A 54,972-nucleotide genomic window follows, 5' to 3' on the forward strand; every position below is an offset into this window, starting at 1 on the left:
GGCCTTCTTGACCTTGGCAACCTGGGTGGTCGCGGCCTTGCGTGCGCGCTTGGCGGTCTTCTTCACCGAGGCCACCACTTCTTCAGCGGTGTGGGCGATGGTCTCGCCGACGTTGCCGGCGGTTTCTTTCACGCTTTCCACACCCTGCGACAGGGTCGCGGTCACACCATTTCCGTTGCTCATGTTTTGCCTCCTGAGGGGCCAGTCAGTGATTTCGCTGGCGATGCTATACCGGCGCGGTCGATCGTGGAACGGTCTTGTCGCAGCTCATGAGCCGCTGGTGTGCTTGGCCGGCAGCCGGCGCGGACCCGCCGCGAACCGCCGCCATGTAGAAAACCACTTGAAAACAGCGTCCGACGCGTGATCAGAACTTGCCGTAGTACCCCTCCTTGAGCGCGTCGAACAAGTTGGCGGCGGTATGCAATTCGCCGTCATACTCGATCTCCTCATTGCCCTTTACCTCCACAACTGCGCCGTCGTCGAGCTCGAAACGGTAGGTGGTGTTCTCCAGATCGGCCTCCTTGACCAGCACACCCTGGAACGCGGCGGGGTTGAAACGGAACGTGGTGCAGCCCTTCAACCCCTGCGCGTGGGCGTAGCGGTAGATGTCCTTGAACTGCTCGTACGGGTAGTCGGTGGGCACGTTGGCGGTCTTGGAAATGGAGCTGTCCACCCACTTCTGGGCGGCCGCCTGGACGTCCACGTGCGCCTTGGGGGAGATGTCGTCGGCGGCGATGAAGTAGGCGGGCAGGCGGGCCGCGCCGTCCTCGGCGAACGGCATCGCCAGCGGGTTGACGCGATGGCGGTACGCCAGCAGCTCGAAGGAGAACACGTCCACCTTCTCCTTGCTCTTGCGGCCCTCGCGGATCACGTTGCGGCTGTAATGGTGGGCGAAGGACGGCTCGATGCCGTTGGAGGCGTTGTTGGCCAGCGACAGGCTGATGGTGCCGGTGGGGGCGATGGAACTGTGGTGGGTGAAGCGCGCGCCGACCTCGGCCAGCTCGTCCACCAGTTCCGGCGCCACGCTGGCGATGCGCTGCATGTAGCGGCTGTAGCGCGCGTGCAGCACCTTGCCCTCGATCTGCTGGCCGGCCCGCCAGCCGTCGCGGGCCATCTCCGGGCGCTGGCGCAGCATGGCGGGGGTGACCTCGAAGGTGTCCTGCATGATCGGCGCGGGGCCCTTTTCGCGGGCCAGGGCCAGGGCGGTCTCCCACCCGGCCACCGCCATCTCGCGCGCGATGGCCTCGGTGAAGTCGCACGCGTCGGGCGCGCCATAGGTCATGCGCAGCATGGCCAGGGCCGAACCGAGGCCGAGAAAGCCCATGCCATGCCGGCGCTTGCGCAGGATCTCCTGGCGCTGGCGCTCCAGCGGCAGGCCGTTGACCTCCACCACGTTGTCGAGCATGCGGGTGAACACCCGCACCACCTCTTTGTATTCGTCCCAGTCGAAGCGCGCCTGGTCGGTGAACGGGTCGCGCACGAAGCGGGTCAGGTTGACCGAGCCGAGCAGGCAGGCGCCGTAGGGAGGCAACGGCTGCTCGCCGCAGTTGTGGGCATGCAGGCCGTTGGCATCGAAGCAGTTGAGGCCGGGCACCTGCACGTCATAGACGTCTTCCTCCCCATCCGGCTGCACGCTTTCAACGGTGGCGACGTAGCGGCTGCGGTTCATCGCGCGGCGGTAGGCGCCCAGGGCACCGGTCAGCCGCGCGGCCTTGTCGGTGTCGGCGAAGCCGATCAGCGCGTCGTAGCGGGCCACGCCTTCGCCGCTGATCACCAGCTCGAACTGGGCCGCCGTAGGGTAGGCGCGCTGGCCGCCCCGACCATCGGGCAGCACGGAATGACCGGCCTCGCGGCGCGCGTAGAGCGTGCTGGGGATGCCCAGCCGGAGCAGCATGCGTTGCACCGCCTCCAGGCGTGGGCGATCAGACTGCGCCAACCGGATGGATACGCCCTTGCCCTGGCTTCCCTGCACGCTGCCGTCGGCGTCGAACAGGCCGCGCAGGAAACCACGGCAGGCGTCGCTGGAGAGCTTTTCCAGTGCCGGGGTGATCGGCTTGTGGCCCGGGGACATGCCCAGCTGTTGGGCCAGGTCGCGAAGCGAAGCAGAGGTCAGCCGCCATTCGCTGCGCCCTGCAACTTCGGACCAGCCGGCAAAATCTGCGCGGTGCGGCAGGGTCTTCGCACAACGGAGCACCTCATCCATCAACGCCCGCACGCCGGCAGTAGGCATCGCCGGATCGCCATTGGCGACTGCGGCCGTGCTCCACACCGACAGCACCGCTCCTTTTGCCCTCAGAGTTCCATCCCCGACCAGCAGTCCCAACAGGTAGCCCTGCTCATGCGCCAGCGCACCCGGCCAGTGCGGCGCAGCACGGTGGTCCTGCAGCAGCACCTCCTCCCCGGGGCGCAGCTGGCCCGCCTCACACCATTCGCTCTGCACCTCCCACCGGGTGCGGTTGGTGACGCGGCGAACCCGATGATCGGCCGTCAGCCGCAGCCGGTGGCCTTCGCGGGTCTGCAGCGCGAGCACCGGCTTGCGCGCAGTAAGGAAGAATCCGGCATTGGTCGTGGCATGGTCCTGCCCCTCCACGCGCACCTGGAATCGGCGCCCGATCAGTTCGGCCACCTGGCGCGGACCGTCGGCGGTGTGCACCCAGGTATCGGCGGTGACGCAGGGATTGGTCGCCCTGATGTCCTCGCACCACCAGTTGTTGTTCATTTCATTGACCCGGTCGATCAGGATGAAACCGGGTTCGGCATAGTCATAGGTGGACACCATGATCATGTCCCACAGGTGCCGGGCGCGGATCTGGCCGTACACGCGGCACGCCACCTGGCCGTCCTCGCGGACCACGTAGTCGCGGTGGGTGGGCCAATCGCGCCATTGCACGCGGGCCGGATCGGCAAGGTCGAACGCGCCGGCCTCCTGGCGGCTGAGCGGAAACAGCAGCGGCCAGTCGGCGTCCTGGTCGACGGCCTGCATGAAGCCGTCGGTGATCAGCAGCGACAGGTTGAACTGACGCAGCCGGCCATCCTCGCGCTTGGCGCGGATGAACTCGCGCACGTCCGGGTGCGAAACGTCGAAGGTGCCCATCTGCGCGCCACGCCGGCCACCGGCCGAGGACACGGTGAAACACATCTTGTCGAAGATATCCATGAAGGACATCGGGCCGGAGGTATGCGCGCCGGCGCCGGCAACGAACGCCCCGCGCGGGCGCAGCGTGCTGAACTCATAGCCGATGCCGCAGCCGGCCTTCAGGGTCAGTCCCGCTTCGTGGACCTTTTGCAGGATGCCGTCCATCGAATCCTCGATGGTGCCCGACACCGTGCAGTTGATGGTGCTGGTGGCCGGCTTGTGCGCCTGCGCGCCCGCATTGGAGATGATGCGGCCGGCCGGGATCGCGCCACGGCGCAGCGCCCAGGTGAAGCGCTCCATCCAGTACTGCTGCTTTTCGGCGGTGACCTCGGCGTCGGACAACGCCTTGGCCACGCGCAGGTAGGTGGCGTCGATATCGGCGTCGAGTGGTTCGCCCTGCTGGGTCTTGAGCCGGTACTTGCGGTCCCAGATGTCCTGGGACGCCGGCTGCATCGGGACCTGCCCGTCGGGCAGGTCGTCGTCGATCGCGTCCACTCGCAGCGTGCTCATCGACCGCAGGCTCCATCGGTAGCCAGTGTGTGTGCCCGCAAGCAGACCCAACGCCTTGGGGCACGCCCGGCCGGCACCGCAACATCTAGTGGCCGGCACACGGCCAGCTTACGCCGGCACCGGGGCCTGTCAACGGTACGAAGGGTCGCAGGGGCGGGTTGCCCGGCCACGCGCCGACCGTCGGTTTAGGCCGGGGACGGACAGACTCATTCAGCTTGATTTACCGTATACGTGTTTCCACCCAACCTGCCGAACCCATGCGACCGCTTCCGACCCTGCTCACGCTTGCGCTTGCCGCCGCCTTCGGGGGCTTCGTGGCCTCCGCCATCAACGCGCACCTGGACAACCGCGCCGAAGCCGCGCCGGCCACGATCGGCATTCCGGCCACGGCCGCGTTGCCCGCCGCCGTCGCGGGGCAGCCGGTGCCGTCGCTGGCGCCGATGCTGGAACGGGTGATGCCGGCGGTGGTCAGCGTCAACACCAAGCAGGTGGTGCGGGTGCGCAACCCGTACTTCAACGACCCGTTCTTCCGCCGCCTGTTCCCGGAAGTGCCGCAGGAACGCATCAACGAATCGCTGGGTTCGGGCGTGATCATCGATGCGGCCGAAGGCCTGGTGCTGACCAACCACCACGTGATCGACAACGCCGACGATGTGCAGGTGACGTTGTCGGATGGGCGCACGGTCAAGGCCGAATTCCTCGGCTCCGACCGCGATACCGATATCGCGCTGATCCGTATTCCGGCCGACAGGCTCACCGCGCTGCCGCTGGGCGACAGCGCGCAGCTGCGGGTGGGCGACTTCGTGGTGGCCATCGGAAATCCGTTCGGTTTCAGCCAGACGGTCACCTCGGGCATCGTCTCGGCGGTGGGCCGCACCGGCATTCGCGGGCTGGGCTACCAGAACTTCATCCAGACCGATGCGTCGATCAACCCGGGCAACTCCGGCGGTGCGCTGGTCAATCTGCAGGGCCAGCTGGTGGGCATCAACACCGCCAGCTTCAACCCGCAGGGCAGCATGGCGGGCAACATCGGCCTGGGCCTGGCCATTCCCACCAACCTTGCCCGCGACGTGGTGGACCAGCTGGTCAAGCATGGCGTGGTGGTGCGCGGCACGCTGGGCATCGAAGCGCAGAACCTGAGCCAGGCGCTGGCGCAGAACCTGGGCCTGAGCGAAACCCGCGGTGCCCTGGTCACCCGCGTGCTGGCCGGTTCCGGCGCCGCGGCGGCCGGGCTCAAGCCGGGCGACGTGGTGGTGTCGGCCAACGGCCAGCGCGTGGACAGCGCGCAGGCGCTGCACAACGTGGAAGGCCTGCAGCCGGTGGGCAGTGCGCTGAGCCTGGAGATCCGTCGCGACGGCAAGCCGCTGCAGCTCAAGGCGACGCTGAAGGAACAGGCGCGCGCGGTCAGCGGCGAGTCGCTCGACCCGCGCCTGGCGGGCGCCACGTTCGTGGACCTTCCCGAGACCCTGCGCCAGGCGGGCAGCAGCGGCGTGATGGTGAGCGAGGTCAAGCGCGGCAGCCGCGCGGCCACCTCGGGCCTGGCCGCTGGCGATGTGATCACCGAAGCCAGCGTGGGTGAATTCGCCGACCTGGCCAGCTGGCGCGCCAACTTCCAGCAGCGCCCGCAACAACTTGTACTGCGCATCGTGCGCGGCAACGCGCGCGGGGAACTGCTGATGCGCTGAACCAGTCAGCGGGCCTTCGCGCGCAGCTCACGGCAGCTAACACCCTCTACACCCCGCCGATGCTATTACCTTGTGTTCGTTGCCGACGGCGCTGTCCGCCGTCACCTTCCCCATCACTTGCCGGAGATACACGATGAGCCCCACCAATACCGAAAACCTCAAGGACCACCTGGGTGAAGCCGGTTCGCACCTGAAGTCGGCCGCCAACGCCGCTGGCGGCGCCATCAAGGGCGCAGCCGGTGCCGCGACCGACGAGCTGCGCATCGGCAAGGCCAACGTCAAGGCCGAGCTGTCCGACACCGCGCTGTCCGGCCTGGCTGCTGCCGAGTTCGGCGGTGCCGCCGCCAAGGAACAGGTCGATGCGCTGATGGACAAGGGCAAGGACCTGGTCGACAGCGCCGCCGAGCTGATCCGTGAGCGCCCGCTGGCCTCGTTCGGCGTGGCCTTCGCGGCCGGCTGGATCATTGCCAAGCTGGCCCGCGGCAGCGACAAGTAAGTCGGCGTGAGCGATCAAGCACAGTCGACTCCCGACGGTGGGGCGGCAACGCCACCACCGGAGGGCGATGCGGCGCAGAAGGCGCCGCGTCTTGATGAGAGCATTCGCGAGGTCGGCCAGGCCGGCCGCGCAACGGTGGATTCGGCCAAGCACACGCTGCGCTCGCTGCGCCGGCTGGCGTCGTTCGAATTCGCGCTGGCACGCAGCGCATTCGGGCGCGCGTTGGCGTGGAGCGGGGTGGCCATCGTATTTGGTGCATCGGCCTGGCTGCTGCTGGCCGGTACGCTGATCGCCCTGATGCAGCGCTGGGGCCTGTCGTGGTTCCACTCGCTGCTCATTACCTCCTTGGTGAGCCTGGCGATGACCGGCTACGCCATCTGGCGGGTGTCGTTCTTCTTCCGCCACACCGGCATGCATGCCACCCGCCGGCAGTTGTCGCGGCTGGGGCTGTTCGACGAACCCACCGACGATGACCCCGAGGCGGACGTCGGTACCACGGAGCGCGCGCCATGAAGTTCGAAGCCCTGCGCCATCGCGTCAAGCGCGCCGAACAGGTGGTCGCCATCCGCGCCAACGAGACCCAGTGCAACTGGTTCACCTTCAGCCAGGTCTGGCGCGAAGGCTGGACCCCGCTGCGGATCATCACGGTGGGCCTGGCCGGCGGCTTCCTGGCCGGCAAGCTCGAACCCGGCAGTGCACGCTTCCAGGGTGCGCGCTGGCTGCAGATGATCGGCTCGGTGTCCAACCTGATGGCCAGCGCGCAGGCCGCGTTCGCCTCGATGCAGGCGGCCGAGGCGGCCGATACTGCCGAAGAGGCGGCCGACAAGATGGATGAAGCCGGCGCGCCGGTCGCGCCGACGGCATCGCCTGCACCGGCTGCCGCGCCACGCGCCCACGTCACCGCAACGCAGCAGGCGGCGCAGCCGCAGCCGGCGGAAGCGGCGACAGACGTCTCCGAGCGCTGACCGATAGCGCCGGCGGTTGGCCGGCGCTACCGCGCTGTTTTCCCACACGCCGCACGCACCCGGGTTACCCAATAATGCGTCTCCTCTCCAGCGTGCGAACCGCATGAGCGTCCCTGCACCTTCCGTTGCCGATACCGACCCCATCGCGGCAGCGCCGGTACCGCCTGCGCCGCGTCCACGCGCGCCCATGTCACTGGTGGTGCTGGCTACGCTGGCGGTGTGCTTCACGTTGTGGGCCGCGCAGGAAATCATCCTGCCGGTACTGCTGGCGATGTTCTTTGCGCTGGTCGGCAACCCGATCCTGCGGCTGCTGGGCAAGCTGTGGATTCCACGGTTCCTGGCGGCGGTGCTGGTGATCGGGGTCGGCCTGAGTGGCGCGGCCGCGCTGGGCGTGCAGCTGGTGGGCCCGGCGATGGAATGGGCACAGGAAGCGCCGCAGCAGCTGCGCAAGGTGGCCCGCCAGGTGCAGAACCTGACCAAGCCGGTGCAGCAGGCCAACCAGGCGGCGGAGAACTTCGCGCGCGTGGCCGGCGGCGAAGGCAGCCGCAAAGTGCAGATAGTGCGCACCCAGCTGGACGACCCGTACAAGGTGCTAACCCGCGCGCCGCGCCTTGCCGCGTCGGTGCTGGCGGTGGTGCTGCTGACCCTGTTCTTCATGATCTACGGGCAGAACCTGCAGAAGCATGCGATCGCGCTGTTCCCCAGCCGGCAGCAGCAGCGGTTCACCACCGACATCCTGCGTTCGATCGAACGCGAGGTCTCGCGGTATGTGTTGACCATCACCGTGATCAACGCGCTGGTGGGGCTGATCTTCTCCGGGGTGCTGTTGCTGCTGGGCATCAGCCTGCAGGAAGCACTGCTGTGGGGCACGGTGGCGGCCCTGCTGAACTTCGCGCCGTATGTCGGCCCGCTGATCGGCGTGACCCTGATGCTGCTGATGGGCTTCGTGGAATTCACCGACCCGTTCCAGGCCCTGCTGCCGGCGGCGGCCTATCTGGCGCTGCACACCATCGAGGGCCAGATCGTCACCCCGATCGTGCTGGGCCGGCGCATGGCGATTTCGCCGCTGATCCTGATCCTGGCGCTGATGGTATTCGGCTGGCTGTGGGGCATGGTGGGGCTGCTGCTGTCGGTGCCGCTGCTGGTCTGCATCAAGCTGGTGCTGGCGCGGCTGGACGGCACCCAGGGCTGGGCAAAATTACTGGAGTAGAGCCGCGCTCTGCGCGGCTGTACAAGCCTGCGCAGCCGCCCTCGCAGGCGTAGAATGGGCGGGTGAATTTCCCAGTCCTAGCCATCACCCTCGACCTCGACGACACCCTGTGGCCGTTCGCCCCCATCGGCGCCCGCATTGACCAGGTGTTGTACGAGTGGATGCTCCAGCACAGCCCCGCCACCGCCGCGATGTACCCGGTGGCGGCGATGCGCGAACTGCGTGAGCGCTCCTTCCGCGACAACCCGCACCTGCACTACGACCTGAGCGCCCTGCGCCGGCTGACCCTGCAGGAGGCCCTGGAAAACAGCGGCGCCGACCTGGCCCTGCTGGAACCGGCCTACGAGGCGTTCTACGCCGCGCGCAACCAGGTGGAGTTCTACCCCGATGCGGTGGAAGCACTGACCCGCATCGCCGCCCGGGTACCCGTGGCCGCGCTCAGCAACGGCAATGCCGACCTGGCCCGGATCGGGCTGGACCACCACTTCGCCTTCCAGCTGGGCTCGCGCGAACACGGCGCCGCCAAGCCGGCCGCCAGCATCTTCCACGCCGCCTGCGAACGCCTGGGCGTCGCCCCGGCCCACGTGCTGCACGTGGGCGACCACATCGAGATGGACGTGGTTGGCGCCATGCAGGCCGGCCTGCGCGGCTGCTGGATCAACCGGGTTGAACACACCTGGCACCACCCTTCACTGCAGCCCGACCTGCAGTTCGACACCCTGACCGGGCTTGCCGACTGGCTCGATGCGAACGCATCGCTGCAGCGCGCCTGACCACGAACGGAGCACGACCCCGCATGACCCAGATCACCGGCTTCACCACCGATTCGGCCAAGGCCCTGCCGCTGCATGTCATGGAGCGCGAGCAGTTCGCGGCGTGGCGCACCCAGCAGAACCCGGCCCTGATTGCCTGGCTGGACGCGCAGCACTTCAACGGCAGCGGCGGCAGCGTGGTGCTGCTGCCCGGCGAACACGGCCTGGCCGGTGCCATCGTCGGCGTGGGCGACCCGGGCGATGCCTACGCCTACGCGCATGCGCCGTTCGCCCTGCCCGAAGGCACCGTGTGGCAGGTGGAAGGCACGCTGCCGGCCAACATCGAAACCCTGCTGCACCTGGGCTGGGGCCTGGGCAGCTACCGCTTCGCCCGCTACCGCACCCCCAACCGCGCGCCGGCGCAGCTGCTGGCCACGCCGTCGGCGGAAGTGCGCGACGTGGTCGCGGCCAGCCTGCGCGTGCGCGACTGGGTCAACACGCCCACCGAAGACATGGGTCCGCAGCAGCTGGAAGACGCCGCACGCGAACTGGCCGCCGCGCATGGCGGGCAGGTGGAAGTGATCACCGGTGATGCGCTGCTGGAGCAGAACTTCCCGGCCATCCACGCGGTGGGCCGCGCTTCGCACCGCGCGCCGCGCCTGATCGCGCTGCGCTGGGGCCAGCCGGGCCAGCCGCACGTGGCGCTGGTCGGCAAGGGCGTGTGCTTCGACACCGGCGGCCTGGACATCAAGCCTGCCGACGGCATGCGCAACATGAAGAAGGACATGGGCGGTGCCGCGCATGCGCTGGCGCTGGCCGGGCTGGTGATGGCCCAGCAGTTGCCGGTGCAGCTGACCCTGCTGATTGCGGCGGTGGAGAACGCGATCGGGCCGGACGCGTTCCGCCCGGGCGAAGTGATCGCCACCCGCAAGGGCCTGAGCATTGAAATCGACAACACCGACGCCGAAGGCCGGCTGGTGCTGTGCGACGCGCTGACCTACGCCAGCGAGCAGCAGCCGGAGATCGTGCTCGACTTCGCCACGCTCACCGGCGCGGCGCGCATCGCGCTGGGTCCGGACCTGCCGGCGCTGTTCAGCAACAACGACGTGCTGGCCCAGCAGTGGCTGCAGGCCGGCGAGACCACCCGCGACCCTGTGTGGCGCATGCCGCTGTGGCGCCCGTACCTGCGTTACCTGCACAGCGGCATTGCCGACCTGGCCAACGCCGGTTCGCGCATGGCCGGTTCGGTGACGGCCGCGCTGTACCTGGAGCGGTTCATCGCCGAAGGCCAGGTGTGGGCGCATCTGGATGTGTATGCCTGGAACGACGGCGAGCGGCCGGGCCGCCCGGCCGGCGGTGAGGCATTGGCGCTGCGCTCGGCATGGGCGATGTTGAAGACCCGTTACACCTGATCGTAGCGCCGGGCTCTGCCCGGCATACGTTACGCCCGCAGATCCCCGCCCCGGCGGGGATCTGCCGTTGAATCTTGTCGAAAATGTGAATATCGGCATGCGCATGGTTCTGACACCATGCGCTGGCAACCCACCCACTCACGGTTCGTGAAGGCAGGTATCCGCCCATGTCGCTCTTCCGCTATACCCGCGCCGGCCGTGAGCCCGGTGCCCCGCGCCCGCCCTCGCCGCTGCTGTGGATCGCGCTGATCGCACTGGTCGCCGGCGCGCTGGTGCTGGCGTTTGCCTGGCTGGCCGGCTGGATCGGCCGTGACCGCGCCACCGCACAGACCTTCACCGACACCATCGAGGCCACCGGCGCCAATCATCCGGGGTTCCGCCGCGCGCACAGCAAGGGCGTGTGCGTCAGCGGCACCTTCACCGGCACGCCGGCAGGCGCGGCGCTGAGCTCGGCACGCGTGTTCCGCCAGCAGCAGGTGCCGGTGCTGGGCCGGCTGTCGATCGGCGGTGCCGACCCGCACGGTGCCGACGCCAACGCACGGGTACGCAGCATGGCGCTGCAGCTGGTCACCGATGATGGGCAGGAATGGCGCACCGCGATGAACAGCTTCCCGTTCTTCGCCGTTCCCACCGCCGAAGCCTTCCTGGAACAGACCCGCGCCGGCATTCCCGACCCGGCCACCGGCAAGCCGGACCCGGCGAAGATGGCCGCGATCGCGGCCAAGTACCCCTCCGCGCGCGCCTTCGGGGCGTGGGCCAAGAGCGCGCCGTGGTCCACCAGCTGGGCCAACACGGACTACAACGGCGTGAACAGCTTCCGCTTCACCAACGCCGAGGGGCAGACCCAGGTGGTGCGCTGGAGCATGCGCCCGCAGGCCGCGTTCGAGGCGATGAGCGCCGAACAGCGCGCGCAGGCCGGGCTGGACTACCTGGCCGACGAATTCGGGCAGCGGCTCGCGCAGGGTCCGGTGCGTTGGGACATGTGGGTGACGATCGCCGACGCCGGCGACGCCATCAATGACCCGTCCATTCCCTGGCCAGAACAACGCCGCCAGGTGAACGTGGGCACGCTCAGCCTGACGGCCATGCAGCCCCAGGCCGGCGGTGCCTGCAACAACCTCAACTTCGATCCGTTGATCCTGCCCAGCGGCATCGCCGGTACCGATGATCCGATCCTGGCGGCACGCTCGGCGGTGTATTCGGTCTCGTTCAACCGCCGCGAGCGCGAGATCGCCAGCGGCAAGGCCGAGCCGGCCACCGGCAAGGAGCAGGCGCGATGAACCGCGATACGGGCCATTTCAACCTCACCGCGCGCGTGCTGCACTGGCTCATGGCCGCGCTGATCCTGACCATGCTGTTCGTTGGCGTGACCATGGTGGCCTCGCTGCAGTGGCGGCCATGGCTGGTGGACCTGCACCGGCCGCTGGGCATTGCGATCCTGCTGCTGGCGCTGCTGCGGCTGGTCAACCGGCTGCGCCACCGCCCGCCGCCGCTGCCGGCCGATCTGCCCGCCTGGCAGGCGGCGGCCGCGCATGCCTCGCACTGGGTGCTGTACGGCTTGATGCTGGCGATGCCGCTGGTGGGCTGGGCGATGCTGTCGGCCGGCGGCTACCCGATCCAGATGTGGCCGGGGGTGCTGCTGCCGCCGATCGTGCCGCACGACCCGTCGCTGTATGCGGCGCTGCGCAGTGCGCACAGCCTGCTGGCGTATGTGTTGTTCGCCACCGTGGTGCTGCACCTGTGCGCGGCGTTGTTCCATCTTTGGGTGCGACGCGATGGGGTGTTTCAGGCGATGGCGAAGGGCAAGGACGGCCCATAACACGGCGTAGAGCCACCCCATGGGTGGCTGTGCGGTGTTGGGTCCCCAGGCGCAGCCACCCATGGGGTGGCTCTACAACCACCCTTTCTGCCGGGCCAGGCGGTAGGCCTCTATGCGGTTGGCCACACCCAGCTTGCCGATGCACTCGGACAGGTAATTGCGCACCGTGCCGTGCGACAGCCCCAATTGCGTGGCGATCTCGCTGGCCGAACGACCATCGCCGGACAGGCGCAGCACCTGGCGCTCGCGATCGTTGAGCGGGTCGGCCTGCGACCACGCATCCATCGCCAGCTGCGGGTCGATGGCACGGCCGCCGTGCTGCACCTGGCGCAGCGCGTCGGCCAGCTTCTCGGCCGGCGCATCCTTGAGCAGGTAACCGCACACGCCGGCGTCCAGCGCGCGGCGCAGGAAGCCCGACCGCGCGAAGGTGGTCACGATCACCACCTTGATCGGCAGGCCCTGACGGGCGATGCGCTGGGCCAGCTCCAAGCCGGACAGGCCGGGCATTTCGATGTCGGTGACCAGGATGTCCGGCCGCAGCTGCTGCAGCATGCGCCACGCCGCCTCGCCGTCGGCCGCAGCGCCCAGCACGTCGATGTCCGGCTCCAGCCCGAGCAACGCCGACAGCGCGCCGCGCACCATCGCCTGGTCTTCGGCCAGCACGATGCGGATCATGGCAGCACCCCGCTGGGCAGCGCGGCAGCAGTGTCATGAACCGCCACCGGTGCCGCCGTGGTGGCCGCCGGCAAGGGGACGTGCACGGTCACGGTGGTGCCCTGCCCGCGCGGCGACGTCACCTGCAGCGTGCCGCGCAGCGCGGCCACGCGTTCACGCATGCCGGTCAGTCCGTTGCCGTCGGCCTGCACGTCGCCACGGCCATCATCGCGAACCTGCATGCTGAGCGTGCGTGCGTCCTGCTCGAACTGCACCCACGCCCGGGTGGCGTTGGCATGCCGCACGATGTTGGTGGCCGCTTCGCGCAGGACCAGCGCCAATGCGCGTTCGATCTCCACCGGCATCGGCGGCGGCGGCGGATACTGCAGGTGCACGTGCTGGCATTCCAGCAGCAGCCGCGCGGCGGCCAGTTCGGCCGCCAGGTCGCTGGCGCGGATCCCGGTGACCGCACTGCGCACCTCCGCCAGCGCCTGCCGGGCGATGCCCTCCGCTTCGGTGATCTCCACCCGGGCGCGTTCCGGATCGCGGTCGAACAACTTGCGCGACAACTCCAGCTTCAGGGTGATCAGCGACAGCGTGTGGCCGAGCAGGTCGTGCAGGTCGCGCCCGATACGTTCGCGTTCGGCGGTGGCGGCGAGCCGGCGCACCTCGTCCTGGGACAGTTTCAGCGCGGCATCGCGGTCCTTGTTGGTGTTCTCCACGGAGATGATCACGCCGATGATCAGCGTCATGGAGGGAATCCATACCGTCAGCTGCCAGTGGTAACCGAGCGCCAGCGCGATGCACACGAACAGCGCGTTGAGCACCAGCAGCTGCGCCAGGTAGCGGCGGATGCTGCCGGAGCGGCACACGCGCAGGGTGACGCAGCCGAAGATGAAGTAGCTGATGCCCGAGGGGTACCACGGCAGCAGCGCCAGGCCCATGGCCACCATGGCCAGTGCGTAGCGCGGTGCCAGCGGGCGTGGGCTCAGCAGCTGGCGGACATACAGCGCCACGAACACCGGGTAGGTGAGCAGGGTCAACCACAGCCAAATAAGGGTGTAGCCGCTGCCGAAGATCGGCGTAAAGAACACCCAGCCGGTCCACAGCAGGTGGACCGCGTCGGACCAGGCCGGTTTGCCACGCCGGACATTGTCGGCCACGGCCGAATCCGGCGCGGGGCGAAGCAAGGCGGCGAGCCAGCTGGGCAACATGGTGGATTCCGGAGGCGGGTGGTCAGGCGCGATCATGGCAGTTTCCTCGGTGGGGCGGTGGGTGCGCCACGTTGGCTGCGGCGGCGCGGTGCCTGGGGTACGCACCATCGGGCGTAGAGCCACGCCATGCTTGGCTGCGCGGTGCCCGGGTGTACGTGGCGCCGATGCGAAGGGCAGCCACGCATGGCGAGGCTCTACGATCCAGGGTCGGCATTGGCGCTTCCAGTCCCCTTCATCACCCCAAGCAGATGACAGCTGTCACTGCCCGCAGGCCCCGGTCTGCGGGCATGCTGTGCCCCAGCTGCACCCCCGCCCGTTTGCCCGTGACAAAAGTTGCGGTCACACTCGGCCCGATTCCACGTCCCAGAGTCATGATGAACGCATCCGCTGAACTTCTGAAGGAACTCCGCATCGACCGCAACAAGGCGTCGGCCCCGCCGCCGTCCTCGCCACGCCGTGGCCTGTGGATCGTGATCGCCGTGGTCGCCCTGCTGGTGCTGGGCGGCATTGGCTGGTTCGTGTTCGGCCGCCAACGGCCGATCGAGGTGACCACCGCGCCGGTGGTGGCCATCCAGCAGGGCACGTCCAGCAGCTCGGTGCTCGACGCCAGCGGCTACGTGGTGGCCCGGCGCATGGCCACGGTGTCGGCCAAGATCACCGGCAAGGTGCGCGAGGTGATGATCGAGGAAGGCATGCGTGTCGAGGAAGGCCAGGTCATGGCCACCCTGGATCCGATCGATGCCAACGCGCAGCGCAGCCTGTCGGCGGCGCAGCTGGAAGCGGCCCGCAGCCAGCTGGCCGGCCTGGAGGCCCAGGTGGCCCAGGCCAATGCCGAGGCCGGGCGCCTGCAGACGCTGGTCGGCCAGCAGCTGGTCTCGCGCTCGCAGTACGACCTGGCCATGTCCCAGCGCGACAGCCTGCGCGCGCAGCTGCGCACCGCCCAGCGCAATACCAAGGTGGCGGGCGACGCGCTGGCCATTGCCGACCTGGGCGTGGACAACAACATCGTGCGTGCCCCGTTCTCCGGCGTGGTCACCGCCAAGGCCGCGCAGCCGGGCGAGATCGTGTCGCCGCTGTCGGCCGGCGGTGGCTTCACCCGTACCGGTATCGGCACCATCGTCGACATGGATTCGCTGGAGATCGAGGTCGAGGTCGGCGAGGCCTTCATCGGCCGCGTGCAGCCGAAGATGCCGGTCGAGGCCACCCTCAATGCCTACCCGGACTGGAAGATTCCGGCCGAAGTCATCGCCATCATCCCCACCGCCGACCGCGGCAAGGCCACGGTCAAGGTGCGTGTGGCGCTGAAGACCAAGGACCCGCGCATCGTGCCGGAGATGGGTGTGCGGGTGAGCTTCCTGGAAGCGGCCGCGCCGGCCCAGGCCGCCGCGCCCAAGGGAGTGCGCGTGCCGGCCGCCGCGCTGGTCGAACGCGACCAGAAGACGGTCGCATTCGTGGTCGGCGACGACAACCACGTTCAACAGGTGGACGTCACCGTGGGCGTGGCGCTCAACAACGACCGCCAGGTTACCCGCGGCCTCAGCGCCGGCCAGCAGGTGGTCACCAACCCGCCGCCGGAACTGCGCGATGGCAGCGCGGTGGTGGAAAAACAAGCGCCGTAACCGGCGACACGACCCACGGTCGTGTCCTACCGCCGGGCTTCACTGGGATGTCCCACGCGGGCGTTCCGTCGATTCGTTGCACCGATTCGTTCCGCCAATCCGCTCCACGGTAGCGCACGACCGTTGGTCGTGTGTGCCTTTCCCGCTACGGAGAACCACCCATGTCCACCCTGGTTTCGCTCCGCAATATCACCAAGACCTACCAACGCGGCCCCGAGAAGGTGCAGGTGCTGCACGGCATCGACCTGGATATCCAGCGCGGGGATTTCGTCGCGCTGATGGGCCCGTCCGGCTCCGGCAAGACCACCCTGCTCAACCTGATCGGCGGGCTGGACACGCCCAGCGGCGGCGAGATCGAGATCGAGGGTGAACGGATCGACCGCATGACCGGCGGCCAGCTGTCCACCTGGCGCAGCCACCACGTCGGCTTCGTGTTCCAGTTCTACAACCTGATGCCGATGCTCACCGCGCAGAAGAACGTGGAACTGCCGCTGCTGCTCACCCACCTGGGTGCCGCGCAGCGCAAGCGCAATGCCGAGATCGCGCTGACCCTGGTCGGCCTGGCCGACCGCCGCAGCCACCGCCCCAATGAGCTGTCTGGCGGCCAGCAGCAGCGCGTGGCGATTGCCCGCGCCATCGTCTCCGACCCGACCTTCCTGATCTGCGACGAACCCACCGGCGACCTCGACCGCCAGTCCGCCGAGGAGATCCTGGGCCTGCTGCAGCAGCTCAACCGCGAGCACGGCAAGACCATCATCATGGTCACCCACGACCCCAAGGCCGCCGAGTACGCCACCCATACCGTGCACCTGGACAAGGGCGAGCTGGCCGACATCCCGGCCGGCCACTGAAGGAGATGCCGCGATGAAGTATTTCTCGCTGATCTGGGCACAGCTGTTCCGCAGCAAGACGCGGACGCTGCTGACCCTGCTTTCGGTGGTGGCTGCCTTCCTGCTGTTCGGCATGCTCGATTCGGTACGCGTGGCCTTCAGCTCCGGCGGCAGCGTGGAAGGCGCCAACCGCCTGATCGTGGCCTCGCGCCTGTCCATCACCCAGTCGCTGCCGATCCGACTGGAATCGCAGATACAGCAGGTGGCCGGGGTCAAGGACGTCACCTACGGCATGTGGTTCGGTGGCATCTACCGCGACCCGAAGAACTTCTTCGCCAACTTCTCGGTGGCGCCGAACTACTTCGACGTCTACCGCGAACTGCAGTTGCCGCCGGACCAGTCCCGGGCGTTCCAGAACACGCGCACCGGCGCGGTGGTGGGCGAAACGCTGGCCAAGGAGTTTGGCTGGAAGATCGGCGACACCATTCCCCTGCAGGCCACCATCTTCCCGCGTGGCGGCAGCAACGACTGGCCGCTGCAGCTGGTGGGCATCTACCGCTCCAAGGACCGCACGCTGGCGGCCAACGAGGAGCGCCAGCTGATGATGAACTGGAAGTACTTCGACGAGTCCAACGACTACATCAAGAACAAGGTGAGCTGGTACACGGTGACGCTGGACAACCCCGACCATGCCTCGCGCGTGGCCCAGGCCATCGACGCGATCTCGGCCAACTCGGACCACGAAACCAAGACCCAGACCGAATCGGCGTTCCAGCAGGCGTTCGTCAAGCAGTTCGCCGACATCGGCCTGATCGTCACTTCCATCATGGGTGCGGTGTTCTTCACCCTGCTGCTGCTTACCGGCAACACCATGGCCCAGGCGGTGCGCGAGCGCGTGCCGGAACTGGCCACGCTGAAGACGCTGGGCTTCCACGACCGCACGGTGCTGGTGCTGGTGATGATCGAGGCGGTGCTGCTGATCGGGCTGGGCGGTGCCATCGGCATGGGCCTGGCCGCAATGATCCTGCCGGCACTGGCGCCCAAGACCATGGGCCTGCTGCCACCGCACGTGCCGCTGCAGACCTGGGCGATGGGCGTGGGGCTGATCGTGGTGATCGGCATTGTGGTGGGCCTGCTGCCGGCGCTGCGCGCCAAGCGGCTGAAGATCGTCGATGCATTGGCCGGCCGCTGAGCCCGGGAGAACGACATGAAGAAGCAATGGCTGGGAAATGCACTGTCGATCCTGCTGCTGGCGATCGGCCTTGGGGTGTGGATCGCGCTGCCGTGGATCGGCGTGCTGGTGGTGGCGGTGCTGCTGGTGCTGTGGCTGCTGCTGACCCGCAGCGGGCGGCTGTCGCTGGCCGCCACGCGGATCGGCATCGCCAGCCTGCCGCAGCGCTGGGGCGCCTCGTCGGTGGTGGTGGTGGGCATTGCCGGCGTGGTCGGCGTGCTGGTGGCGATGCTGGCGATGGGCGAGGGCTTCCAGGCCACGCTCAACAGCACCGGCGATGACACCACCGCCATCGTATTGCGCGGCGGCTCACAGGCCGAAACCAACTCGGTGATCATGCGCGACCAGGTGCCGCTGATGTCCACCCTGCCCGGCGTGGCCAAGGACGAACGTGGGCGGGCGATGATGTCACCGGAGCTCTCGCAGGTGGTGAACCTGGTCTCCAAGGGCGACGGTACCGACGTCAACGCGCAGTTCCGTGGTGTGGGCGAGATGGCCTGGGCGGTGCACGACAAGGTCAAGATCACCCAGGGCCGCCGCTTCAATGCCGGCCTGCGCGAAATCGTGGTGGGCAAGGGCGCGCAGGGCCAGTTCCGTGGTCTGGAGGTCGGCAACAAGCTGCTGCTGGGCAACCAGGACTGGACCGTGGTGGGCGTGTTCAATTCCGGTGATGCGCACGATTCGGAGCTGTGGACCGACGCGCAGACCCTGGCCACCACCTACCAGCGCAGCGCCTGGCAGTCGATCAGCGTGCGCACCGAGGGCAAGGCGGGTTTCGAGCAGTTCAAGAATGCGGTTGCCGCGGACCCGCGGCTGAAGCTGGACGTGGAAACCACGCGGGCGTACTACGCCAAGCAGGGCGGTGGCCTGAACAAGTTGATCAGCGTGCTGGGCACGGTGATCGGCGCGATCATGGCCATCGGCGCGGTGTTCGGCGCGCTCAACACCATGTATGCCGCCGTGGCCACGCGTGCGCGGGAAATCGCCACCATGCGTGCCATTGGCTTCCGTGGCGTGCCGGTGGTCACCGCGATCATGCTGGAAACCATGTTCCTGGCGTTGATCGGCGGCCTGCTGGGCGGGTTGGTGGCGTGGGCCATTTTCAATGGCTACAGCGTGTCCACCATCGGCAGCAACTTCAGCCAGGTGGTGTTCCAGTTCCGGGTGTCGCCCGACCTGCTGTGGAGCGGATTGAAGTGGGCGTTGGGCATCGGCCTGGTGGGCGGGCTGTTCCCGGCCCTGCGTGCGGCGCGGCTGCCGATCACTACTGCACTGCGTGAGACCTGAGTACGGCTCCTGCAGCGCCCGCGTGGGCGCTGCAGGTTGTGTGGTTCAACTCAGTTGATGCGGCATTCGGTCTGCGTACCGACACGGCTGCAGTTGAACATCACATCGCTACGCACCGGCAGTTGGCCGATGACCTTGACGCCGGCGAACTCTGCCCGCTGCACGAAGTACGGCTGCAGTTCGTGATAGCTGTACGGGTAGCGGAAGCTGCGCGGGCCACCGTCGGCACTGAGGAAGTTTTCCGGTCGGTCCTGCATGCGGTTGTACATGTCACCGGATTCCAGATACTCCCAGCGCTTGTTGTCGTAGTCGAAGAAGAACTCCTTGAAGCCGAGATAGGTGTAACCGGTGTGTATCCGGGCAATCAGGGGCATCCGCCCGTCGAGCTGCGCCTCGAAGCGCAATACGCGGCCATGCTCCTTGTCTGCCTTGAGGTAGTTGAAGCGCGTCGCGTTGGTCAACACACGCCGGACATATTCCCGCGCCTGCAGGTGGTCCGGGTGTACCCCGGCAACATGGTGCGCCCACAGGATGGTGTCACTCCGCACATGCGGGGAACCAGGAGGATTCAGTGTCAGGCTGGTCCAGGTATCCACGAACTCGCCGCGGTTCTGGTGGTATATACGCATGAGCTCGGTGTACTGGGTGCGTATCCAGGCCGCCGGCGTGAACTGCTCCGCGACGAGCTGCCCATTCCCGCCGGTCACGCGAAAGCCGAGGAGGGCGCCATTGCCATAGACATAGTGCTCGCCGGGACCCAGGTTTCGTGCACGCTCGTGCATTTCTTCCGGCGTGCACATGTAGCACGGTCGCGCAATCGGGTCCTCAGCCTCGGCTGCTGCCTGGAACGGCAGTGCAGCCATGATCAGCCACAAATATTTCCTCATGGTTCGCTCCCTGATGGCCCGCACATGCGGGTCAGATGATTTCAGCGGTCGGTCGCGACGAGGGCTATCGGAACTGGGCGAAAGTTGCGGATGTGTGTCCGCATCATTGGGAAGGGTGCGTTGGCGGTGACGCGTTCGAGCCGCACCGGTAGTTGCTCAGCCACGCATGGCGTGGCTCTACCGGCAGGGGCCGGCGTTCGGCGCGCGGTAGAGCCACGCCATGCGTGGCTGCGGGATGTCAGGCCCGCGCCGTCGACCGCGAACGCCACAGGCTGTCGCCAATGAACAGCAACAGGCCGGTCCAGATCGCGGCAAAGCCCAGTGCCTTGGCGGTGTCGAACGGTTCGCGGAAGAAGAACACGCCCAGCAGCAGGCCCAGGCTGGGGGCGATGTACTGCAGGATGCCCACCAACGACAACGGAATGCGCTTTACGCCATAGGCAAAGCCGATCAGCGGTACGGCGGTGACCACGCCGCCGATGATCAGCAGCAGGTCGTTGCGCCAGCCCCAGCCGCCGAAGAAGCCGCCGCCATGGCCGTTCTCACTCCACAGCGCGAAGCCGAGCGCGGGCAGGAACAGGTACAGGCTCTCGATGCCCAGGCCGGCCACCGGGTCCACCGAAATCAGCTTGCGCAGCAGGCCGTACAGGCCGAACGAGCAGGCCAGCCCCAGCGCGATCCACGGCGGGGTGCCCGCATCGAACGTCAGCCACGCCACGCCCGCGGCGGCGCACGCCACGGCGAGCCATTGCAGACCGCGCAGGCGCTCCTTGAGCACCACTACGCCCAGCAGCACGCTCACCAGCGGGTTGATGAAGTAGCCCAGGCTGGTCTCGATCACATGGCCCGCGTTGATCGCCCAGATGTACAGGCCCCAGTTGAAGGCAATGGCCAGGCTGCTCAGGGCCAGCGTGGGCAGCGCGCGCGGCTGCGCGGCGATCTGCTTCCACCAGCCGGTGCCGTTGCTGATCAACAGCCAGGCCACCACCAGCACCGTGCTCCAGATGATGCGGTGGGCAATGATCTGCTGCGAGGGCACGGTCCTGAGCAGGTGCCAGTAGACCGGCACCAGCCCCCACAGGGTGAAGGTGAATGCGGTGATGGCCAAGCCACGCCGCTGCTCCTGCAGGGCGGTACGTTCCACGGCGCTCACCGGCTGCGGGTCCGCGCCAGGGTCAGTACCAGCACGCCGGCCAGGATCACGCCCATGGCCAGCAGGTCATGCGGGCCGAAATGCTCGTGGCCGATCAGCGTGCCCAGCAGCACGGCGATCACCGGGTTGACGTAGGCGTAGCTGGCGGCCAGCGCCGGACGCACGTTCTGCAGCAGCCACACGTACGCGGTGAAGGCCACGATGGAGCCGAACATGCACAGGTACACGACCGCCAACAGCCCATTCATGCTGGGCCAGGTGGTGGGGCGCTCGCCGGTGGCCAGGCCGAGGGCAACCAGCATCACGCCGCCGCACAGCATCTGCCCGGCGGCGGTCATGAACGGGCTGGGCAGGTCCAGGCTGCGCGCCCAGACCGAGCCGAAGGCCCAGCCGATCGGCGCGATCAGCAGCAATACCAGGCCCTGCGGCGAGGCGGTCAGGCTGCTGCCGGCGTTGAGCCAGACCACGCCAAGGAAGCCGATGGCGATGCCCAGCCATTCGCCGCGGCTGGCGTGCTGGCCACGCAGGGCGCCGAACAGCGCCATCCACAGCGGCACCGAGGCCACGGCGGTGGCGGCCAGACCGGACGATACGCTGCGCTCGGCCAGCACCACCATGCCGTTGCCCAGCACCAGCATGGTGAGGCCCATGATGCCCAGGTTGCGCCATTGCCGACGGGTCGGCGCCGGCATGCCGCGCCAGCGCAGCACCGCGTACATCAGGGTGCCGGCGACGATGAAGCGGGCGCCGGAGACTGTCGTCAATGGCAGTGCGCCACCCTCCAGGGCCAGCCGGATGCCCAGATAGGTGGACCCCCACACGACGTAGACCAGCAGCAGGGCCAGGACGACAAGGCCGCCGCGGGGGGCGGCTGACGAGGGTGCGGGGGAGACGGCCATAAGCGACCAGCAGGCGGGGGAGTGGCGATTCTAGGCCTTTGCCGCAGGCCCGGCATGCCCTGTGGTGGCACGCTGTCGTGCCTGGACTAGTTACATGGTGCAATGCCCACCCGTCATGCACGTGGGGTAAGGTAAAAACAAGCAGAACAATCGCTCCACCGTGAGGACCGTTTCCCAGCATGAGCACTTCCCCCACCCTTTCCGCGCCAGCCAATGACAGGGCCGCGCTCAAACGCTCGATCTCCAACACCCTGAAGGGCTCGGCGGGCAATCTTGTCGAGTGGTATGACGTCTACGTCTACTCGGTGTTCGCGGTCTACTTCGAATCGCAGTTCTTCTCGGCCGCCGACAAGAACTCCACCATGTACGTGTGGGCGATCTTCGCCGCCACGTTCCTGATGCGCCCGATCGGCGCCTGGTACTTCGGCCGCTTCGCCGACCGTTATGGTCGCCGCCTGGCGCTGACCGTGTCGGTGACGATGATGGCCGCCTGTTCGTTCATGATCGCGCTGACCCCCACCGCCGCCTCCATCGGTGGCTGGGCCGCGCTGATCCTGCTGTTCGCGCGCCTGCTGCAGGGCTTTGCCACCGGCGGCGAGTACGGCACCAGCGCCACCTATATGTCCGAGGCGGCGATTCCCGGCCGTCGCGGTTTCCTGTCTTCGTTCCACTACGTCACCCTGGTGGGTGGCCACGTGCTGGCGCAGCTGACCCTGTTCACCATGCTGATGTTCTGGGAGAAGCCGGAGATTTCCGCATGGGGCTGGCGCATCGCGTTCGGCATCGGCGGCCTGGCGGCCATCGTGGTGTTCTGGCTGCGTCGTTCGATGGATGAATCGCTGGGCGAAGACTCGATCGAAGCCGCGCGAGAAGGCCGCGCCAAGGCGTCCGGTTCGATGTACGAACTGTTCGTGCACCAGTGGCGCCCGCTGCTGCTGTGCTTCCTGATCACCGCCGGCGGCACCGTGGCCTTCTACACCTATTCGGTGAACGGCCCGAAGATGATCCAGAGCGCGTTTGCTGGGACCGACGTGATGACCGGCACGCTGATCAACCTGGGCGTGCTGACCTTCCTGATGCTGCTGCAGCCGATCGGCGGCTGGCTGTCGGACATCGTGGGCCGCAAGAGCCTGCTGGTGTTCTTCGGCGTGGGCGGCGTGCTGTACAGCTGGTACCTGGTCACCGAACTGCCGAACCAGCATGACCCGCTGATCGCGTTCCTGACCCTGGCGCTGGGCTTTGTAATCCTGACCGGCTACACCTCGATCAACGCGGTGGTGAAGGCCGAACTGTTCCCCACCCACGTGCGTGCACTGGGCGTGGGCTTTGGTTACGCGCTGGCCAACTCGCTGTTCGGCGGCACCGCCCCGCTGTTGTACCAGGGCGCGCTGAAGACCGGCCGGGTGGGTGACTTCGCCATCTACGTCACGGCGATCATCGCGGTGTCGCTGGTGGTGTATGTGTTCTTCCTGAAGAACAAGGGTCCCAACTACCTGGATGGCACCCGGAAGTAACGGTCGCCACGATGCAAAGCAAAACGCCGGGGCATGCCCCGGTGTTTTTTTTTGATCCGTTACCGGCGGGACGCTTCGCTTTGCTCGCGGGCCTTGCGGAACTCCGAACCTTCTTCCCAATGCGGCCAATGGCGGCTGTTGGCCAGCTCGGCACCCAGGTCGTAGACCAGCAGGGTGTCGGCGGCGTGGCCGGCCGGGTCCCAGCTCGGGGTCCAGGCGTCGCAGGCCTGGTGGTAGCAGTCGGCGAAGTACTTCTCGCGCAGTGCCTTGCCGGCGGCGACACCGCCGTCCAGCTTGTCCAGCCCCGGCCCGATGGTGATCGCCGGCACGCCCAGGCGGGCGAAGGCGAAGTGGTCGGCGCGGTAGAAGAAGCCCGCTTCCAGGTTCGGGTCCGGGCTGTAGCTGCGCCCACGGGCCTTGGCCACGCGCTCCAGGTCGCCTTCCAGCGAGACGCGGCCCTTGCCCCACGAGGCGATGTCGCGGGTAGCGCCATCCGGGCTGAACATCTCGATGTTGATCACCGCCGCGGTCTTGTCCAGCGGCGCCAGCGGGTGCGCGGCGTAGTAGCTGGCGCCCAGCAGGCCCTTCTCTTCGGCGGTGAGCGCCACGAAGTACAGGGTGCGCTGCGGCTGCGGGCCGGCGGCGAACACCCGGCCCAGCTCCAGCACGGTGGCCACGCCGGTGGCGTTGTCGATCGCGCCGCGACGGATGCGGTCGCCCTTGGCGTCCGGCTGGCCGATGCCGAAGGCATCCCAGTGCGCCGAGAAGATCACCGCTTCATCGCCATGCGCGCCGCCGGGCAGCTTGGCCACCACGTTGCGGGTGACCACCTGCTCGCGCTTGAGCTTGAACTGCGCCGACAGCTTGGCATCGCCCAGCACCACCGGCTGGAAGGCCGGGGTCATAGCCTTGCGCTTCTCGGCCTCGAAATCCAGCCCGGCATCGCGGAACAGCTGCTCGGCCACGCTGCGCTGCAGCCAGCCGCGCACCGGCACGTGCTGGGCCAGCGCCTGCTCCGGGGTGCGCTCGATATCGAACAGCGGCGAGGTGCCCGAGCTCTTCACCGTGGCCCAGCCATACGCGGCCGGTGCGGTTTCATGCACGATCAGCACGCCCTGCGCGCCACGGCGCGCGGCCTCTTCGAACTTGTAGGTCCAGCGGCCGTAGTAGGTCACGGCCTTGCCGTCGAAGGCGCCGGGGCGGTCGGCCTCGAAATCGGCATCGTTGATCAGCACCACGGCGATCTTGCCGTGCAGGTCCACGTCCTTGTAATCGTTCCACTGGCGCTCGGGTGCATCGATGCCGTAGCCGATGAACACCAGCGGCGCGTCCTTGATGTTCACCGCCGCCTGCGGACGCAGGCTCTGCAGGGTCACGTCCTCGCCGTTGACCAGCGTGCGGGTCTTGCCGTTCTGGCGCAGCTGCGCGCGCACCGGGCCGTCGACCTGGGCACGCACCATCGGCACCGGCTGCACCCAGCTGCCGTCCACGCCACCGGGCTGCAGGCCCGATTTGCGGAATTCCTCGATCAGGTACTGCACCGTGCGCTCTTCACCGGGCGAGGCCGGGGCGCGGCCTTCGAACTCGTCCGAGGCCAGGATGCGCACATGCCGCGAGAGCGCTTCGGGATCGATGCCGCCGCCGGGCAGATCATTGGCCGCGTGGGCCAGGCCGCCCACGAACAGACAGGACGACAACAGCAGCATGCGCATCGGATTCACGGCAGGTACCAGAAAAAAACGGAATGCCAGAGTGTAACGTGACACTCCGGTTACCGTGCAGGCCCTGCGTGCGCGCTCAGCGGCGGTCGCGGTCCAGCCAGCAGGCCAGGCCCTGCGCATTGAGCTCGATATCCATCGCCAGCACCTGCGCCACCGCCGCATCGTCGAGCGGGCAACCATGTGCCTGCGCGCGCTCCTGGTACAGCACGGTCAGTGCGGCCACCAGGCAGCGGTGGCGGTCGGGGCGTCCGTCGCATTGGCGGCCGATCTCCACCATCGCATCGATCTGCTCGACCAGGTCGGCCGCCAGCGCCGGAATGTTCTCCACCCGCCCGTAGTGGGTGAGGTACACCGCCTGCGGTTGCAGCGCGACCAGCCGCGCGATGGACTGCTTGAGCGGCTCGGGATCGAACTGCACCGGCGAGGAGGTAGGAATGATGAAGGCGCCGCGCGCACTGTCGAGCTCGCGGTAGGACAAGCCGAAGGTATCGCCGGTGAACGCGCTGCGGCTGCGTTCGTCCCACACGCACAGGTGGTGGCGCGCATGCCCGGGCGTGTCCAGGCACAGCAGGCTGCGCCCGGCCAGGTCCACGCGGTGGCCGTCATCGGCAATCACCACGCGCGCGGCCGGCACCGGCAGGATCGGGCCGTAGCTGCGCGCGATCTCGGCTGCGCCGTAGACCTCGGTCGCGCCGGCGATGAGCCGGGTGGGGTCGATCATGTGCGGGGCGCCGCGCGGGTGCACCACCAGCGTGGCGTTGGGCAGCTGCTGCATCAACAGGCCAGCGCCGCCGGCATGGTCCAGGTGCACGTGGGTGAGCACCAGCCAGTCCACCTGCTCCGGCGTGCAGCCGGCGCGCTCGAGTGCGGCCAGCATCGCGGGAACGGCCAGGCCGGTGCCGCAGTCGATGAAGGCGGCGCGGCTCTGCTCGACGATCAGGTAGGCGGCATCGAAGTCACTGCGCTGGAACGCGGTATCGAGGGTGAAGATGCTGGGGTCGGAGGACATCGGCTCATCCCTGGCGGTAATCGGTGCGTCTCGACCGTCGGTCGATACGCTTCGATTCTAGGCCCGTTACCCCACCGGTTTCGATGCGGCTTTGGTCGCACGCTGCGCCAGCCAGGCGCCACGCAACAGCAGCGCGGCCACCATCACCGCGAGGAATGCGCCGTAGGCATACAGCACGGCCAGCACCTGGCGCCAGATCGGGCCGGCGTCGCTCTGCACCATGCCGATATGGTGGCCCCAGAGCATGGCGAGGATGCTCAGCACGAAGGCCAGCAGCAACGCGGCGCCGTCGAACAGGCGCCGCGCGGTGTCGCGCGGTTGCCGCGGGAACAGCCAGTAGAGCGCGCCCAACAGCACGAACCAGGGCAGGAACAACAACAACGACAACCAGGCCATCGTGTTTCCTCCGTTGACGCGTTATTCGCGCAATTCCTGCAATGCAGCCAACACGGTATCCACTTCCGCTTCCAGCTTGAACAGCTCGCTCTGCAGGCCGTCGCCGTGCTCGGTCTGCTTGAGCACGCCGATCAGCTGGCCCGAATCGCGCGGCGAATCGAACGCCTCGCTCTGGATCAGCAGCGTGCCGTCCCCGGCCAGCAGCTTGAAGTAGAAACGGCCATCCTTCTCGCGGTACTGCTTGAACAGCGGCGGTGCAGCGCGCGCCACGCCACCTTCTTCGGCGGCGATGTCGCCGGCGGTGGACAGATCGCGCAGGCCCACCGCATGGCGCAGCTCCTTCAGCAGCGGCATGGCGTACTGCTCGCGCAGCTGCTGGCCGCGACGGCGCAGCAGCGCTTCGATCTTCTCCGGCTCGGCCATCAGCGCGTCATAGCGCTCACGCAGCGGGGTCAGTTCGGCGTCGATACGCTCGAACAGCTGCTGCTTGGCGTCGCCCCAGCTGATGCCGTCGGCGAACGCCTGCGCGAACGCGGCGGTCTGCTCGGCGCTGGCGAAGGCCTGGTACATCTGGAACAGGGCCGAGCCTTCGGTGCTCTTGGGCTCGCCCGGGGCACGCGAATCGGTGAGGATCGAGAACACCAGCTTCTTCAGCTCCGCGCGCGGCGCGAACAGCGGAATGGTGTTGTGGTAGCTCTTGCTCATCTTGCGGCCGTCCAGGCCGGCCAGCGTGGCCACCTGCTCGTCGATCACCACCTCGGGCAGCGGGAAGTATTCCTTGCCGTACACGTGGTTGAAGCGCTGGGCGAAATCGCGCGCCATTTCGATGTGCTGGATCTGGTCGCGGCCCACCGGCACGCGGTTGGCCTTGAAGATCAGGATGTCGGCGGCCATCAGCACCGGGTACATGAACAACCCGGCGCTGATGCCGGCGTCCTCGTCCAGCTGCTCCTCGCGGTTCTTGTCCACCGCCGCCTTGTAGGCATGGGCACGGTTGAGGATGCCCTTGCTGGCGATGGCGGTCAGGAACCACATCAGCTCGGTGGTCTCGGGAATGTCGCTCTGCCGGTAGAACCAGACCTTGTCCGGGTTCAAGCCGCACGCCAGCCAGCTGGCGGCGATCTCCAGGGTCGAGCGCTGGGTCCGCTCCGGCTCCTGCGCCTTGATCAGGCTGTGCAGGTCGGCCAGGAAGAAGAAGCTCTCGATGTCGGACGCCTGGCTGGCCGCAATGGCCGGACGGATGGCGCCCACGTAGTTGCCCAGGTGGGGCGTGCCGGAGGGGGTGATGCCGGTAAGAACGCGGGTGGTCATGTGGGAATCATTACGGACAGTTGAACGCCCCCAGTTTACCTGCCCGCGCGCAACCCCGTTGCCCGGGCCTGCGCGTTGAAGGTACTACCCAACCGCAAAGGCCCCGCCATGAAACGCCTGACCCTGCCCCTGCTTGCCGTGCTGGCCCTGTGTGGCTTCAAGCCGGTTGTCCCGCCCCGGGCCGATCCCGGCCCGGTCACGCTGAGCCTGATCGAGCGCGACCAGCGCCTGGAACTGCCCAGCTACCTGCACCGGGGCCAGTACTGGGTGGCCGGCCGCCAGGGCCAGCCCTACGCCGTGCGCCTGCGCAACAACAGCCCCGAGCGGGTGCTGGTGGTGCTCTCGGTGGATGGCCTCAACGTCATCAGTGGCGAGGTGGCCGCGCCGGACCAGACCGGCTACGTGCTCGACCCGTGGCAGAGCGCGGACATCACCGGCTGGCGCAAATCACGGCAGGAAGTGGCGCAGTTCGTGTTCACCGACCCCGGCAACAGCTACGCGGACCGTAGCGGCCGCCCGGACAACATCGGGGTGATCGGCATTGCGGTGTTCAACGAGGCGCCGCGCTATGTGGTGCCGCCCCCGCGCACACCGCCGGTCGCGCGGGCCCAGAGCAAGGCACAGCCGCAGGCCGCCGCCGAAGCGGCAGACCGGGCGCTGGCGTCGGTGGAAACCACGGGCTCGCGGATCCGCGCGCCATCCCCTGCGCCAGCGCTGGGCACCGGGCATGGCCAGCGCGAGGCCTCGTATTCGGGCAGCACCACCTTCGAGCGCGCCAGCCGCTTGCCGGCCCAGCGCGTCGACCTGCGCTACGACAGCGAGCGCAACCTGGTGGCGCGCGGCATCATTCCCGCCCCCTATCCGCGCGGTGAGCGCGCGCCGCAGGCGTTCCCGGACGGCTTCGTGCCCGACCCGCCCGGCTACTACGGCGGGCGCTGAGTGCAGACGAACAAAAACGGGCCGCAGTGCGGCCCGTTCCGGTTTCATACCCTCGTTGCGGCCCTTGCGGCCGCCCTGCCACCGCCGGGGTGTCAGTGATAGTCCGGATAATCCTTGCGCATGGAGGCTTCGAAGTCCTTGACCTCGGTTTCAGCGCGGTCGCGCGCCCAGCCATAGCGTTCCTGCAGGCGACCCGCCAGGTACTCGGCATTGCCCTCGGCCACCTTGAAATCATCGTCGGTCAGGTCGCCCCACTTTGCCTGCGCCTTGCCCTTGAGCTGTGTCCACTTGCCGGAAATGATGTCTTTGTTCATGGGTTCGCGTCCTTGGTTGCAACGGCACCTTCGCCGCACGTACAGAGTGCTTGAACGGGTGTTCGGCGGCGGTCAAGCGTGGATGAAGCGCTTGCTCACGTCGTTGAATGGCGGGACGGTGCATCGCGCACAAAAAAACGCCGGGAAATTCCCGGCGTTTTTTCATTGCCCATCAATGCGGGCCGACGTGATGCGGCCCGCGTCTCTGGATCAATTGCTCTTGGCGGCGTCTTCAACCTTCTCGCCCGCCTTCTGCACATCCTTGCCGGCACCGGCAACGGTGTTGCAGCCGGACAGCATGCCCAGCGAGAACATCGACAGCAACATCAGTGCAATTACACGCTTCATGGGATTCTCCTGTTTGATTCAATTCAACGTCATTACCGAAATCCGGACCCACCTGTCAGACGAGTACGACGCTGCGCTATGACACGCCTCATCGATGGCTCCTCTTCCTGATCGCGGTGACGTCCTGGCCGTTGCCGGCACTGCCGCCGCGTGAGATGCAATCTGGCGGCTACGGCGTGCAATCGATGTGAACGCGGCGCGTGGCTGTTCAGCCACGCGCAGGAAAACCCCTGAAACCCGCTCAATCGCGCATCAGGGTGGACTTCCCAAACAGGCTCTCGACCAGGTCCACCGCCAGCTCGGCGGTCGCATTGCGGGTGTCGATCAGCGGGTTGAGCTCCACGATGTCCAGCGAGCCCATCCGCCCGGTGTCGGCGATCATCTCCATCACCAGCTGGGCCTCGCGGTAGTTGACCCCGCCCGGCACCGTGGTGCCCACGCCCGGGGCGATGCTGGGATCGAGGAAGTCCACGTCGAAGCTGACGTGCAGGTGGGTGTTCTCGTCGATGCCCTCCAGCGCCGCTTCCACCGCGCGCTTCATGCCCGCCTCGTCGATGTAGCGCATGTCGTAGACATCCACCTTGTGCTGCTTGATCAGCCGCTTCTCTTCCTGGTCCACCGAACGGATGCCGATCTGGCGCACCTGCTGCGGGCAGATCGCCGGCGAGTCGCCGCCCAGCCGGGTCAGCGCGTCCGGGCCGAGGCCGCACAGGCAGGCCACGGGCATGCCGTGCACATTGCCGGACGGGGTGACCTCGCTGGTATTGAAGTCCGAGTGCGCGTCCAGCCACAGCACGCGCAGGCTGCGGCCCTGTTCGCGGCACCAGCGCGCCACGGCGGTGATCGAGCCGATGCCCAGGCAATGGTCGCCGCCGAGCATGATCGGCATCCGGCCGTCCTGCAGTTCGGCATAGGTGGCGTCCATCAGCGCGCGGTTCCACGCCACCACTTCGTCCAGGTGCCGGTAGCCCTGCTCGGGCGGGGTCCACGGGTTGCGCGGGCCGTCCAGGTTGCCGCAGTCGCGCACGTCCACGCCGCGCGCCACCAGCGCCTCGGCAAGCCCGGCAATACGCAGGGCTTCCGGGCCCAGGCCGGCGCCGCGATGACCGGCACCGATGTCGGTCGGCACGCCGATCAGGGACACCGCAGGTTGACGCTTGCTCATGCTGACTCCACACACACGGAAAATCCGACCAGTCTAGTGATCTGGCCGCCAAACAACTCGCGGCGACGCAACAGCGGGTGCCCGCGAGCTGACCAACGGCGGCGCTCACTGACCCGCCGCGTCGCATCCCGCCCACCCCGGAAACCCTTACGTGTCAATGCTTTGACGCTCACGCAAGGGACACTGTGGTTCATCTTACGTTAGCCGTGAAGGCAAATTTTACGTGCTACATTTCACACTTCTTCGCAGTACTGATTGACTAACCCGCGCAGGGTTGGTCCGTGTTTTGTCGTGTTTCAGGGGGCAGTACGTGCAGCGCAGCAGCATCCATCAGATCGTCCGCAATGCCAGTGGCGAGAGCCAGCCGGCCCGGCAGTTGTATGACACCGCCGCCATCGAACAGGCCTTCCAGCATGCGCGCGAACGCGAGCGCGGGTTGAGCCTGTTGATGCTGTCCACCGCCGACGGCCGCGCCGTGGCCGAGGATTCCACGCTGGGTGTGGATGGCCGCCGCCTGGCTGCCATGGCCAATTCGTTCCTCACGCTGGGCGAGACCGTCTCGCGCGAACTGGCGCTGAGCGAAGCCGACTACGCCACCATCTGCACCAAGCTCGGCAACGTGGTGCTGATCCGCATCCAGGCCGACAAGCCCCTGACCCTCACGGCGGTTGCCGGTCACGAGGTCAACATGGCCGTGCTGCTGTTCCATGCGCGCGAATGCGCCTCCCGTCTCGATACCGTGCTGCGCCCGCGCGCGGCCTGAGCCTTCTTCGATTTCGTTGTGCCCTTCCGGCAGGCCTTCGGCCTGCTCTCCCACTGCCTGAAGTAAAAAGGATTTACGTGCCCAATCTCAATCTGGAAAAGCTCAATTCGCTCGCCGGTTTCGTCGGCGCCGCCCTGGTCGACGGTGACAGCGGCATGGCCCTGGCCATGGTCGGCGGCGGCAACATCAACCTGGAACTGGCTGCGGCGGGCAACACCGAAGTGGTGCGCGCCAAGCGCCGCGTGGCCGAGCAGCTGGGCCTGTCGGACACGCTGGAAGACCTGCTGATCACCCTGACCACGCAGTACCACCTGATCCGCCCGCTGGAAAGCAACCCGCTGCTGTTCCTGTACGTGGTGATGGACCGCGCCAAGGCCAACCTGGCCATGTCGCGCCATGAACTGAAGGCCTTCGAGAAGACCCTGGACTTCAGCTGATCGCAGGCAAAGCCGCCATGCCGCTCCCCTGACGGGGTGCGGCGTGGTGGGCGCTTCGGTTTCGCGGTACACCCCCATGAATACCCCCACCCGCTCCTTCCGCATTTCCGCCATCGGGCTGGACGTGCTGCACCAGACCCGCCTGAAACTGGCCGCCTCGATGCTGCTCGCCGAGCGCATGGACGTGGTGCTGCAGCCCTGGTCCGGTGATGCCTGCGACCTGTTGGTGATCGGCCTGGATCACGCCGACGCACCCAGGGCGCTCAGCGAGGCCAACGCCGCCAACGTGCCGACCCTGTCGATCGCGCGTCGCTATGCAGACCCCGCACCGGGCCGGCTGCCGCACGGCGCCACCGTGCGCGACATCAACGAACAACTCTCACACCTGTTGCTGGCCACCCCAACCGTGGAGCGTGCCGCAGGTACGCCATTGCTGCTGCAGTTGGCGGCCGCCACGGGCAACGCGCCGGCACTGCACCTGCTCCAGCGTGGTGCGATCACCCTGCTGGTCGACACTGCAACACGCAGCATCGCGCTGCCGCCGTCAACCACGCTGGCCGACGTGGTGGCGCAGCTGGACGACGTGGCGTGGTCGGCCAGCGCCATCGACGCGCCGACCTTCCGGCACCAGTACGCCTACCGGTTGCCACAGCGCCACTCGTTCGAGGCGCTGTATTTCTGCATCGCGCGGTACCGGCCGGAGCTGCTGCCGGCGCCTGCCGAACATGCGCCGATGAAGCTGCGCCACTGGCCGGATCTCAACCCCGACGATGTGCCCAGCACCTGGCTGCTGGCCATTGCCTGCCTGCACGCACGCCCGTGGCAGCCCAACGCATTGGCCGCGGCTTGCCAGATGCCGCGCAACACGGTGCAATCCCTCTTCTGTGCTGCTGTTGCCAGTGGCCTCGCACTGACCCAGGAGCCTGCCGTGTCCCCAACCTCCCGCCGCCGCGACGCCGGTGATTCGCGCTTCTTCTCGTGGGTCGCCCGCCGCTTCGGCCTGAACCTGTTCCAGGGGAGTCCGTCATGAGCCTGCCCGCCAACAAGCTGGTCTTCGTGGGCAGCATGGGCGCCGGCAAGACCACGGCGGTACGCGCGATCTCGGACGTGGAACCGGTCAGCACCGAAATGCCGATGAGCGAAGACGCCATGGGTGACAAGGTGGAGACCACGGTGGCGCTGGACTACAGCTCGATCGAGCTCGACGACGGCGAGCTGCTGCACGTGTACGGCGTACCCGGCCAGCGCTACCTGGACTTCATGTGGCCGATGGTCTGCGAAGGCGCACTCGGCGTGATCGTGCTGGTCAGTGCGGGGCATCCCGAGCCGGTGGCCTCCACCGTGGAACTGCTGCAGGAGTTCTCGCGCATCGCGCCGGACGCCAGCCTGGCGGTAGGCGTAACCCGTACCGACGAGTACCCGGCACTGCTGATTCCGGACTTCCGCAACGCGCTGTTTGACGCCGGCCACCGCTTGCCGGTGATGCGCGTGGATGCACGTTCGGCCACGCAGGTGACGTTCCTGGTGAAGTCGCTGCTGTCGTATCGGTACGCCGAGGCCAACTGACCTTTAGCAGCGCCTATCGATTCGTCGCAATCTATTGGTTCGCTTGCGTTAATGGCTGTAAAAAATAGGGTACTTTGAACCCAGATCTGACCAGCGGCTCGTCCGTTCAGTAGGATCTACCCGGGCACCGAAAGGTGCCCTTTCTTTTGCCCGCCAGCGTGACGCAACTACCTCTGGCGCCGTGGCTGCCCATGCGCAAGCCTGTAAAACGGCGAGGTGCACGAAGCAGCCATGAAATCCAAGAGCAACCAATCTGTCCGGACGGTCGCCACTACCGCGCCTGGGCGCTTTCGCGAAGAGATGTATGCAAGTGCATGGCTTGCCGCTCCGTTGATTGCTGGCCATCTAGCGACAGGAATGACTGGGTTTGTTGACGCAGTAATTGCCGGCCGCCACAGCACCACCACACTGGCTGCCGTGTCCGTTGGTACTGCCACGTTCTGGATCGCGAAACTGATCCCAATGGGCACGCTCATGGCCCTTTCGCCGGCGATATCTCGTCTCGACGGTGCGGGCCGTAGAAGCGAGATCGCGCCGCTGTTTCGCCAGTCGCTTTGGTTGGCGACAATGGCGGGCACGGTGCTGTTCGGACTCCTATCAGCTGCCGTACACGCGCTCGAACCCATGGGCATCGCTGCCGAAATCCGTCCCGGCGCAACCGCTTTCCTGCACGGCGTCCGCTGGGGACTGCCAGCGTTGGCGTTGTACTACGCCATGCGATATCTCAGTAACGGCCTGCGCTGGACACTTCCTGCGATGGTGCTCGGCTTCGGCGGCCTCCTTTTGCTGGCACCTCTTGGTTATGGGTTGGTTTTCGGCGCATTCGGTTTGCCGGAGCTTGGAGCTGGCGGCGTGGGCATAGCATGGACGGCAATGATATGGGCGCAGATGATCGCGTTTGCAGTCCATCTCGCGACGGCACGAAGGTTCGCTGACCTCGGTCTGTTTGCTGACTTCTTCACCCGGCGCAACCGCCCTCTTTGGGTACCGATACGGGATCTCCTGCGCACCGGCCTTCCGATCGGATTGGCGGTGATGATGGAAGGTGGGTTGTTCATGGTGACTGCTCTGCTGATTGGGCAATCCGGAGCCACTGCTGCCGCAGCTCACCAGATCGCGATCAATGTTGCCAGCCTCTGCTACATGATTCCCTTCGGGCTTGCCGAAGTGACTGCCGTACGCGTTGGCCACGCACTTGGCAGTGGCCGCGGCGCGTTGGGCGCGCGGCGCGTGGCCCTCGCCGGGCTGGCGCTCGTGGTCGCGACCCAGACACTATCAGGCCTGACCCTGCTGCTCGGCCGTGAATCCATAGCCGCGATCTACTCTCATGATGACGCTGTTGCAGCGCTGGCGGCTTCGCTACTGCTGCTCGCTGCAGCATTTCAACTTCCGGACGGCGTCCAGGCCCTTTCAGCCGGCGCGCTGCGCGGATTGAGAGATACGCGCGTCCCCATGTTCCTCGTGATGCTTGCGTACTGGGGCATCGGCATGCCGCTCGCCGCGGGGCTTGGCCTCGGCCTTGGTTGGGGTCCCTACGGAATGTGGCTCGGGTTGATCGCCGGCTTGTTCGTCGCGGCGTCCCTATTGATTACACGTTTCGCGTGGTCATCGAATCCGGCCCGCTTCAGTGCTTGGCCTCAATGAAAACCTGCCACTACTGACTCAAGAGCACCGCCACGCGCCGAAGCAAGCTAACGATGGTGCCGACACCCGGATTCGAACTGGGGACCTACCGCTTACAAGGCGGTTGCTCTACCAACTGAGCTATGCCGGCAAAGGCACGGCGACGGCAGGGCCGGCGCGGATGGCGATTCTAGCGCAAGCCCGCGCATTCCAGCGAGCGTTGCTGGGCGGCGCCACTGCGCTGGCGGGCTGCGCTGGGGCTGGCGGTGGCGGAAAGGGCCGCATCCACCCACCATTGCGCGCTGCCTTCGCCGCCGCCGACCAGGCGGGCGTTGAAGCCGGCGGCGCTCAGGGCAGCCATGCGGCGCTCGGCGCCTTCGCGGTTGCGGTACTGGCCCAGCGCAATGGCATTGGCGTCATCGCCCTGGCCCATGATGTAGTAATCGCTGATGCCGGCGGCGGCGATGCGCTTGACCATGGCCTGCGCCTCTTCGCGGCTGGCGGCGGCCGGCATCATCACCCGGTAGGTGCCGCTGGCACCGGGCTTGGGCACTTCACGCAGGCGCGAGCGCTGGACCAGCGCGCCGGCCTTGCCTTGGGCGGCCATGGCGGTGTCGCGATCGGCAAAGGGGCCCAGGCTGATGCACTGCAGGGGGGCGGCGGGCGTAGGCGCAGCGGGTGTCTCGGGCGGCCGGGCAGAGCCCGGCGCTACGGCGACAGGCGTGGGTGCGACGGGTTTGGCCGGTTCCGGGGTGGTGGCTGCCGCGGGTTTGGGCGGCTCCGGCGTAGCGTCGGTCAACGCTGCGGTGTTGGCGGCCGGCGCCGCGCTGGCGGCAGCAGGGGCCGCTGCCGTGGGTGCCGGTGCAGCGGGGGTGTCGAGCAACTGCAGCCTGGCGACGCCGGCGGGTGGCGCAGGCGGCGGTGCAGCGGCGGGTTCGCCACGCAGCATCCACCACAGCGCAACGCCCACGTTGAGGATGGCCAGTACGACGATCAAGGCACGAGTCAGCATGCGGCGATCCTACCGCGACGCCGGTGGCTGATGCACCGCCCAGCGCGCGAGGCCGTCGAGCACCAGCGCCGGCTGGAACTGCGCATCGCCCAGCAATGGCATCAGCGCCGGTGCGCCGCCACCGTGCACCAGCAACGCGGGCGGCCTGCCCAGCACCGCAGCGGCCTGCACGCGGCTGCGTTCGATCAGCGCAACGGCCGCACCGTCGCAACCGGAAACGAGCGCGTCGGCGGTGTCGTTGGCAAACTCGCTGTAGTCTCCGCCCTGCGCGGGCAGCTGCACCGCGCGCGCATGCAGGGCCTCGCGCATGGTGGTCGGCGAGGCGGCGATACGACCGCCGTGATGCTGGCCATCGGCATCGAGCAGGTCGATGGTGAGCGCGGTGCCGACGCCGGCCACCACCACGGCTTCGCGGCGCTCGGCAGCAGCAATCAGCGCGAGATAGCGGTCCACGCCGAATTTCGACGGATCTGCGTACGCAATGCGCACGCCCGCGCAGCTGGCTTCGGTTCTTGCCACACGCACGTGGGCGAAGCGCGCGCGCAGCACGTCGAGCATGCTGGCGGTGAGCGCGGCGGCGGCCACGCTGGCCACATAAGCGGTATGGCCGCCGGGCAGCTGTGCCAGCGCATCGGCCGGCATCGCTTCGGCGCCATGCGGCCATGCCTGCACATCGCCCGCGCGGTTGCCCTGCAGCGGCGCGAACTTGAAACGCGAATTACCCAGATCGAACAACCAGTCGCTCATTGCGCCCTCACACTGATTTCCCCGGCATGGAACACCCGTTCGCTGCCGTCGATGCGCACGCGCAGCGCGCCATCGTCGGCCAACCCCAACGCCTGCCCTTCATGCACCACCCCGCCGTCGTCCACGCGCACGGTGCGCCCGGCCAGGCTGTCCAGCGCGGCGTAGCGCGAGAGGAACGGGGCCAGGCCATCGCGCTCGAAGTGGTCCAGCGCCGGCAGCAGCGCCGCCAGCAGCCAGGCCACCACGTCGTTGCGCTCGATGTCGTTGCCCAACAGCGTGGCCAGGTCGGTCCAGGGCTGGGTGATCTCCGCGGCAAACGCGGCCGGCATGCGTACGTTGATGCCCAGCCCGATCACCGCGCGCGCCGGGCCGGCGAATTCGCCGCCGCCCTCGACCAGCAGGCCGCCGAGCTTGTGCCCGTCCACCACGATGTCATTCGGCCATTTCAGCCCAACCTGGGCGACGCCGTGGGCACACAGCGCTTCGGCCACCGCCACGCCCGCGACCAGGCTCAGCCCGCCCAGCCGCGACAGCCCGCCGGCGAAGCCACGCAGCACCGACACGTACACGTGCGCGGCCAGCGGCGAGGCCCAGGCACGGCCACGGCGGCCGCGGCCGCCGGTCTGGCGCTCGGCCAGCAGGACCCGCGCGCCGCGCTCGGGCGCGCTGCACCGCAACAATTCTGTATTGGTGGAACCGACCGTCCAGGCCACCTCCAGGGTGTCCAGCAGGGGCGTCAGCGCGGGCGGCAGCCGGGCGGCGATGGCCTCGGCGTCGAGCAGGTCCAGGTGGTGCTGCAGCTGGTAACCATCGCCGGCGCGGCCGTCGATCTCGATACCAGCCGCCCTAAGTCCTTGAATTCGCTTCCATATTGCGGCGCGGGTCTGGCCCAGCTCACGGGCCAGCGCGTCGCCGGACAGTCGCCCGGCGCCCAGTTTGGCCAGCAGTTGGCGGTCGTCCACGGCAGCTTCCATCGGTTGATCGGCAAAATTATGCGGGAAAGCGTCCGCCCGCGCCCGCCGGGGGCTTCCAATCGAGGGATTGAATCGAGCTAGAATCGAAGATTGACCCCCTTGCCCCGGATGTCGTCGATGCGCCCGTTCGCCCATTGCCTGCTCCTGTTGATGGCCCCCATGGCCGCGCACGCTTCCGATGCGCTGACCAGTTCGGGCCGGGGCGGCTGCGTCTATTCGGCCACCGAGGGCGAACGCGCGGCACCGGCGGCGACGCCGACCAGCACGGCTCCCTCCACGGTCAAGCCCAGCGCCACTGCGCCGGGCAGCACCGGCGGTGGCGGCGACGACGATGTGTTGCCGCGCCTGCGTGCGCCGAAGTGGCACAGCTTCCTGCCGGGCATGTTCCGCTGATCCAGTCGTTGTTGCGCTGGCTGCGGTCCTCACCGCGCCCCATTCCCGATACCGCCTGGCAACGCACCTGCCAGCGCACCGCGTGGCTGCGTGGCTTGCCGCCCGAACGCCTGCAGCGTCTGCGCAACCTGGCGGCGGCGTTCCTGCACGACAAGACCATTACGCCGATCGGCGGGCTGCAGCTCGGCGACGATGACGCGGTGCTTATCGCCGCGCTGTGCTGCCTGCCGCTGCTGGAACTGGGCGAGGTCGGTTTGCGCGGCTGGTCGCAGGTACTGGTCTACCCCGAAGGCTTCATCGTGCCGCAGAGCGAGATGGACGAAGACGGCGTGCTGCACGAGTGGGAAGAAGAGGCGATCGGGCAGGTTTCGCACAACGGGCCGCTGCTGCTGTCCTGGCACGACGTGCAGGCCGAGCTGAAGCATCCGCACGAAGGCGCCTGCGTGGTGGTGCATGAGATGGCGCACCGCATCGATGTGCTGGATGGCGTGCTCGATGGCACCCCGCCGCTGCCGCGTGCATGGCAGAAGCAGTGGGCAGCCGATTTCCAGCAGGCATTCGATGCGCTGTGCGCGCAGGTGGATGCCGGGATGGAGACGGTGATCGATCCGTACGCGGCCGAAGCGCCGGATGAGTTCTTTGCGGTGGCGACGGAGTATCACTTCTCTGCGCCGGATCTGCTGGAGCAGGAAATGCCGGTGGTTGCGGGGCATCTGCGGCGGTTCTATGGGGCGCCGCCTTCGTTCTGACGGCATACCGACCGTTGGTCGGTACGCGCGTGGATCACGGCCCGGGCGGCAGCTTCACTTCAAAGCGTGCGCCGCCCAGCTCGGGCGAGCGGCTGACCTGCAGTTCGCCGCGATAATCCTTGATGAGGTCCTGCACGATCGACAGACCGATGCCGTGGCCCTGCACGCGCTCGTCGCCACGTACACCACGCTGCAGGACCTTGGCGATGTCCTCCTGCGCGATGCCCGGGCCATCATCGTCCACCGACAGCACCAGCCCGGCACGGCGCATGCCCGGCGCGGTGAGCGGCCTGGCGGTCAGCAGCACGCGGCGGTTGGCCCACTTGAAGGCGTTCTCCAGCAGGTTGCCCAACAGCTCCTGCAGGTCGCCCGGCTCGCCATGGAAGCGTGCGGCTTCGTCGATATCGAATTCGCACAGCACACCCTTGCCGGCGTACACCTTCTCCAACCCGCGCACGATCTCTTCGGCGTTGGATTCGATCGGCAACGGCGCGGAGAACAGCTTGTGGCCCGACGATGCGGCGCGCGCCAACTGGTAGGACACCAGGTTGTTCATGCGCCGCAGCTGCACATCGAATTCCTCGCGCAGGTCCTGGTCCTGGGCGCCGCTGTCGAGCTGCGTGCGCAACACCGCCAAGGGCGTTTTCAGGCTGTGCGCAAGATCGGCCAGCGTATTGCGCTGGCGCTCGAGATTCTCGCGCTCGCTTTCGATGAAGGCATTGATGCTGTCGGTCAGCGGCTCCAGCTCGCGCGGGTGGCGCTCGCTCATGCGCTCGGTCTCGCCGCGCTGCACCTTGGTCAGCTCGGTGATCACGCGCCGCATCGGGCGCAGGCTCCACTGCAGGATGACGGTCTGCAGCAGCAGCAGGATCAGGCCGGCGCCACCCATCCAGAACCACACCCGGCCACGGAACACCCGCAACTGCGCACCGAGTGCGCGCGAGTCTTCCATCACGTAGATGGTGTACGGGAATTCAGTGGCCGGATCGGCATCGGCATCCCACACCAGGCCCAGGCCATAGCGGTACACCGAGCCCTGGCTGCCGTCGATCTGCACCATCGGCAGCGGGCCTTCGAAGACTTCCTGGCGCGGCGCCAGCATGCCGCCACCCACGGTGGGCAGCATGGGGCCTTCGGCCGACATGGAGTTGCCCTTGCCGTCGGGCATGACGACCTGCAGGTACAGGCCGCTGCCGGGGACGTCGAAGCGCGGATCCGGTGGCTGCTCGCGGATGTACAGCGAGCGGTCGCGCGTGAAGTCGATGCCGGCCGCATAGGCGGTGGCATAGTTCTTCAGGCGCTCGCGCAGGTTGGCGCGCGCGGTATCGGCGAACGCGGCATCCAGTGCGTAGCCGGCGATCGCCAGGAAGGCGAGCAGGCTCACACTGGCGGCCAGCAGCTGGCGCGCCTGCAGGGAGCGCGGCCGCCAGCGTCTAAAGAACCACAGACGGCCTGACATCATCCAATCGCCGTATTACGGCTCAGCCCTCGTTGCGCGGAATCGCGAAACGATAGCCGCGGCCACGCACGGTTTCGATCGGCTTGAGTTCGCCGTCCGGATCCAGCTTCTTGCGCAGGCGGCCGATGAACACTTCCAGCACGTTCGAGTCGCGGTCGAAATCCTGCTGGTAGATGTGTTCGGTGAGGTCGGCCTTGGAGACCAGTTCACCGGCATGCATCATCAGGTATTCCAGCACCTTGTACTCGTAGCTGGTGAGGTCCACATTGCTGCCGGCAACGCTGACGGTCTGCGCGGCAAGATCCAGTGCGACCGGACCGCATTCGAGCGTCGGCTTGCTCCAGCCCGCGGCGCGGCGCACCAGCGCGTTGACGCGTGCCAGCAGCTCTTCGACGTGGAACGGCTTGACCAGATAATCGTCGGCGCCCTGCTTGAGCCCCTCGACCTTGTCCTGCCAGCTCGAGCGCGCAGTGAGGATGAGCACGGGGAACTTCTTGCCCTCGTTGCGCAGCTCCCTGATCAGCTCCATGCCCGACATCTTGGGCAGGCCCAGATCAATGATGCCCACGTCGAACGGCACTTCCCGGCCCATGTACAGACCTTCCTCACCGTCCTGTGCTGCGTCGACGGCATAGCCTTCGCGCTTGAGCCGGGCTGCAAGGGTTTCCCGCAGCGGGGCTTCGTCTTCGACCAGAAGGATACGCATGAACTCTCCCTAGTGTCCTGGGTGTGGCCCGGGGGCCAGTGGCTAACAGATGACTGCGGACAACTATCCCCGTTCAGGGGTTATCGCCGCGTAGTGATGACATATCCGAACGCGGCGTGCGGGGCTGTGAACGTGCGGGGGCAGGATCGTCCATATAGCGGACACGCCCCCGGTCATCCATGTATTTCACGCGGTTGATGTCACGACCGTCGTAGGGAACCCGCTCTGCGCCGAGGATGTGTCCACCGGTGGTCCGCTGGACCCGGCGCACGGCGTCGGACAGCGAGCGCTCCTGTGGAGCGCCTCGCGAGGCCCGCACCATCGCTTCGGCTCGGGCCGGATCCGGCTGGGGAGCCTGTGCGCCGGCACTGCCAATGGCAGCAACGGCACCGCTCGCCAGCAGGGCGACAACGGCAATACGGCGGTGGCGGGTCACGGAGAACATCGGGTCTGATCCTAGCGGAGCGCGTCAAAACGTTCAAAAGTTGTGAATCGGCAACCGCCAGCCAGGGCCAGCGCTTTACGAATCTTTTGCAAATTCTTGGTTTTACGCAGTGAATCCGGTCTGAACTTTTCTGACCGCCGCCTCGCTTCGTTCATCTAGGTGAACATTGACGGCTACTTCTGCCGCGATGTCAAGCGTCAACTGTGACGGGCCTCACGCTGCGACGCGTTCTGCCTGGTCGCGGGTGATGGTGAGCGCCTGCTCGATCAGGCCCCAATCGGTGCCGGGGCGGTGTGCGCCCTCGCTGAGCACCTGGCGGAAGGCGCGGCCGCCCGGCTGCCCGTGGAACAGGCCCAGCAGGTGGCGGGTGATGTGCTTGAGCGCGAGCCCTCGCGCCAGCTGCGCCTCGATATAGGGGCGCATGGCGCGCAGCAACGCCTCGCGTGGTTGCAGCGCAGCACCGGTCTGCGCGGCCTCCAGCTGATGCAGCACGTAGGGGTCGTGATAGGCCGCGCGGCCCAGCATCACGCCGTCCAGGGCAGGCAGTTGCGCCTGCGCGGCGTCCACGCTGGCCAGGCCGCCGTTGAGCACGATCTGCAGCTGCGGACGGTCGGCCTTGAGCCGGTGCGCCCAGTCGTAGCGCAGCGGCGGCACTTCCCGGTTTTCCTTGGGCGACAACCCCTTCAACCAGGCATTGCGGGCGTGCACGATGAACATCGCACTGCCGGCGTTGGCCGATTGATCGACGAAGTTGACGAAGTTTTCGTAGTCGTTGTCTTCATCCACGCCTAGGCGGCATTTCACCGTGACCGGGATGTCGACCGCGGCCACCATGGCCGCCACGCACTCGGCCACCAGGGCCGGTTCGCGCATCAGGCAGGCACCGAAGCGCCCGGCCTGCACCCGGTCGGAGGGGCAGCCGCAGTTGAGGTTGACCTCGTCATAGCCCCAGTCCTGGGCAATGCGCGCCGCCTGCGCCAACAGGGCCGGATCGCTGCCGCCCAGCTGCAGGGCGAGCGGATGCTCGCTGCCGTCGAAGCCCAGCAGGCGCTCACGGTCACCGTGGATCACGGCGTTGGCGTGCACCATCTCCGTGTACAGCCGCGCGCCCGGGGCCAGCAACCGGTGGAACACGCGGCAATGGCGGTCCGTCCAGTCCATCATCGGGGCAACGGACAGGCGCAGGGAGGCGGCGTAGCGGTCTGCGGGGGCGGCAGGCAGGGTCATGGGCGTCGGGATCAGGCAGGAATGGCTGGCTTTGCCAGCGCGATCAATAGTTTACACCGATCGGCTGAACGCCAAGATCGGGGCTCGGCGGGGGACGCCTCGGTGCAATGGTTGCACTAGTGCAATGGTTGCACTAGGATCGCTCCAGGCCGACGCTCGTCGGACTGCCGAACTGCACCGTCACCATGTACCCCGCCGACCAATCCATGAACCACAAGCACTTCCTGCTGACTGCGGTGATGGCCATTGGCCCTACGCGACTGGCGCTGCGCTATGCCGATGACCAGGCATTCGAGCTCGACCTGGGCGGGGTAATCAAGAAGCATCCGACACTGGCCAGATTGCGCGACCCTGACGTGTTCGCACAGGTGGAACCCGATGAGTGGAATCGCGGCGTTGTCTTCGCAGGCGATGACGACTTGACCTTGGCGAGCGACAACCTGCGCGCCATGGCAATTGAACAGTCGGGAGAGTTCTCGCACCAGCAACTGCTGGTGTGGATGAACCATCATGCGATGACGTTGGATGCGGCCGCGGCTGCGTTGGATGTCAGCCGGCGGATGCTGGCCTATTACCGCAGCGGCGAAAAGCCCATTCCTCGGACCGTTGGCCTGGCGATGCTGGGTTGGGACGTATACCTGCTGCGCGGCTCGCAACATGCCTTCGAGTACGACGCTGCGGCGTGAGGCGAGCCCGCCATCATCCGCTGAGCCTAGAACGACTGGCTATCACCTTCCAGGAGACGTCCGCCGGACACGGTAGTCGTTTGGATGAATCCTGGCGTTTCCTTGATCGTGACGAAGTCGACGGCGGCCAGACTTTTTGAAAGGACTTCACCAGCAACGTTTAGATCACGGACGTAGACGATCAACGACGATGTCTTTACGTCAACTTCCGACGCGTACTCGATTTTTGCCTTGGTCAGCTGCACCCCAATCTCGTCCTGTGCTGCCCGAAGCAGCTCCAGCGAGCGAGGCGCTGTCTCAGCAACATACACTGGATCAACTGTGTAGGCCGCGAGTTGCTTTACAGCATTTTCGGTAAATCGGACTACGACCCTGAACTCGGGATCGTGCCGGATGTAAAGGCCAGCGAACGTGTCAGGCTGCTCCCTCTGCAATCTTCCGTTCAATTTCCCAGCATCCCGCTCCATTTGCATTCGCTTTGAGGCTTCAGACGTGCTGATGCGCTGGTACTCAGCATAGTGCTGTGTGGCGGCATCTTTATTCTGAGCGAGCGCTTCGTCCACGAAGATCGGCGCCAACGCTAGTGCGATAGCATAAAAATGGGGTAACGGCGCATGTAAAAGCTTCATCGAATGTCCTTTGCGGCATGAGCGCTGAAGCTCAACTCATGTCTCAGACGCGCGCGCGCCGCTCAAGTACGCTGCGCCATCGAAAGTTGGACATGAGATATGGAAAGCACCTTATTTGCTGAGCTCCTGGCAAGCGTGGCCGAGGCAGACGCGATCCTGGACGGCAGGCGCACGCCATCGCGCGAAATCCACGTCAGTCCCGGTCCAGGACACGCAGGCCAGTCACCTGAACCCCGCCAGTGGCGTGCACCTTCGTGCGCCGCCACCGGCGAGTCATCGCTTACATCCCGCGTGCGCGGTTCTGCTCGCGTTCCTGGTGCTGGTTCTGGCTCTGCGACTGGTTGAGGTCGTCAGCCTGGCGGGTGCTGCTTTCCACCGTCTGCGAGATGGCCTGGCTGTGCTCGACGCAGGCGCGCTTGGCGGCGGGGTCGCCCACGTTGCCCTGCACGGCGAACACACCGGAGCCGTCGAGGCGGGCAACGACCGTGTCGATCTGCTGCATGCCCGACGCCTTGGTGGCCACCACCAGCTGGCCGGCGGCGCGGTCGAGCTGCTCGGCGTCGGCAAACAACGGCCGCATGCCGGCCTGCGTGCGCTGTTGCTCCATGGCGTGCAGTTTTTCCTGCGCCTGGCCGAAGCGTGCGTTGTCGGGGTGCGATGCGTCGCGCATGCTGGGCTCGGCCTGTGCCGGCGCGCCGCGCTTGGCTTCGATGCTCGCATCCAGCTGGCCGAGGGTCTTCTCGCCCGCCTTTCCGTCGTTCTTCAGGCCGTGGTCGAGCTGGAACTTCGTCACCGCCGCACGGGTGTCGTCGCCGAAGTAGCCGGTGGTCGACAGCGGATTGCCGTCCGCACCCTGGTAGCCCAGCGCCGCCAGCTTGGTCTGCATGCCCTTGACCGCGTCGCCGCGCTCGCCGTGCACCATCACGCCATCGGCCATCGCGTTCTGCGCGGGCTGGCCCGGCTGTGAGCGGGTGTGCGTGTTCGGGACCAGGGTGAGGCGATCATTGAGCATGTCGCCCAGGTACTTGCGGTACTGCTCCGGCTCCAGCTCGATATGCGCGTGCACCGCGCCCGGCGTGCCGGCGTCGGACTGGCGGATCAACGGCGCGCCGTATTCCACGTAGTCGCCGGTCTTGTACGGCGTGGTGCCGCGCGCGCCGTGCAGCACCTGGCCGACCAGTTCGCGATCCGGGTGGCCTTCGGGCTGGCTCCAGATGCTGATCGAGTTCCACTTGTCCTGGTTGACCTGCGCGTAGCCGGCCACCGGGGCGGGGATCATGATTTCCCGATCACCGCGCGGGTTGGTCAGGATCAAGTCCTTGTGCACCAGCGGAATGCCGTTGCGGTCGCCACGGTTGCGGACGGTCTCCAGCTCGCCCTCCACCATTTCGGAATGGCGGTCGGCCAAGGCTGCGTTGCCCGTACGCACGGCTTCGCGGTTGGCATTGGGGTGGTGGATCTTCATCTCGCGGAAGGCGTCCTCACCACTGGTGCCGTGCGCGATGGTGCGGTTGGTGCTGCCGTTGCCGAACGGCTCGACCACCCGGATGCGCTCGCCACTGGTGAGGTCGGCGGCGGCGGCGGCAGCGGCGGCCGTCGGGGCTGCCTGCGTCGAGGGCGTCTGTGTCTGTGACGGTGTCTGTGTCGGTGCCGCTTGCGTCGGTGCAGTCGGCGCGGTCGGTGCAGCGGGCCCCGCAGATTGCGCGGGCTCATGCTGGCGCGCGGCGGCAGCCAGCGCACCCAGAGTGTTTGCCCCCGCCTTGCCGTCAACCGTCAGGCCGTGGGCCTGCTGGAATTCGCGCACCGCATGTTCGGTGTTGGGACCGTAGTGCTTGTCGGCCGTCAGCGGCTGGCCGTCCTTGCCGGTATAGCCGGCCTGGATCAGCTTGTTCTGCAGGGCCTCGACCTCGGTACCGCGCTCACCCGGCGTGAGCATGCCGTCGGCCATCGGGGCCGCGCCGCCTTGGCGGCGACCCTGCTGGCGCGGTTCGGGCTCGCCGAACGCCTGCTGGTAATCCTTGCCTTGGTACGCCTCGGGGTTGCGGTTGACCTGGTCATACCGCGCCAGCGCGACCAGCGAGGTCTCTTCCTTGAGCGCACGGTCACGCAGCGAGTCCCACAGGGCCGGCGAGCTTTCGAAATGGCGCTGCACGTTGTCGTGCTTGTAATCCTGCGCGGCGCGCACGATCTGTTCGTCGGTCAGGTCGGCGAGATTGAAGTTCTCGCCATAGGCCGCCTTGAGCCCGTTGTGGAACACCGAACGGGTCATGCCGCGGTACTGCACCGAGGTGCTCCACAGCGCGTCCTGCACGGCGGGGCCACGGTCGGACAAGTCCACACCGACCGCCTTCAGGCGATCCATCTGGACGTCGTAGTACTTGTGCTGGATGAAGTCGTGCTGATCCTGGGCAAAGGCGGCGGGATGGGCGGCAGCCACTTCCTTCCAGCGCTCGGTGAACGCGGCGGTGCCCGGCTGCAGGCCGGTGAACTCGCTGGCGTAGCGCGACGCACGTACATACTCGGCGGCGCCACCGACATTGGTGGCGTACTGGTAGCTGCCATACGAGACGCCACCGTGATCGCCCTGCCCCGTGGACACATGGCCAGGGCCGCGGCCGCCGGTTTCGTACTGCGCGGAGGTCTGGCCGCGGTGCCAGCTGTCCATCGCCTGTTTTGCCTGGGTAACAACATCCATTTCCTGCACTCCTTTGCGGGGGTTACTTCGAGATGAGGGCTTCGAGCTGGTCGGCGCGGTTGGCGGTACGGTTGATGCGGCACGACTGCGCGTCCAGCATCTGGCCCTGCCCGTCCTGATCCGGGTTACCGGCGCAGTAGCGGTTGGTGTCGCTCATGTAGGCGGCCTGCTCGTCCATCACGTCGTCTTTGAACTTGCCGTCCGGACCGTCGGCGATCTTGCTGACCGCCGCAACAAGGCGGCGGTCCTGCCAGGCCAGCTCCTCGTCACCGCACGCCTGCAGCGCAGGGGTCACCGCATTGCTGGCCTTCACGCATGCGCTGTACTGCGGGCGCAGGTTCGCCTTGCGGTAGGATTCGTCCGGGGTGCGCGGCCCCATGTCCTCTGCTTCCATGGCGAGGTCCGCAGCAGACAGTTCGTGCTTGCCCGGCTGGGCTGCCGGTGCCTCGGCGGCCGTCGTAGCAGGCTGGGCCGCAGCGGCGGGGGCCGATGCCTGCGCGTCCGGGCTGTTGGGTGCCACGGGACCGCCGAGCGTTACGGCCTCGGAACTGGGCGCCTGGCAGGCGGCAAGGGCGAGACTCAGAGCCAGAATGCTCCAACGTCGGTTGCGGTACAGGCCGCGACGGAGGCCAGAAATTGGGTTCACTACATGCATCGTTCGCTTCTCCTTGCGGGTGGCCGGCCATGAGCGGCACACCTCAGATATCGGGTTTCCATTCTGCGCGGCGATCATGACGCCGGCGATGCGCTGACCGCATCGGAGCGCCTACCCATCCCCCGGGCGGCGCCTCACGCGTGCACGATACCTGCGTCAATCCGTTGACGTCCAGCAGGCATTACAAGGAGAAATTGCGGGTTCCGGGCGTATATACAAGTGTCTTTCTCCGTGAGATCAACTACTTGTCACGGCGCATGCAGCGCTGCGCAGGCACAATGGGGCTTAACCTCTTTCTGCTCCACACGCCCATGCGCAGCGTCCGCCCCGCCTTGTTTGACCCCACTACCGAACAAGGGGTGCTGCGTCTGTCGATTGCGGCGTCGCTGCTGGTCGCGGCGTTTGCGGTGGCCTTCGGGCTGCTCGCCAACTCATCGCTCATCATCTTCGACGGCATCTACGGCCTGATCGATGTAGTGATGACATGGCTGTCGTTGCTGGTGGTGCGCCTGATCAGCATGTCCACCCACGTGGATGCGCTGCAGTCGCGTTTGAACCAGCGCTTCACGATGGGATTCTGGCATCTGGAGCCCATTGTGCTCGGTGTGAGCGGCACGCTGATGATCGGCGCAGCGTTGTATGCGGCCGTCAATGCGATCGATGCGCTGATGTCCGGCGGTCGTGAAATCGCGTTGGGGCCGGCCATTCTGTTCGCCGTGGTGTCGATCATCGTCGAGACCGGACTGGCGCTGTTCGTGCGCCGCGCCAACCGCATGATCGGCTCGGAGTTCATTGCCCTGGATGCGAAGAACTGGGTCGTGGCCGCGAGCATGTCCGCCGCCTATCTGGTGGCGTTCGTCGGTGGGTGGCTGCTGCGCGGCACGCAGTGGGCATGGCTGGTGCCCTACATCGATCCGGCCATCCTGCTGGTGGTGTGCCTGTTCGTGGTGGTCGCGCCGCTCGGCACGGTGCGGCAGGCACTGTCGGACATTCTGTTGATCACACCGGTGGACCTGCAAGCACATGTAGACGAGGTCGCGCGCGGCGTTGTCGCGCGGTATGGCTTCGTCGAGCACCGCAGCTATGTGGCCAAAGTAGGACGTGGCGAACAGATCGAACTGTTCTTCGTGGTGCCGGCCAACGACCCGCCGCGCCCGCTGGTGGAATGGGACCAGCTGCGCGACGAGATTGGTGAGGCGCTGGGCGAGGAATCGACCGACCGATGGCTGACGATCATGTTCACCACCGATCGTGAGTGGACAATCTAAGCGAGTTCGGCGCTAGGCAATCTGTACGCCCTGCTTCCACTGCCGTGGCGACTGCCCGGTCTGCGACTTGAACGCACGCGACAGCGCCGCCTCGCTGCCGTAGCCCACGTCGATGGCGATGCGCTTGAGCGGCTGGCCCTTGCGCAGCGCCTGCTGCACCAGGCGGGTGCGCCAGCCCTGCAGGTAGTGGCCGGGCGTGCTGCCGATGGTGTCGCGGAAACTGTCGGCGAACGCGCTGCGCGACATGCCGGCGCGCTGGGCGAGGGATTCGAGCGTCCATTCCTGTGCCGGTGCTTCGTGCATGGCCACCAGCGCATGACGCAGACGCGGGTGCGCCATGCCGGCGAGCAGGCCGACGCGCAGCTGGCCGCTTTCCATCAGCGCGCGCAGGATCTGGATCATCACCACTTCGAACAGCCGGTCCAGCAGCGCCTGGCGGCCGCAACGCTGGGCGAAGGCCTCGTCGAACAGCACCGACAGGATCGGCTGGCCGCCGTACAACTCCTGCAGCGGCAGGCAGATCACCGGCGGCAGCGCGGCGGCGACCGGGTTGTTGCCGCCGCCTTCGAACTGCAGGTGGGCGCAGGCGAAGTCGGCCCCCGAGGTGGCGTCGGTGATGAAGCGGTGCGCCAGCGGGCGCGGGTACACCAGGACGCTGGGTTGGGTAATCTCGAGCACGCTGCCGTCGGGGTGCTCCACCCGCACCTGGCCGTCGCGGATCAAATGCAGCTGGCCGCGCTCGCCGTCGGCGGGCAGGTCGTTGATGCCGCACAGCGCGCCCGCGTGGAAGACCTCGGCATTGACCGCGAAGCGGCCCAGCAATGATTGCAGGCGGTCGACCATTCCGGACTCCAGATCAAGTTTTCTGGACCTTATGTTGCCACACGTCCGCCCCGGTGGCGCACAGTACACCTCACCAACCGGTCCATCCCGTTCACTGCCAGGAGATTCCCATGTCGATTGAAAAGGTTCTGTACACCGCCACCGCCACTGCCACCGGCGGCCGCGAAGGCCACGCCACCTCGTCGGACAAGGTGCTGGACGTTCAGCTGTCCACCCCGCGCGAGCTGGGCGGCGCCGGCGGCCCGGGCACCAACCCGGAGCAGCTGTTCGCGGCGGGCTATTCGGCCTGCTTCCTGGGCGCGCTGAAGTTCGTGGCGGGCCAGGCCAAGGTCGCGCTGCCGGCCGAGACGAGCATCACCGGCAACGTGGGCATCGGTCAGATCCCGACCGGCTTCGGCATTGAAGTGGCGCTGCAGATCAGCGTGCCGGGTCTGCCGCGTGAGCAGGTGGAGGAGCTGGTGCAGAAGGCCCACATCGTGTGCCCGTATTCCAACGCCACCCGCGGCAACATCGACGTGACGCTGACGGTGGTCTGAAAAAAATGGGCGGATGCCGGTCGCATTGACCGTGCATCCGCCCATCCCACCGCGGTGGATCCCGTTTCCGGGATGCATTGGGGTTGTTCGGTTATTTTTCCGGCGTGAGGAGCTGCACAACACTGGAGAAATCCAGCTTGCCGCGGCCTGCCTGGTGGTTCATCGAATACAGGTTCCGCGCCAGTTCGCCCAGCGGGATCGAGGCGCCCACGCTCATGGCCGCTTCCACGGCCAGGCCCATGTCCTTGAGCATGAGGTCGCTGCCGAAGCCGCCGCTGTAGCCGCGCGATGCCGGCGCGTTTTCCAGCACACCCGGCCACGGGTTGCACACTTCGGTGGCCCAGCTGCGGCCGGTGCTGACCGCCATCATCTGCGACAGCACTTTCGGGTCCAGCCCATGGGCCACACCCAGCGCGATGGATTCGCCGGTCACGGCCATGATCACGCCCAGCGCCATGTTGTTGCACAGCTTGGCCACCTGGCCGGCGCCGCTGGCACCCACGTGGAAGATGTTCTTGCCCATCGCCTGCAGCAGCGGGCGGGCGCGTTCCAGCGCATCGGCTTCACCGCCGACGATGAAAGTCAGTGTGCCGGCCTGTGCGCCTGCCGTACCGCCGGACACCGGCGCATCGAGCATCTGCAGGCCGCGTGCGGCCGCCGCTTCGGAGACCTTGCGCGCGGTGGCGGGGGCGATGGTGCTGCAGTCGATGACCAGCGCGCCGCCGGGAATGTCGGCCAGCAGACCGTCGTCGCCCAGGTACACGCCCTCGACGTGGCGGCTGGCCGGCAGCATCGAGATCACCACTTCGGCGCCGGTCAGCGTATCCAGCGCGGAGCTGGCGGCGGTCGCGCCAGCGTCGACGGCGGCCTGCACGGCGGCCGGCACCAGGTCGAATACGCGCACGGCGTGGCCGGCCTTGGCAAGGTTGGCGGCCATCGGGCCACCCATGTTGCCCAACCCGATGAATGCAATACGGCTCATGCGTGGCTCCTTTCAGGGACAGTGGCACCCAGGTCGGCCAGCGGATGTGCGGCCTCGGACCAGGGCGAAGCGAAGAAGGTGTCGGCCCACGCCACAGTGGCCTCAGCCAGGGTGCGCGGCTGCCAGTGCGGGGTGCGGTCCTTGTCGATCAGCAGCGCGCGGATGCCTTCGGCGAAGTCGCCGTGGGCGGCCGCATGCAGCGCGGCGATGTATTCGAGCCGGTAGACCTCGGCCAGCGATGCGCCGTCGGTGCGCTGCTGCAGCTCCCACGCCAGGCGTGCGGAGCCGGGCGCGCCGGCCGCAAGCGTGGCCTGCGCGGTCTGCAGCCACGGGTCTTCGGTCTGCAGCGCGGCAATGGCGTTCACCACGGCAGGCACATCGTTGCCGTCGCACAGCGTGTCGATCAGGGCGGCATTGCGCAGCAGCGGACCGGTGGCGGCATCGCTGGCGTGCTGCTGCAACAGTGCACTGAGTTGTTCGTGGTTGCGCTTGGTGTCGTTGCTCCAGTGCACGTCGGCCAGCGCGTTGAACACGTCTGCGCGCTGCGCCTCGGCGATATGGATGTCCGCCATGCCCGCAAAGATGGCATCGCCGGCATTGAGCGGCGCACCGGTCAAGGCCAGGAACAGGCCACCCTTGCCGGGCACGCGCGGCAGCAGCCAGCTGCCGCCCACGTCGGGGAACAGGCCGACCGTGATTTCCGGGAAGGCCAGTTTCGAACGCTCGCTGACCACACGGTGGCTGGCCCCGGACATGAGGCCGATACCGCCGCCCATCACGATGCCATGGCCCCAGCACAGGATCGGCTTGGGATAGGTATGGATGGCGTAGTCGACGCGGTATTCCACATCGAAGAACTCGGCCGCGTAGGCGTTGTCGCGGATGTCGCTGCGCCCGGCATCGCGATAGGCACGCATGCTCTGGTACAGGCTGTGCAGGTCGCCGCCGGCGCAGAACGCCTTTTCGCCGGCGCCCTGCAACACCACCAGCGCGATGCTTTCATCGGCGGCCCAGGCGCTCAGCCGCTCCTGCAGCAGGTGCGCCATGGGCAGCGAGAAACCGTTGAGGGTGCGCGGTGCGTTGAGCGTGGCGATGCCGATGCGCGTGCCGTTGGCGGCCGCGCGCTCCTCGAACAGCACAGGCGCCTCGTCGCTGGGCTGCGGCGTGCTCATGCGTTCTTCCACTGCGCGGCGCGCTTTTCCAGGAAGGCGTTGACGCCCTCGGCCTGGTCGGCGCTGTCGAACAGATCCACGAACGCTTCGCGTTCGCTGACCAGCGCGGCCGCGTGCGTACCGGTGCGGGTGGCCTGCACCAGCGTCTTGCAGGCGGCAATGCTGGTCGGGCTCTGCTTGCCGGCCTTGTGCGCCCATTCCAGCGCCAGCGCCTTGGCCTCGCCCTTGCCGACCTTCTCCTCGGCCAGGCCGATGCGCACGGCGGTGTCGGCATCGATGCGCTCGCCGAGCAGGATCATCCGCTTGGCCCAGCCTTCGCCGACCAGACGCGGCAGATTCTGGGTGCCGCCGGCGCACGGCAGCAGGCCGACGGTGGCTTCGGGCAGCGCCACCTGCGCGTGTTCTTCGATGATGCGCAGGTCACAGGCCAGCGCGCATTCCAGCCCTCCGCCCATGGCGTAACCGTTGATGGCGGCAATCGACACGCCACGGAAGCCGGACAGCGCTTCGAAGGCTTCACCGAAGCGGCGCGCGGCCTCGCGTGCGGCGGCCTTGTCGCCGGAGGCGAACTGCTTCAGATCGGCACCGGCCGAGAAGAACTTCTCGCCGCCACCGGTGATCACCAGCGCGTAGATGTCGCGGTCGGCGTTCAATGCGCCCACCAGGTCGCGCAATGCGGACAGGCTGTGCACCGTCCAGGTGTGCGCGGGCGGGTTGTCGAGCGTCACCACCGCAACATGGACGTCGGCCTCGACCTTCAGGCCCACATGTTCGTGCTTGCGCCAGTCCATCATCGCAGTTCCTCTTCGGTGTTGAGCAGGTGGCGGGCGACGATCACACGCATGATCTCGTTGGTGCCCTCCAGGATCTGGTGCACGCGGCTGTCGCGCAGCAGGCGTTCGATCGGATATTCGCGGATATAGCCGTACCCGCCGTGGATCTGCAGTGCTTCGTTGCAGACCTGGAAGCCGGCATCGGTCGCGAAGCGCTTGGCCATCGCGCACCACACGTTGGCGTCGCTGGCACCGGCGTCGAGCTTGCGCGCGGCGGTATGCACCATCTGCCGCGCGGCCACCAGCTGGGTGACCATGTCGGCCAGCTTGAACTGCAGCGCCTGGAACTCGGACAGCGCCTTGCCGAACTGGCGGCGCTCGCCCATGTAACGGCGTGCGGCGTCCAGCGCGCCCTGCGCCGCGCCCAGCGAGCAGGCCGCGATGTTGATGCGGCCGCCGTCCAGGCCCTTCATGGCCAGCTTGAAGCCGCCGCCTTCGTCGCCGAGCAGGTTGCCCACCGGCACGCGCACGTTTTCGAAGGTGATGCCGCGGGTGGGCTGGCTGTTCCAGCCCATCTTCTCTTCCTTGCGGCCGTAGCTGATGCCGGCCAGGTCGGCCGGCACCGCCAGCGCGCTGATGCCGCCCGCACCGGCGCCGCCGGTACGCGCCATCACCACCAGCAGTTCGGTGGCACCCGCGCCGGAAATGAAGGCCTTCGAGCCGTTGAGCACGTAGTGGTCGCCATCGCGCACGGCGGTGGTCTTCAGCGAGGCCGCATCGGAACCGGCGCCCGGCTCGGTCAGGCAGTACGAGGCCAGCTTGCTGCCCGAGGACAGCGCCTGGCCCCACTCCGCACGCAGTACTTCCTGGCCCCAGCTGCCGACCATCCACGAGGCCATGTTGTGGATGCTGATATAGGCCGCCGTGGACGGGTCCACATTGGCGAGCTCCTCGATGACGACGGCGGCGTCCAGACGGCTCAGGCCGCTACCACCGACGTCGGGGTCCATGTACAAGCCACAGAACCCGAGTTCCCCTGCCTTGGCGATCGCCTCGCGCGGAAAGATGCCCTCCGCATCCCATCGCGCGGCGTGCGGCGCCAGTTCGGCCTGGGCGAAGTCGCGCGCAGCCTCTCTATAGGCCTGCTGCGCTTCTTCGAGTTCCGTCGTCATCGAGTTGCTCATAAACACTCCGTGCCCTTGCAGGCGCTTACTTCAGGCTGATCGTGGTGTTGACGCCGTGACCCAGGGTCTCGTCGTCGAACCAGCGCGCGGTAATGGTCTTGGTCTGGGTGTAGAACATCACCACCTGCTTGCCGTACGGGCCCAGGTCGCCGAGCTTGGAGGCGCGCGAACCGGTGAACGAGAACAGCGGCACCGGCACCGGAATCGGCACGTTGATGCCGACCTGGCCCACGTCGATCTCTTCCTGGAAGCGGCGTGCGGCGGCACCCGACTGGGTGAACAGCGCGGTGCCGTTGCCGTTGGGATTGCTGTTGATCAGCTCGATGGCGTCATCCAACGTTTCGGCTTCCAGGATGACCAGCACCGGCCCGAAGATTTCCTCGTCATAGATGCGCATGCCCGGGGTGACGCCGTCGAAGATGGTCGGGCCCACGAAGTTGCCCTTCTCGAAGCCGTCCACCTGCGGGTTGCGGCCATCGAGCACCAGCTTGGCGCCCTGCTCCACGCCCGAGGCGATCAGGCTTTCCACGCGCTCACGGGCGGCGCAGGAAATCACCGGGCCCACGTCGGTACCGGCCACGCTGCCCGCGCTGACCTTCAGCGTTTTGGCCTTGGCCACCAGGTCCGGCACCCACTCGCGCGCCTCGCCCACCAGCACCAGGGTGGAAGCGGCCATGCAGCGCTGGCCGGCCGCACCGAAGGCGGCACCGACCATGGCGTTGAGGCTCTGTTCCTTGTTGGCGTCCGGCAGCACCACGGCGTGGTTCTTGGCGCCCATCATGCATTGCACGCGCTTGCCGGCCAGCGAGGCGCGGTTGTACACGTGGGTGCCGACGCGGGTGGAACCCACGAACGACACGGCCTTGATGTCCGGGTGGTCGCAGATCGCGTTGACCACCTCTTCGCCGCCGTGCACGACGTTGAGCACGCCCTTGGGGATGCCCGCTTCCAGCGCCAGTTCGACCAGGCGCA

At 67.3% G+C, this 54,972-nt stretch carries 55 protein-coding genes and 1 tRNA gene (2 of these 56 only partly in view); 25 read left to right on the top strand and 31 right to left on the bottom strand.

Annotation, left to right across the window (positions count from 1 at the left end; genetic code table 11):
* Together ACOZHM_RS14255 and ACOZHM_RS14260 are read right to left on the bottom strand one after the other, a co-directional pair.
* Positions 1-183 carry the beginning of a histone gene (locus ACOZHM_RS14255; protein WP_421569975.1) on the bottom strand. Its footprint begins 771 nt before the window's first position, so 183 of the gene's 954 nt are visible here — the first part of the coding sequence; its start codon is at positions 181-183; its stop codon lies beyond the left edge, outside the window.
* A 181-nt stretch (positions 184-364) separates the two neighbouring features.
* Positions 365-3,646 carry an LAGLIDADG family homing endonuclease gene (locus tag ACOZHM_RS14260; RefSeq protein WP_421569976.1) on the bottom strand — a complete coding sequence of 1,094 codons (3,282 nt, stop codon included), beginning with the start codon at positions 3,644-3,646 and terminating at the stop codon, positions 365-367.
* A gap of 257 nt (positions 3,647-3,903) precedes the next feature.
* On the opposite strand from ACOZHM_RS14260, the gene ACOZHM_RS14265 reads away from it, so the two are divergent.
* The 9 genes from ACOZHM_RS14265 (at position 3,904) to ACOZHM_RS14305 (ending at position 11,985) form a co-directional block, all read left to right on the top strand.
* On the top strand, positions 3,904-5,331 hold the full coding sequence (locus ACOZHM_RS14265; RefSeq protein WP_421569977.1) for a Do family serine endopeptidase: 1,428 nt from the start codon (positions 3,904-3,906) through the stop codon (positions 5,329-5,331).
* A 133-nt stretch (positions 5,332-5,464) separates the two neighbouring features.
* A complete protein-coding gene (locus ACOZHM_RS14270) occupies positions 5,465-5,827 on the top strand; it encodes a hypothetical protein (protein ID WP_421569978.1) in 363 nt (120 codons plus the stop codon).
* Positions 5,828-5,833: 6 nt separating this feature from the next.
* Positions 5,834-6,340: a phage holin family protein gene (locus tag ACOZHM_RS14275; RefSeq protein WP_421569979.1), complete on the top strand. Its 507-nt coding sequence runs from the start codon at positions 5,834-5,836 to the stop codon at positions 6,338-6,340.
* Positions 6,337-6,792 (top strand): protein sip-5, encoded by a 456-nt coding sequence (locus tag ACOZHM_RS14280; protein WP_421569980.1) that lies wholly within the window; start codon positions 6,337-6,339, stop codon positions 6,790-6,792. Before ACOZHM_RS14275 ends, ACOZHM_RS14280 begins: the two co-directional genes overlap by 4 nt.
* 103 nt (positions 6,793-6,895) lie before the next feature.
* Positions 6,896-8,002 carry an AI-2E family transporter gene (locus ACOZHM_RS14285; RefSeq protein ID WP_421569981.1) on the top strand — a complete coding sequence of 369 codons (1,107 nt, stop codon included), beginning with the start codon at positions 6,896-6,898 and terminating at the stop codon, positions 8,000-8,002.
* A 62-nt stretch (positions 8,003-8,064) separates the two neighbouring features.
* The gene (locus ACOZHM_RS14290; protein WP_421569982.1) at positions 8,065-8,775 is read left to right on the top strand and encodes an HAD family hydrolase; all 711 of its coding nucleotides are present in this window, start codon (positions 8,065-8,067) and stop codon (positions 8,773-8,775) included.
* A 23-nt stretch (positions 8,776-8,798) separates the two neighbouring features.
* Positions 8,799-10,166 carry a leucyl aminopeptidase family protein gene (locus ACOZHM_RS14295; protein WP_421569983.1) on the top strand — a complete coding sequence of 456 codons (1,368 nt, stop codon included), beginning with the start codon at positions 8,799-8,801 and terminating at the stop codon, positions 10,164-10,166.
* Between the two features lie 167 nt (positions 10,167-10,333).
* Positions 10,334-11,446 (top strand): catalase family peroxidase, encoded by a 1,113-nt coding sequence (locus tag ACOZHM_RS14300; RefSeq protein ID WP_421569984.1) that lies wholly within the window; start codon positions 10,334-10,336, stop codon positions 11,444-11,446.
* Positions 11,443-11,985 carry a cytochrome b gene (locus tag ACOZHM_RS14305; RefSeq protein WP_421569985.1) on the top strand — a complete coding sequence of 181 codons (543 nt, stop codon included), beginning with the start codon at positions 11,443-11,445 and terminating at the stop codon, positions 11,983-11,985. The genes ACOZHM_RS14300 and ACOZHM_RS14305 overlap by 4 nt, the downstream gene beginning before the upstream one ends.
* A gap of 72 nt (positions 11,986-12,057) precedes the next feature.
* On the opposite strand, the gene ACOZHM_RS14310 is transcribed toward ACOZHM_RS14305, so the two are convergent.
* Together ACOZHM_RS14310 and ACOZHM_RS14315 are read right to left on the bottom strand one after the other, a co-directional pair.
* Positions 12,058-12,660 carry a response regulator gene (locus tag ACOZHM_RS14310; protein WP_421569986.1) on the bottom strand — a complete coding sequence of 201 codons (603 nt, stop codon included), beginning with the start codon at positions 12,658-12,660 and terminating at the stop codon, positions 12,058-12,060.
* On the bottom strand, positions 12,657-13,889 hold the full coding sequence (locus tag ACOZHM_RS14315; RefSeq protein ID WP_421569987.1) for a sensor histidine kinase: 1,233 nt from the start codon (positions 13,887-13,889) through the stop codon (positions 12,657-12,659). Before ACOZHM_RS14315 ends, ACOZHM_RS14310 begins: the two co-directional genes overlap by 4 nt.
* A 338-nt stretch (positions 13,890-14,227) precedes the next feature.
* Here ACOZHM_RS14315 and ACOZHM_RS14320 point away from each other — a divergent pair, with 338 nt between their 5' ends.
* The 4 genes from ACOZHM_RS14320 (at position 14,228) to ACOZHM_RS14335 (ending at position 18,820) form a co-directional block, all read left to right on the top strand.
* The gene (locus ACOZHM_RS14320) at positions 14,228-15,472 is read left to right on the top strand and encodes an efflux RND transporter periplasmic adaptor subunit (protein WP_421569988.1); all 1,245 of its coding nucleotides are present in this window, start codon (positions 14,228-14,230) and stop codon (positions 15,470-15,472) included.
* A 161-nt stretch (positions 15,473-15,633) separates the two neighbouring features.
* Complete coding sequence (locus tag ACOZHM_RS14325; RefSeq protein WP_421569989.1) at positions 15,634-16,323, top strand: ABC transporter ATP-binding protein; 690 nt, start codon at positions 15,634-15,636, stop codon at positions 16,321-16,323.
* A 13-nt stretch (positions 16,324-16,336) separates the two neighbouring features.
* Positions 16,337-17,494, top strand: coding sequence for an ABC transporter permease (locus tag ACOZHM_RS14330; RefSeq protein ID WP_421569990.1), 1,158 nt, complete (start codon positions 16,337-16,339; stop codon positions 17,492-17,494).
* 15 nt (positions 17,495-17,509) lie between these two features.
* A complete protein-coding gene (locus tag ACOZHM_RS14335; protein WP_421569991.1) occupies positions 17,510-18,820 on the top strand; it encodes an ABC transporter permease in 1,311 nt (436 codons plus the stop codon).
* A 50-nt stretch (positions 18,821-18,870) separates the two neighbouring features.
* On the opposite strand, the gene ACOZHM_RS14340 is transcribed toward ACOZHM_RS14335, so the two are convergent.
* The 3 genes from ACOZHM_RS14340 to yedA form a co-directional block, all read right to left on the bottom strand.
* The gene (locus tag ACOZHM_RS14340; RefSeq protein ID WP_421569992.1) at positions 18,871-19,707 is read right to left on the bottom strand and encodes a hypothetical protein; all 837 of its coding nucleotides are present in this window, start codon (positions 19,705-19,707) and stop codon (positions 18,871-18,873) included.
* Between the two features lie 238 nt (positions 19,708-19,945).
* A complete protein-coding gene (gene rarD, locus ACOZHM_RS14345) occupies positions 19,946-20,860 on the bottom strand; it encodes an EamA family transporter RarD (protein WP_421569993.1) in 915 nt (304 codons plus the stop codon).
* Positions 20,857-21,759, bottom strand: coding sequence for a drug/metabolite exporter YedA (gene yedA / locus ACOZHM_RS14350; protein ID WP_421569994.1), 903 nt, complete (start codon positions 21,757-21,759; stop codon positions 20,857-20,859). Before yedA ends, rarD begins: the two co-directional genes overlap by 4 nt.
* A 179-nt stretch (positions 21,760-21,938) precedes the next feature.
* On the opposite strand from yedA, the gene ACOZHM_RS14355 reads away from it, so the two are divergent.
* Positions 21,939-23,273 carry an MFS transporter gene (locus ACOZHM_RS14355; RefSeq protein WP_421569995.1) on the top strand — a complete coding sequence of 445 codons (1,335 nt, stop codon included), beginning with the start codon at positions 21,939-21,941 and terminating at the stop codon, positions 23,271-23,273.
* 59 nt (positions 23,274-23,332) lie between these two features.
* Here ACOZHM_RS14355 and ACOZHM_RS14360 read toward each other — a convergent pair whose 3' ends face one another.
* The 4 genes from ACOZHM_RS14360 to ACOZHM_RS14375 form a co-directional block, all read right to left on the bottom strand.
* Positions 23,333-24,985 carry a M28 family metallopeptidase gene (locus ACOZHM_RS14360; RefSeq protein WP_421570064.1) on the bottom strand — a complete coding sequence of 551 codons (1,653 nt, stop codon included), beginning with the start codon at positions 24,983-24,985 and terminating at the stop codon, positions 23,333-23,335.
* Between the two features lie 85 nt (positions 24,986-25,070).
* Positions 25,071-26,003, bottom strand: a complete 933-nt coding sequence (locus tag ACOZHM_RS14365) for an MBL fold metallo-hydrolase (RefSeq protein ID WP_421569996.1) — start codon at positions 26,001-26,003, stop codon at positions 25,071-25,073.
* Positions 26,004-26,069: 66 nt separating this feature from the next.
* Entirely contained in the window at positions 26,070-26,399 is a 330-nt protein-coding gene (locus tag ACOZHM_RS14370; RefSeq protein ID WP_421569997.1) for a hypothetical protein, read from the bottom strand.
* A gap of 21 nt (positions 26,400-26,420) precedes the next feature.
* A complete protein-coding gene (locus ACOZHM_RS14375; protein ID WP_421569998.1) occupies positions 26,421-27,710 on the bottom strand; it encodes a tryptophan--tRNA ligase in 1,290 nt (429 codons plus the stop codon).
* A gap of 108 nt (positions 27,711-27,818) precedes the next feature.
* Here ACOZHM_RS14375 and ACOZHM_RS14380 point away from each other — a divergent pair, with 108 nt between their 5' ends.
* Positions 27,819-28,649, top strand: a complete 831-nt coding sequence (locus tag ACOZHM_RS14380; RefSeq protein WP_421569999.1) for a hypothetical protein — start codon at positions 27,819-27,821, stop codon at positions 28,647-28,649.
* Between the two features lie 92 nt (positions 28,650-28,741).
* Here ACOZHM_RS14380 and ACOZHM_RS14385 read toward each other — a convergent pair whose 3' ends face one another.
* From ACOZHM_RS14385 to rocF, 3 genes are all read right to left on the bottom strand, one after another.
* On the bottom strand, positions 28,742-28,963 hold the full coding sequence (locus ACOZHM_RS14385; RefSeq protein ID WP_421570000.1) for a CsbD family protein: 222 nt from the start codon (positions 28,961-28,963) through the stop codon (positions 28,742-28,744).
* A gap of 210 nt (positions 28,964-29,173) precedes the next feature.
* Positions 29,174-29,311 (bottom strand): entericidin A/B family lipoprotein, encoded by a 138-nt coding sequence (locus ACOZHM_RS14390; RefSeq protein WP_421570001.1) that lies wholly within the window; start codon positions 29,309-29,311, stop codon positions 29,174-29,176.
* Between the two features lie 241 nt (positions 29,312-29,552).
* Complete coding sequence (gene rocF, locus ACOZHM_RS14395; RefSeq protein WP_421570002.1) at positions 29,553-30,476, bottom strand: arginase; 924 nt, start codon at positions 30,474-30,476, stop codon at positions 29,553-29,555.
* Between the two features lie 310 nt (positions 30,477-30,786).
* Here rocF and ACOZHM_RS14400 point away from each other — a divergent pair, with 310 nt between their 5' ends.
* From ACOZHM_RS14400 to ACOZHM_RS14420, 5 genes are all read left to right on the top strand, one after another.
* Positions 30,787-31,239: a roadblock/LC7 domain-containing protein gene (locus ACOZHM_RS14400; protein ID WP_421570003.1), complete on the top strand. Its 453-nt coding sequence runs from the start codon at positions 30,787-30,789 to the stop codon at positions 31,237-31,239.
* Between the two features lie 77 nt (positions 31,240-31,316).
* Positions 31,317-31,676 carry a roadblock/LC7 domain-containing protein gene (locus ACOZHM_RS14405; protein ID WP_392924482.1) on the top strand — a complete coding sequence of 120 codons (360 nt, stop codon included), beginning with the start codon at positions 31,317-31,319 and terminating at the stop codon, positions 31,674-31,676.
* 76 nt (positions 31,677-31,752) lie between these two features.
* Positions 31,753-32,706, top strand: a complete 954-nt coding sequence (locus tag ACOZHM_RS14410; RefSeq protein WP_421570004.1) for a hypothetical protein — start codon at positions 31,753-31,755, stop codon at positions 32,704-32,706.
* Positions 32,703-33,242, top strand: coding sequence for a GTP-binding protein (locus ACOZHM_RS14415; protein ID WP_421570005.1), 540 nt, complete (start codon positions 32,703-32,705; stop codon positions 33,240-33,242). The genes ACOZHM_RS14410 and ACOZHM_RS14415 overlap by 4 nt, the downstream gene beginning before the upstream one ends.
* A 231-nt stretch (positions 33,243-33,473) precedes the next feature.
* On the top strand, positions 33,474-34,886 hold the full coding sequence (locus ACOZHM_RS14420) for an MATE family efflux transporter (RefSeq protein ID WP_421570006.1): 1,413 nt from the start codon (positions 33,474-33,476) through the stop codon (positions 34,884-34,886).
* A gap of 54 nt (positions 34,887-34,940) precedes the next feature.
* Here ACOZHM_RS14420 and ACOZHM_RS14425 read toward each other — a convergent pair.
* From ACOZHM_RS14425 to birA, 4 genes are all read right to left on the bottom strand, one after another.
* A tRNA-Thr gene (locus ACOZHM_RS14425) sits at positions 34,941-35,016 on the bottom strand.
* Positions 35,017-35,055: 39 nt separating this feature from the next.
* Positions 35,056-35,877, bottom strand: a complete 822-nt coding sequence (locus ACOZHM_RS14430; protein WP_421570007.1) for an SPOR domain-containing protein — start codon at positions 35,875-35,877, stop codon at positions 35,056-35,058.
* 9 nt (positions 35,878-35,886) lie between these two features.
* Positions 35,887-36,624 (bottom strand): type III pantothenate kinase, encoded by a 738-nt coding sequence (locus ACOZHM_RS14435; protein ID WP_421570008.1) that lies wholly within the window; start codon positions 36,622-36,624, stop codon positions 35,887-35,889.
* Positions 36,621-37,598 carry a bifunctional biotin--[acetyl-CoA-carboxylase] ligase/biotin operon repressor BirA gene (gene birA / locus ACOZHM_RS14440; protein ID WP_421570009.1) on the bottom strand — a complete coding sequence of 326 codons (978 nt, stop codon included), beginning with the start codon at positions 37,596-37,598 and terminating at the stop codon, positions 36,621-36,623. The genes ACOZHM_RS14435 and birA overlap by 4 nt, the downstream gene beginning before the upstream one ends.
* Before the next feature lie 117 nt (positions 37,599-37,715).
* Here birA and ACOZHM_RS14445 point away from each other — a divergent pair, with 117 nt between their 5' ends.
* Together ACOZHM_RS14445 and ACOZHM_RS14450 are read left to right on the top strand one after the other, a co-directional pair.
* Positions 37,716-37,991: a hypothetical protein gene (locus ACOZHM_RS14445; protein ID WP_421570010.1), complete on the top strand. Its 276-nt coding sequence runs from the start codon at positions 37,716-37,718 to the stop codon at positions 37,989-37,991.
* Entirely contained in the window at positions 37,958-38,740 is a 783-nt protein-coding gene (locus ACOZHM_RS14450) for a zinc-dependent peptidase (protein ID WP_421570011.1), read from the top strand. Before ACOZHM_RS14445 ends, ACOZHM_RS14450 begins: the two co-directional genes overlap by 34 nt.
* Before the next feature lie 34 nt (positions 38,741-38,774).
* On the opposite strand, the gene ACOZHM_RS14455 is transcribed toward ACOZHM_RS14450, so the two are convergent.
* From ACOZHM_RS14455 to dusA, 4 genes are all read right to left on the bottom strand, one after another.
* Positions 38,775-40,199 (bottom strand): sensor histidine kinase, encoded by a 1,425-nt coding sequence (locus ACOZHM_RS14455; protein ID WP_421570012.1) that lies wholly within the window; start codon positions 40,197-40,199, stop codon positions 38,775-38,777.
* A 22-nt stretch (positions 40,200-40,221) separates the two neighbouring features.
* Positions 40,222-40,905: a response regulator transcription factor gene (locus ACOZHM_RS14460; protein WP_421570013.1), complete on the bottom strand. Its 684-nt coding sequence runs from the start codon at positions 40,903-40,905 to the stop codon at positions 40,222-40,224.
* A 73-nt stretch (positions 40,906-40,978) separates the two neighbouring features.
* Positions 40,979-41,350, bottom strand: a complete 372-nt coding sequence (locus ACOZHM_RS14465) for a hypothetical protein (protein ID WP_421570014.1) — start codon at positions 41,348-41,350, stop codon at positions 40,979-40,981.
* A 213-nt stretch (positions 41,351-41,563) separates the two neighbouring features.
* Positions 41,564-42,577 carry a tRNA dihydrouridine(20/20a) synthase DusA gene (gene dusA, locus ACOZHM_RS14470; protein ID WP_421570015.1) on the bottom strand — a complete coding sequence of 338 codons (1,014 nt, stop codon included), beginning with the start codon at positions 42,575-42,577 and terminating at the stop codon, positions 41,564-41,566.
* A gap of 206 nt (positions 42,578-42,783) precedes the next feature.
* Between dusA and ACOZHM_RS14475 the strand changes: the two genes are divergently transcribed.
* Positions 42,784-43,263 (top strand): hypothetical protein, encoded by a 480-nt coding sequence (locus ACOZHM_RS14475; protein ID WP_421570016.1) that lies wholly within the window; start codon positions 42,784-42,786, stop codon positions 43,261-43,263.
* Between the two features lie 26 nt (positions 43,264-43,289).
* Here the strand turns inward: ACOZHM_RS14475 and ACOZHM_RS14480 are convergent, their stop codons facing one another.
* The 3 genes from ACOZHM_RS14480 to ACOZHM_RS14490 all read right to left on the bottom strand — a co-directional run bounded on the left by ACOZHM_RS14480 (position 43,290) and on the right by ACOZHM_RS14490 (position 47,107).
* Positions 43,290-43,892, bottom strand: coding sequence for a hypothetical protein (locus ACOZHM_RS14480; RefSeq protein ID WP_421570017.1), 603 nt, complete (start codon positions 43,890-43,892; stop codon positions 43,290-43,292).
* A gap of 280 nt (positions 43,893-44,172) precedes the next feature.
* Complete coding sequence (locus tag ACOZHM_RS14485) at positions 44,173-46,587, bottom strand: peptidoglycan-binding protein (protein WP_421570018.1); 2,415 nt, start codon at positions 46,585-46,587, stop codon at positions 44,173-44,175.
* Positions 46,588-46,609: 22 nt separating this feature from the next.
* Positions 46,610-47,107 (bottom strand): lysozyme inhibitor LprI family protein, encoded by a 498-nt coding sequence (locus ACOZHM_RS14490; protein WP_421570019.1) that lies wholly within the window; start codon positions 47,105-47,107, stop codon positions 46,610-46,612.
* Between the two features lie 446 nt (positions 47,108-47,553).
* On the opposite strand from ACOZHM_RS14490, the gene ACOZHM_RS14495 reads away from it, so the two are divergent.
* On the top strand, positions 47,554-48,510 hold the full coding sequence (locus ACOZHM_RS14495; RefSeq protein WP_421570065.1) for a cation diffusion facilitator family transporter: 957 nt from the start codon (positions 47,554-47,556) through the stop codon (positions 48,508-48,510).
* A gap of 12 nt (positions 48,511-48,522) precedes the next feature.
* Here ACOZHM_RS14495 and ACOZHM_RS14500 read toward each other — a convergent pair whose 3' ends face one another.
* Positions 48,523-49,353, bottom strand: coding sequence for a cupin domain-containing protein (locus ACOZHM_RS14500; protein WP_421570020.1), 831 nt, complete (start codon positions 49,351-49,353; stop codon positions 48,523-48,525).
* 110 nt (positions 49,354-49,463) lie between these two features.
* On the opposite strand from ACOZHM_RS14500, the gene ACOZHM_RS14505 reads away from it, so the two are divergent.
* Positions 49,464-49,889, top strand: coding sequence for an organic hydroperoxide resistance protein (locus tag ACOZHM_RS14505; protein ID WP_421570021.1), 426 nt, complete (start codon positions 49,464-49,466; stop codon positions 49,887-49,889).
* Positions 49,890-49,980: 91 nt separating this feature from the next.
* Here ACOZHM_RS14505 and mmsB read toward each other — a convergent pair whose 3' ends face one another.
* The 5 genes in view from mmsB to ACOZHM_RS14530 are tightly spaced (at most 25 nt apart) and all read right to left on the bottom strand, a layout consistent with a single transcriptional unit that may run on beyond the window.
* A complete protein-coding gene (gene mmsB / locus ACOZHM_RS14510) occupies positions 49,981-50,871 on the bottom strand; it encodes a 3-hydroxyisobutyrate dehydrogenase (RefSeq protein WP_421570022.1) in 891 nt (296 codons plus the stop codon).
* Positions 50,868-52,043, bottom strand: coding sequence for an enoyl-CoA hydratase/isomerase family protein (locus ACOZHM_RS14515; RefSeq protein ID WP_421570023.1), 1,176 nt, complete (start codon positions 52,041-52,043; stop codon positions 50,868-50,870). Before ACOZHM_RS14515 ends, mmsB begins: the two co-directional genes overlap by 4 nt.
* Entirely contained in the window at positions 52,040-52,837 is a 798-nt protein-coding gene (locus ACOZHM_RS14520) for an enoyl-CoA hydratase (protein WP_421570024.1), read from the bottom strand. The genes ACOZHM_RS14515 and ACOZHM_RS14520 overlap by 4 nt, the downstream gene beginning before the upstream one ends.
* Positions 52,834-54,000 carry an acyl-CoA dehydrogenase family protein gene (locus ACOZHM_RS14525; protein WP_421570025.1) on the bottom strand — a complete coding sequence of 389 codons (1,167 nt, stop codon included), beginning with the start codon at positions 53,998-54,000 and terminating at the stop codon, positions 52,834-52,836. The genes ACOZHM_RS14520 and ACOZHM_RS14525 overlap by 4 nt, the downstream gene beginning before the upstream one ends.
* Before the next feature lie 25 nt (positions 54,001-54,025).
* On the bottom strand, positions 54,026-54,972 hold the 3' portion of the coding sequence (locus ACOZHM_RS14530; RefSeq protein ID WP_421570026.1) for a CoA-acylating methylmalonate-semialdehyde dehydrogenase. It continues 559 nt past the right edge of the window; only the last 947 of its 1,506 coding nucleotides appear in the window; the start codon falls outside the window, past its right edge; it ends in the stop codon at positions 54,026-54,028.

This window comes from Stenotrophomonas sp. PD6, assembly GCF_049199305.1.
GTDB lineage: Bacteria > Pseudomonadota > Gammaproteobacteria > Xanthomonadales > Xanthomonadaceae > Stenotrophomonas.

What these genes read in the sequence shown, in the direction of transcription:
- dusA (WP_421570015.1), bottom strand. Translation starts at nt 42,577, where the DNA reads ATGACCCTGCCTGCCGCCCCCGCAGACCGCTACGCCGCCTCCCTGCGC.
- ACOZHM_RS14320 (WP_421569988.1), top strand. Translation starts at nt 14,228, where the DNA reads ATGAACGCATCCGCTGAACTTCTGAAGGAACTCCGCATCGACCGCAAC.
- ACOZHM_RS14495 (WP_421570065.1), top strand. Translation starts at nt 47,554, where the DNA reads ATGCGCAGCGTCCGCCCCGCCTTGTTTGACCCCACTACCGAACAAGGG.
- ACOZHM_RS14485 (WP_421570018.1), bottom strand. Translation starts at nt 46,587, where the DNA reads ATGGATGTTGTTACCCAGGCAAAACAGGCGATGGACAGCTGGCACCGC.
- ACOZHM_RS14525 (WP_421570025.1), bottom strand. Translation starts at nt 54,000, where the DNA reads ATGAGCAACTCGATGACGACGGAACTCGAAGAAGCGCAGCAGGCCTAT.
- ACOZHM_RS14410 (WP_421570004.1), top strand. Translation starts at nt 31,753, where the DNA reads ATGAATACCCCCACCCGCTCCTTCCGCATTTCCGCCATCGGGCTGGAC.
- ACOZHM_RS14270 (WP_421569978.1), top strand. Translation starts at nt 5,465, where the DNA reads ATGAGCCCCACCAATACCGAAAACCTCAAGGACCACCTGGGTGAAGCC.
- ACOZHM_RS14330 (WP_421569990.1), top strand. Translation starts at nt 16,337, where the DNA reads ATGAAGTATTTCTCGCTGATCTGGGCACAGCTGTTCCGCAGCAAGACG.
- ACOZHM_RS14280 (WP_421569980.1), top strand. Translation starts at nt 6,337, where the DNA reads ATGAAGTTCGAAGCCCTGCGCCATCGCGTCAAGCGCGCCGAACAGGTG.
- ACOZHM_RS14340 (WP_421569992.1), bottom strand. Translation starts at nt 19,707, where the DNA reads ATGAGGAAATATTTGTGGCTGATCATGGCTGCACTGCCGTTCCAGGCA.
- ACOZHM_RS14505 (WP_421570021.1), top strand. Translation starts at nt 49,464, where the DNA reads ATGTCGATTGAAAAGGTTCTGTACACCGCCACCGCCACTGCCACCGGC.
- ACOZHM_RS14435 (WP_421570008.1), bottom strand. Translation starts at nt 36,624, where the DNA reads ATGAGCGACTGGTTGTTCGATCTGGGTAATTCGCGTTTCAAGTTCGCG.
- ACOZHM_RS14260 (WP_421569976.1), bottom strand. Translation starts at nt 3,646, where the DNA reads ATGAGCACGCTGCGAGTGGACGCGATCGACGACGACCTGCCCGACGGG.
- ACOZHM_RS14385 (WP_421570000.1), bottom strand. Translation starts at nt 28,963, where the DNA reads ATGAACAAAGACATCATTTCCGGCAAGTGGACACAGCTCAAGGGCAAG.
- ACOZHM_RS14515 (WP_421570023.1), bottom strand. Translation starts at nt 52,043, where the DNA reads ATGAGCACGCCGCAGCCCAGCGACGAGGCGCCTGTGCTGTTCGAGGAG.
- ACOZHM_RS14390 (WP_421570001.1), bottom strand. Translation starts at nt 29,311, where the DNA reads ATGAAGCGTGTAATTGCACTGATGTTGCTGTCGATGTTCTCGCTGGGC.
- ACOZHM_RS14415 (WP_421570005.1), top strand. Translation starts at nt 32,703, where the DNA reads ATGAGCCTGCCCGCCAACAAGCTGGTCTTCGTGGGCAGCATGGGCGCC.
- ACOZHM_RS14335 (WP_421569991.1), top strand. Translation starts at nt 17,510, where the DNA reads ATGAAGAAGCAATGGCTGGGAAATGCACTGTCGATCCTGCTGCTGGCG.
- ACOZHM_RS14380 (WP_421569999.1), top strand. Translation starts at nt 27,819, where the DNA reads ATGAAACGCCTGACCCTGCCCCTGCTTGCCGTGCTGGCCCTGTGTGGC.
- ACOZHM_RS14375 (WP_421569998.1), bottom strand. Translation starts at nt 27,710, where the DNA reads ATGACCACCCGCGTTCTTACCGGCATCACCCCCTCCGGCACGCCCCAC.
- ACOZHM_RS14325 (WP_421569989.1), top strand. Translation starts at nt 15,634, where the DNA reads ATGTCCACCCTGGTTTCGCTCCGCAATATCACCAAGACCTACCAACGC.
- ACOZHM_RS14520 (WP_421570024.1), bottom strand. Translation starts at nt 52,837, where the DNA reads ATGATGGACTGGCGCAAGCACGAACATGTGGGCCTGAAGGTCGAGGCC.
- ACOZHM_RS14265 (WP_421569977.1), top strand. Translation starts at nt 3,904, where the DNA reads ATGCGACCGCTTCCGACCCTGCTCACGCTTGCGCTTGCCGCCGCCTTC.
- ACOZHM_RS14480 (WP_421570017.1), bottom strand. Translation starts at nt 43,892, where the DNA reads ATGAAGCTTTTACATGCGCCGTTACCCCATTTTTATGCTATCGCACTA.
- ACOZHM_RS14285 (WP_421569981.1), top strand. Translation starts at nt 6,896, where the DNA reads ATGAGCGTCCCTGCACCTTCCGTTGCCGATACCGACCCCATCGCGGCA.
- ACOZHM_RS14300 (WP_421569984.1), top strand. Translation starts at nt 10,334, where the DNA reads ATGTCGCTCTTCCGCTATACCCGCGCCGGCCGTGAGCCCGGTGCCCCG.
- ACOZHM_RS14365 (WP_421569996.1), bottom strand. Translation starts at nt 26,003, where the DNA reads ATGTCCTCCGACCCCAGCATCTTCACCCTCGATACCGCGTTCCAGCGC.
- ACOZHM_RS14315 (WP_421569987.1), bottom strand. Translation starts at nt 13,889, where the DNA reads ATGATCGCGCCTGACCACCCGCCTCCGGAATCCACCATGTTGCCCAGC.
- ACOZHM_RS14445 (WP_421570010.1), top strand. Translation starts at nt 37,716, where the DNA reads ATGCGCCCGTTCGCCCATTGCCTGCTCCTGTTGATGGCCCCCATGGCC.
- ACOZHM_RS14360 (WP_421570064.1), bottom strand. Translation starts at nt 24,985, where the DNA reads ATGCGCATGCTGCTGTTGTCGTCCTGTCTGTTCGTGGGCGGCCTGGCC.
- ACOZHM_RS14295 (WP_421569983.1), top strand. Translation starts at nt 8,799, where the DNA reads ATGACCCAGATCACCGGCTTCACCACCGATTCGGCCAAGGCCCTGCCG.
- ACOZHM_RS14430 (WP_421570007.1), bottom strand. Translation starts at nt 35,877, where the DNA reads ATGCTGACTCGTGCCTTGATCGTCGTACTGGCCATCCTCAACGTGGGC.
- ACOZHM_RS14420 (WP_421570006.1), top strand. Translation starts at nt 33,474, where the DNA reads ATGAAATCCAAGAGCAACCAATCTGTCCGGACGGTCGCCACTACCGCG.
- ACOZHM_RS14310 (WP_421569986.1), bottom strand. Translation starts at nt 12,660, where the DNA reads ATGATCCGCATCGTGCTGGCCGAAGACCAGGCGATGGTGCGCGGCGCG.
- ACOZHM_RS14455 (WP_421570012.1), bottom strand. Translation starts at nt 40,199, where the DNA reads ATGTCAGGCCGTCTGTGGTTCTTTAGACGCTGGCGGCCGCGCTCCCTG.
- ACOZHM_RS14465 (WP_421570014.1), bottom strand. Translation starts at nt 41,350, where the DNA reads ATGTTCTCCGTGACCCGCCACCGCCGTATTGCCGTTGTCGCCCTGCTG.
- yedA (WP_421569994.1), bottom strand. Translation starts at nt 21,759, where the DNA reads ATGGCCGTCTCCCCCGCACCCTCGTCAGCCGCCCCCCGCGGCGGCCTT.
- ACOZHM_RS14305 (WP_421569985.1), top strand. Translation starts at nt 11,443, where the DNA reads ATGAACCGCGATACGGGCCATTTCAACCTCACCGCGCGCGTGCTGCAC.
- ACOZHM_RS14460 (WP_421570013.1), bottom strand. Translation starts at nt 40,905, where the DNA reads ATGCGTATCCTTCTGGTCGAAGACGAAGCCCCGCTGCGGGAAACCCTT.
- ACOZHM_RS14355 (WP_421569995.1), top strand. Translation starts at nt 21,939, where the DNA reads ATGAGCACTTCCCCCACCCTTTCCGCGCCAGCCAATGACAGGGCCGCG.
- rocF (WP_421570002.1), bottom strand. Translation starts at nt 30,476, where the DNA reads ATGAGCAAGCGTCAACCTGCGGTGTCCCTGATCGGCGTGCCGACCGAC.
- ACOZHM_RS14475 (WP_421570016.1), top strand. Translation starts at nt 42,784, where the DNA reads ATGAACCACAAGCACTTCCTGCTGACTGCGGTGATGGCCATTGGCCCT.
- birA (WP_421570009.1), bottom strand. Translation starts at nt 37,598, where the DNA reads ATGGAAGCTGCCGTGGACGACCGCCAACTGCTGGCCAAACTGGGCGCC.
- ACOZHM_RS14500 (WP_421570020.1), bottom strand. Translation starts at nt 49,353, where the DNA reads ATGGTCGACCGCCTGCAATCATTGCTGGGCCGCTTCGCGGTCAATGCC.
- mmsB (WP_421570022.1), bottom strand. Translation starts at nt 50,871, where the DNA reads ATGAGCCGTATTGCATTCATCGGGTTGGGCAACATGGGTGGCCCGATG.
- ACOZHM_RS14370 (WP_421569997.1), bottom strand. Translation starts at nt 26,399, where the DNA reads ATGGCCTGGTTGTCGTTGTTGTTGTTCCTGCCCTGGTTCGTGCTGTTG.